Source organism: Pseudoalteromonas sp. PSi26, from assembly GCF_054960575.1.
In genome coordinates this window covers 173,015-230,685 of record NZ_JBHNYT010000003.1, presented here as the reverse complement: position 1 = coordinate 230,685, position 57,671 = coordinate 173,015, and the positions used below count along the sequence as shown (strand labels likewise).

General features: G+C 39.9%; 50 protein-coding genes (2 of these 50 running past the window's edge). 31 read left to right on the top strand and 19 right to left on the bottom strand.

From position 1 onward, the window contains the following. Positions 1 to 145, bottom strand: the 5' portion of a protein-coding gene (locus tag ACFI34_RS04875; RefSeq protein WP_462672614.1) for an NUDIX domain-containing protein. The gene continues 494 nt to the left of window position 1, outside the view; the window shows 145 of its 639 coding nt (coding positions 1-145); the start codon lies at positions 143 to 145; its stop codon lies beyond the left edge, outside the window. A gap of 151 nt (positions 146 to 296) precedes the next feature. Between ACFI34_RS04875 and tolC the strand changes: the two genes are divergently transcribed. The 3 genes from tolC to ACFI34_RS04860 all read left to right on the top strand — a co-directional run bounded on the left by tolC (position 297) and on the right by ACFI34_RS04860 (position 3,279). Further along, positions 297 to 1,637 (top strand): outer membrane channel protein TolC, encoded by a 1,341-nt coding sequence (gene tolC, locus ACFI34_RS04870; protein ID WP_462672613.1) that lies wholly within the window; start codon positions 297 to 299, stop codon positions 1,635 to 1,637. A gap of 98 nt (positions 1,638 to 1,735) precedes the next feature. Next, a complete protein-coding gene (gene lpxL, locus ACFI34_RS04865; RefSeq protein ID WP_462672612.1) occupies positions 1,736 to 2,662 on the top strand; it encodes an LpxL/LpxP family Kdo(2)-lipid IV(A) lauroyl/palmitoleoyl acyltransferase in 927 nt (308 codons plus the stop codon). A gap of 44 nt (positions 2,663 to 2,706) precedes the next feature. Beyond that, complete coding sequence (locus ACFI34_RS04860) at positions 2,707 to 3,279, top strand: toxin co-regulated pilus biosynthesis Q family protein (protein WP_462672611.1); 573 nt, start codon at positions 2,707 to 2,709, stop codon at positions 3,277 to 3,279. Positions 3,280 to 3,377: 98 nt separating this feature from the next. On the opposite strand, the gene glnE is transcribed toward ACFI34_RS04860, so the two are convergent. Continuing rightward, positions 3,378 to 6,173 (bottom strand): bifunctional [glutamate--ammonia ligase]-adenylyl-L-tyrosine phosphorylase/[glutamate--ammonia-ligase] adenylyltransferase, encoded by a 2,796-nt coding sequence (gene glnE / locus ACFI34_RS04855; protein WP_462672610.1) that lies wholly within the window; start codon positions 6,171 to 6,173, stop codon positions 3,378 to 3,380. A 77-nt stretch (positions 6,174 to 6,250) separates the two neighbouring features. Here glnE and ACFI34_RS04850 point away from each other — a divergent pair, with 77 nt between their 5' ends. From ACFI34_RS04850 to ruvX, 6 genes are all read left to right on the top strand, one after another. Further along, complete coding sequence (locus tag ACFI34_RS04850) at positions 6,251 to 7,144, top strand: DUF350 domain-containing protein (RefSeq protein ID WP_462672609.1); 894 nt, start codon at positions 6,251 to 6,253, stop codon at positions 7,142 to 7,144. Between the two features lie 73 nt (positions 7,145 to 7,217). Continuing rightward, complete coding sequence (locus tag ACFI34_RS04845) at positions 7,218 to 7,694, top strand: hypothetical protein (RefSeq protein ID WP_006793185.1); 477 nt, start codon at positions 7,218 to 7,220, stop codon at positions 7,692 to 7,694. Between the two features lie 74 nt (positions 7,695 to 7,768). Beyond that, complete coding sequence (gene rsmE, locus ACFI34_RS04840) at positions 7,769 to 8,503, top strand: 16S rRNA (uracil(1498)-N(3))-methyltransferase (RefSeq protein ID WP_462672608.1); 735 nt, start codon at positions 7,769 to 7,771, stop codon at positions 8,501 to 8,503. A gap of 76 nt (positions 8,504 to 8,579) precedes the next feature. Next, the gene (gene gshB, locus ACFI34_RS04835; protein WP_462672607.1) at positions 8,580 to 9,530 is read left to right on the top strand and encodes a glutathione synthase; all 951 of its coding nucleotides are present in this window, start codon (positions 8,580 to 8,582) and stop codon (positions 9,528 to 9,530) included. A 171-nt stretch (positions 9,531 to 9,701) separates the two neighbouring features. Next, on the top strand, positions 9,702 to 10,259 hold the full coding sequence (locus ACFI34_RS04830) for a YqgE/AlgH family protein (RefSeq protein ID WP_008132397.1): 558 nt from the start codon (positions 9,702 to 9,704) through the stop codon (positions 10,257 to 10,259). A 128-nt stretch (positions 10,260 to 10,387) separates the two neighbouring features. Beyond that, positions 10,388 to 10,837, top strand: coding sequence for a Holliday junction resolvase RuvX (ruvX, locus tag ACFI34_RS04825; RefSeq protein WP_462672606.1), 450 nt, complete (start codon positions 10,388 to 10,390; stop codon positions 10,835 to 10,837). Positions 10,838 to 10,909: 72 nt separating this feature from the next. On the opposite strand, the gene ACFI34_RS04820 is transcribed toward ruvX, so the two are convergent. Together ACFI34_RS04820 and ACFI34_RS04815 are read right to left on the bottom strand one after the other, a co-directional pair. Beyond that, the gene (locus ACFI34_RS04820; RefSeq protein ID WP_039038271.1) at positions 10,910 to 12,040 is read right to left on the bottom strand and encodes a PilT/PilU family type 4a pilus ATPase; all 1,131 of its coding nucleotides are present in this window, start codon (positions 12,038 to 12,040) and stop codon (positions 10,910 to 10,912) included. Positions 12,041 to 12,049: 9 nt separating this feature from the next. After that, complete coding sequence (locus ACFI34_RS04815; RefSeq protein ID WP_276753863.1) at positions 12,050 to 13,090, bottom strand: type IV pilus twitching motility protein PilT; 1,041 nt, start codon at positions 13,088 to 13,090, stop codon at positions 12,050 to 12,052. A 2-nt stretch (positions 13,091 to 13,092) separates the two neighbouring features. Here ACFI34_RS04815 and ACFI34_RS04810 point away from each other — a divergent pair, with 2 nt between their 5' ends. The 8 genes from ACFI34_RS04810 (at position 13,093) to ACFI34_RS04775 (ending at position 20,149) form a co-directional block, all read left to right on the top strand. After that, complete coding sequence (locus tag ACFI34_RS04810; RefSeq protein ID WP_462672605.1) at positions 13,093 to 13,806, top strand: YggS family pyridoxal phosphate-dependent enzyme; 714 nt, start codon at positions 13,093 to 13,095, stop codon at positions 13,804 to 13,806. Positions 13,807 to 13,823: 17 nt separating this feature from the next. Continuing rightward, the gene (gene proC, locus ACFI34_RS04805; RefSeq protein ID WP_462672604.1) at positions 13,824 to 14,645 is read left to right on the top strand and encodes a pyrroline-5-carboxylate reductase; all 822 of its coding nucleotides are present in this window, start codon (positions 13,824 to 13,826) and stop codon (positions 14,643 to 14,645) included. A gap of 26 nt (positions 14,646 to 14,671) precedes the next feature. Further along, the gene (locus tag ACFI34_RS04800; RefSeq protein ID WP_006793194.1) at positions 14,672 to 15,205 is read left to right on the top strand and encodes a YggT family protein; all 534 of its coding nucleotides are present in this window, start codon (positions 14,672 to 14,674) and stop codon (positions 15,203 to 15,205) included. Positions 15,206 to 15,265: 60 nt separating this feature from the next. After that, positions 15,266 to 15,712, top strand: a complete 447-nt coding sequence (locus ACFI34_RS04795; RefSeq protein ID WP_462672603.1) for a DUF4426 domain-containing protein — start codon at positions 15,266 to 15,268, stop codon at positions 15,710 to 15,712. Between the two features lie 4 nt (positions 15,713 to 15,716). Next, the gene (locus ACFI34_RS04790; protein ID WP_462672602.1) at positions 15,717 to 16,316 is read left to right on the top strand and encodes an XTP/dITP diphosphatase; all 600 of its coding nucleotides are present in this window, start codon (positions 15,717 to 15,719) and stop codon (positions 16,314 to 16,316) included. After that, positions 16,313 to 17,449, top strand: a complete 1,137-nt coding sequence (hemW, locus tag ACFI34_RS04785; protein WP_462672601.1) for a radical SAM family heme chaperone HemW — start codon at positions 16,313 to 16,315, stop codon at positions 17,447 to 17,449. The genes ACFI34_RS04790 and hemW overlap by 4 nt, the downstream gene beginning before the upstream one ends. An 85-nt stretch (positions 17,450 to 17,534) precedes the next feature. Further along, complete coding sequence (locus ACFI34_RS04780) at positions 17,535 to 19,367, top strand: DUF885 domain-containing protein (protein WP_462672600.1); 1,833 nt, start codon at positions 17,535 to 17,537, stop codon at positions 19,365 to 19,367. Positions 19,368 to 19,480: 113 nt separating this feature from the next. Continuing rightward, positions 19,481 to 20,149: a hypothetical protein gene (locus ACFI34_RS04775; RefSeq protein ID WP_058552455.1), complete on the top strand. Its 669-nt coding sequence runs from the start codon at positions 19,481 to 19,483 to the stop codon at positions 20,147 to 20,149. 233 nt (positions 20,150 to 20,382) lie between these two features. Here the strand turns inward: ACFI34_RS04775 and ACFI34_RS04770 are convergent, their stop codons facing one another. Then, positions 20,383 to 21,099 carry an SIMPL domain-containing protein gene (locus ACFI34_RS04770; RefSeq protein WP_462672599.1) on the bottom strand — a complete coding sequence of 239 codons (717 nt, stop codon included), beginning with the start codon at positions 21,097 to 21,099 and terminating at the stop codon, positions 20,383 to 20,385. A 113-nt stretch (positions 21,100 to 21,212) separates the two neighbouring features. Between ACFI34_RS04770 and ACFI34_RS04765 the strand changes: the two genes are divergently transcribed. Next, positions 21,213 to 23,882 (top strand): bifunctional acetate--CoA ligase family protein/GNAT family N-acetyltransferase, encoded by a 2,670-nt coding sequence (locus ACFI34_RS04765; protein ID WP_462672598.1) that lies wholly within the window; start codon positions 21,213 to 21,215, stop codon positions 23,880 to 23,882. 59 nt (positions 23,883 to 23,941) lie between these two features. On the opposite strand, the gene ACFI34_RS04760 is transcribed toward ACFI34_RS04765, so the two are convergent. The 3 genes from ACFI34_RS04760 to ACFI34_RS04750 are packed head-to-tail and all read right to left on the bottom strand — an operon-like array spanning position 23,942 to position 29,083. Continuing rightward, the gene (locus ACFI34_RS04760; protein WP_462672597.1) at positions 23,942 to 28,450 is read right to left on the bottom strand and encodes an EAL domain-containing protein; all 4,509 of its coding nucleotides are present in this window, start codon (positions 28,448 to 28,450) and stop codon (positions 23,942 to 23,944) included. 25 nt (positions 28,451 to 28,475) lie between these two features. Beyond that, entirely contained in the window at positions 28,476 to 28,877 is a 402-nt protein-coding gene (locus ACFI34_RS04755) for a GNAT family N-acetyltransferase (protein ID WP_462672596.1), read from the bottom strand. Positions 28,878 to 28,879: 2 nt separating this feature from the next. Then, positions 28,880 to 29,083 (bottom strand): DUF3283 family protein, encoded by a 204-nt coding sequence (locus tag ACFI34_RS04750; RefSeq protein ID WP_024596204.1) that lies wholly within the window; start codon positions 29,081 to 29,083, stop codon positions 28,880 to 28,882. 125 nt (positions 29,084 to 29,208) lie between these two features. Here ACFI34_RS04750 and ACFI34_RS04745 point away from each other — a divergent pair, with 125 nt between their 5' ends. Continuing rightward, entirely contained in the window at positions 29,209 to 29,907 is a 699-nt protein-coding gene (locus ACFI34_RS04745; protein WP_462672595.1) for a hypothetical protein, read from the top strand. On the opposite strand, the gene ACFI34_RS04740 is transcribed toward ACFI34_RS04745, so the two are convergent. The 4 genes from ACFI34_RS04740 to zntR form a co-directional block, all read right to left on the bottom strand. Further along, the gene (locus ACFI34_RS04740; RefSeq protein WP_462672594.1) at positions 29,904 to 30,149 is read right to left on the bottom strand and encodes a DUF1289 domain-containing protein; all 246 of its coding nucleotides are present in this window, start codon (positions 30,147 to 30,149) and stop codon (positions 29,904 to 29,906) included. The genes ACFI34_RS04745 and ACFI34_RS04740 overlap by 4 nt on opposite strands. 110 nt (positions 30,150 to 30,259) lie before the next feature. After that, entirely contained in the window at positions 30,260 to 31,384 is a 1,125-nt protein-coding gene (locus ACFI34_RS04735) for a 1-acyl-sn-glycerol-3-phosphate acyltransferase (RefSeq protein WP_462672593.1), read from the bottom strand. Between the two features lie 159 nt (positions 31,385 to 31,543). Further along, complete coding sequence (locus tag ACFI34_RS04730) at positions 31,544 to 32,635, bottom strand: SO_0444 family Cu/Zn efflux transporter (protein ID WP_462672592.1); 1,092 nt, start codon at positions 32,633 to 32,635, stop codon at positions 31,544 to 31,546. Continuing rightward, positions 32,622 to 33,032: a Zn(2+)-responsive transcriptional regulator gene (zntR, locus tag ACFI34_RS04725; RefSeq protein ID WP_462672591.1), complete on the bottom strand. Its 411-nt coding sequence runs from the start codon at positions 33,030 to 33,032 to the stop codon at positions 32,622 to 32,624. Before zntR ends, ACFI34_RS04730 begins: the two co-directional genes overlap by 14 nt. Positions 33,033 to 33,134: 102 nt before the next feature. On the opposite strand from zntR, the gene ACFI34_RS04720 reads away from it, so the two are divergent. Beyond that, positions 33,135 to 34,079: a D-2-hydroxyacid dehydrogenase gene (locus ACFI34_RS04720; RefSeq protein WP_462672590.1), complete on the top strand. Its 945-nt coding sequence runs from the start codon at positions 33,135 to 33,137 to the stop codon at positions 34,077 to 34,079. 227 nt (positions 34,080 to 34,306) lie between these two features. Further along, positions 34,307 to 34,687, top strand: a complete 381-nt coding sequence (locus ACFI34_RS04715; RefSeq protein ID WP_058405812.1) for a DUF3192 domain-containing protein — start codon at positions 34,307 to 34,309, stop codon at positions 34,685 to 34,687. Positions 34,688 to 34,727: 40 nt separating this feature from the next. Here ACFI34_RS04715 and ACFI34_RS04710 read toward each other — a convergent pair whose 3' ends face one another. The 3 genes from ACFI34_RS04710 to ACFI34_RS04700 all read right to left on the bottom strand — a co-directional run bounded on the left by ACFI34_RS04710 (position 34,728) and on the right by ACFI34_RS04700 (position 40,866). Further along, positions 34,728 to 35,627: a GGDEF domain-containing protein gene (locus ACFI34_RS04710; RefSeq protein ID WP_462672589.1), complete on the bottom strand. Its 900-nt coding sequence runs from the start codon at positions 35,625 to 35,627 to the stop codon at positions 34,728 to 34,730. Then, on the bottom strand, positions 35,611 to 39,402 hold the full coding sequence (locus ACFI34_RS04705; protein WP_462672588.1) for a PAS domain-containing hybrid sensor histidine kinase/response regulator: 3,792 nt from the start codon (positions 39,400 to 39,402) through the stop codon (positions 35,611 to 35,613). The genes ACFI34_RS04710 and ACFI34_RS04705 overlap by 17 nt, the downstream gene beginning before the upstream one ends. A 66-nt stretch (positions 39,403 to 39,468) precedes the next feature. Next, complete coding sequence (locus ACFI34_RS04700) at positions 39,469 to 40,866, bottom strand: PhoH family protein (RefSeq protein ID WP_462672587.1); 1,398 nt, start codon at positions 40,864 to 40,866, stop codon at positions 39,469 to 39,471. Positions 40,867 to 41,173: 307 nt separating this feature from the next. Here ACFI34_RS04700 and rapA point away from each other — a divergent pair, with 307 nt between their 5' ends. The 3 genes from rapA to ACFI34_RS04685 all read left to right on the top strand — a co-directional run bounded on the left by rapA (position 41,174) and on the right by ACFI34_RS04685 (position 45,942). Then, positions 41,174 to 44,068 (top strand): RNA polymerase-associated protein RapA, encoded by a 2,895-nt coding sequence (gene rapA, locus ACFI34_RS04695; RefSeq protein ID WP_462672586.1) that lies wholly within the window; start codon positions 41,174 to 41,176, stop codon positions 44,066 to 44,068. A 195-nt stretch (positions 44,069 to 44,263) separates the two neighbouring features. Then, the gene (gene rluA / locus ACFI34_RS04690) at positions 44,264 to 44,917 is read left to right on the top strand and encodes a bifunctional tRNA pseudouridine(32) synthase/23S rRNA pseudouridine(746) synthase RluA (RefSeq protein WP_462672585.1); all 654 of its coding nucleotides are present in this window, start codon (positions 44,264 to 44,266) and stop codon (positions 44,915 to 44,917) included. Between the two features lie 119 nt (positions 44,918 to 45,036). Next, a complete protein-coding gene (locus tag ACFI34_RS04685) occupies positions 45,037 to 45,942 on the top strand; it encodes a DUF3530 family protein (RefSeq protein WP_410899752.1) in 906 nt (301 codons plus the stop codon). Here the strand turns inward: ACFI34_RS04685 and djlA are convergent. The 3 genes from djlA to ACFI34_RS04670 are packed head-to-tail and all read right to left on the bottom strand — an operon-like array spanning position 45,925 to position 48,464. After that, positions 45,925 to 46,782 carry a co-chaperone DjlA gene (djlA, locus tag ACFI34_RS04680; RefSeq protein WP_410899751.1) on the bottom strand — a complete coding sequence of 286 codons (858 nt, stop codon included), beginning with the start codon at positions 46,780 to 46,782 and terminating at the stop codon, positions 45,925 to 45,927. The genes ACFI34_RS04685 and djlA overlap by 18 nt on opposite strands. A 30-nt stretch (positions 46,783 to 46,812) precedes the next feature. Continuing rightward, complete coding sequence (murU, locus tag ACFI34_RS04675) at positions 46,813 to 47,466, bottom strand: N-acetylmuramate alpha-1-phosphate uridylyltransferase MurU (RefSeq protein WP_462672584.1); 654 nt, start codon at positions 47,464 to 47,466, stop codon at positions 46,813 to 46,815. After that, positions 47,463 to 48,464, bottom strand: a complete 1,002-nt coding sequence (locus tag ACFI34_RS04670) for an aminoglycoside phosphotransferase family protein (protein ID WP_462672583.1) — start codon at positions 48,462 to 48,464, stop codon at positions 47,463 to 47,465. Before ACFI34_RS04670 ends, murU begins: the two co-directional genes overlap by 4 nt. Before the next feature lie 112 nt (positions 48,465 to 48,576). Between ACFI34_RS04670 and lptD the strand changes: the two genes are divergently transcribed. From lptD to ACFI34_RS04635, 7 genes are all read left to right on the top strand, one after another. Next, positions 48,577 to 50,823, top strand: coding sequence for an LPS assembly protein LptD (lptD, locus tag ACFI34_RS04665; protein WP_462672582.1), 2,247 nt, complete (start codon positions 48,577 to 48,579; stop codon positions 50,821 to 50,823). Positions 50,824 to 50,862: 39 nt separating this feature from the next. Further along, complete coding sequence (gene surA, locus ACFI34_RS04660) at positions 50,863 to 52,158, top strand: peptidylprolyl isomerase SurA (protein WP_410899747.1); 1,296 nt, start codon at positions 50,863 to 50,865, stop codon at positions 52,156 to 52,158. A 2-nt stretch (positions 52,159 to 52,160) separates the two neighbouring features. Beyond that, positions 52,161 to 53,153, top strand: coding sequence for a 4-hydroxythreonine-4-phosphate dehydrogenase PdxA (gene pdxA, locus ACFI34_RS04655; protein WP_462672581.1), 993 nt, complete (start codon positions 52,161 to 52,163; stop codon positions 53,151 to 53,153). After that, positions 53,150 to 53,956, top strand: a complete 807-nt coding sequence (gene rsmA / locus ACFI34_RS04650) for a 16S rRNA (adenine(1518)-N(6)/adenine(1519)-N(6))-dimethyltransferase RsmA (RefSeq protein ID WP_010556602.1) — start codon at positions 53,150 to 53,152, stop codon at positions 53,954 to 53,956. The genes pdxA and rsmA overlap by 4 nt, the downstream gene beginning before the upstream one ends. Continuing rightward, positions 53,940 to 54,329: a Co2+/Mg2+ efflux protein ApaG gene (gene apaG / locus ACFI34_RS04645; RefSeq protein WP_462672580.1), complete on the top strand. Its 390-nt coding sequence runs from the start codon at positions 53,940 to 53,942 to the stop codon at positions 54,327 to 54,329. The genes rsmA and apaG overlap by 17 nt, the downstream gene beginning before the upstream one ends. Before the next feature lie 12 nt (positions 54,330 to 54,341). Beyond that, positions 54,342 to 55,142 carry a symmetrical bis(5'-nucleosyl)-tetraphosphatase gene (locus ACFI34_RS04640; RefSeq protein ID WP_462672579.1) on the top strand — a complete coding sequence of 267 codons (801 nt, stop codon included), beginning with the start codon at positions 54,342 to 54,344 and terminating at the stop codon, positions 55,140 to 55,142. A 154-nt stretch (positions 55,143 to 55,296) separates the two neighbouring features. Continuing rightward, on the top strand, positions 55,297 to 57,312 hold the full coding sequence (locus ACFI34_RS04635) for a methyl-accepting chemotaxis protein (protein WP_462672578.1): 2,016 nt from the start codon (positions 55,297 to 55,299) through the stop codon (positions 57,310 to 57,312). A gap of 78 nt (positions 57,313 to 57,390) precedes the next feature. Here the strand turns inward: ACFI34_RS04635 and mutM are convergent, their stop codons facing one another. Next, positions 57,391 to 57,671, bottom strand: partial view of a bifunctional DNA-formamidopyrimidine glycosylase/DNA-(apurinic or apyrimidinic site) lyase gene (mutM, locus tag ACFI34_RS04630; RefSeq protein WP_006793230.1) — the end only. 529 nt of this gene lie beyond the right edge of the window; only the last 281 of its 810 coding nucleotides appear in the window; its start codon lies beyond the right edge, outside the window — the gene reads right to left on this strand; it ends in the stop codon at positions 57,391 to 57,393.

Sequence of the window (57,671 nt, the reverse complement as noted above, 5' to 3'; positions counted from 1 at the left end):
GACTAATAAGTTCTGATTTACCGCCCGCAAACAAGGCATGTTCAAACTGATACAAATCAACCTGAAAAAAGCCTTTATACAAATTTTTGACCGGCTTTACGCTGACATCTTTATGCGTAAACTGAACAAGTTTTTTATCTGGCACGTAAGCATCCTCTACTTATTAAAAACTTTGAAGTACGTTAATATATTCTGTTACATTTCGACGCACTGTTTTACTCTTTTTATTTTTAGTTATTACGTAAAACAGGTTACCATGGTTTTAGTATAAAAATTGTCTAAGGACCGAACAACACATGAAAAAGAACATTCTTGCGGCGCTAGTTAGTTTATCATGCGCATTAGGCACAACAGCAGCAAACGCTGAAGATTTACTACAAGTTTTTGAAATTGCAACGGCCAACGATCCTACCGTTTTAAAAGCAAAAGCCCAAGCAGATGCACAATCTTACCAAGCAGATACTGCAATGGCTGCATTATTGCCGCAAATTGGTTTAACAATGGGTTACACAAAAAGTGACTCAACCTCTTTTGAAAGTGTGGATGAAAAAGTTGAAAGCGACTCTGATCAATTCACCCGTGGTCTTAGCTTAAGCCAAACCTTATTCGACTTAGGCGCATGGAACTCGTTAGACATTGCAGACAAACAAGCGTTGCAAGCAAATGCTCAATACGACTCGGCTAAACAAAACTTAATTGTTCGTGTTGCTGAAGGCTACTTTAACGTTTTAAGTGCGATTGATAACCTTGAATTTATTAAAACAGAAAAACGCGCCATCGAACGCCAGCTTGAACAAACCAAACAACGTTACGCTGTTGGTTTAACGGCAATTACCGATGTACATGAAGCACAAGCACAGTTCGACAACTCTGTTGCACAAGAAATTATTGCCAATAACGCTGTAGAAACAGCGCGTGAGCAACTACGAGAAATTACGGGTAAATACCACGCTAAGCTAGACTTTTTAAATACAGAGACATTTTCTACAACTAAGCCAGCTCAAGACTCTAGCGACTTTTTAAATATTGCTAAAGATAAAAATATTAGCTTGCAAGTTGCTAAAGTAACCGTAGATATAGCCCAAGATCAAATTAAACTGGCAAGAGCGGGCCACTATCCAAAGCTAACCCTAAGCGCAAGTTATGGCGACTCTTTAACAGACGCAGACAGAAATGGTACAAGCCTAACTAGACAACCTCGTGCAGACTCAACCTCAGTAGGCCTTAACTTTAGCCTGCCTTTATACTCTGGGGGTGCAACAGTTGCAGCAACCGATCAAGCACGTGCATTTTACGTTGCAGCTAGCCAAGATTACGAAGCCAATTACCGCGCAATTACCCGCACGGTTATTACGTCTTACAATCAAGTAGTATCTGACATTGCAACCTATAAAGCGCTAGAGCAAGCAGTTGTATCTGCCCAAAGTGCTTTAAAAGCAACAGAGGCAGGCTTTGAGGTCGGTACACGTACAATTGTTGATGTACTTGTAAGCACACAAAACCTATACAATGCTAAACGTAATCTTGCTGATGTACGTTATCGTTATGTGCTATCTACTCTGCGCTTAAAGCAAGCAGCGGGTACACTTACAAGCAAAGACCTAGCAGCTATAAACCAGGGTTTAAAATCAGCCTAAACAGTCACAAAACACATACAAAGCCAGCTACATGCTGGCTTTTTGTATTTTACAGCGCTTAGCGTTAAACTAGCGTTTTTAATTTTAGAGCAATTTTTGTGGTCACCTCATCTCCTTTTAAAGCATCTTTTTTAGGCCCTCGATACTGGCTAACGTGGATTGGCGTTTTTTTCTTATACCTAATTTCTTGGCTTCCGCAAAAACTTCAATTAGCACTGGGTAAACTACTTGGCCGTTTAGTTCATAAATACATGAAGCGCCGCCGACACATTGCCGAAGTAAATATTAAACGCTGCTTTCCTGATATGAGCGACGAAGATCAAAAAGCATTGGTGCTAAAAAATATGGAAAACACTGGCATTGCGATGGTTGAAACCGGAATGGCATGGTGGTGGCCGCAGTGGCGAGCGAAAAAAGCTTTAGGGTCTTTAAAAGGGCTTGAACACTTTGAACGAGTGCAACAATCTGGAAAAGGCGTACTATTACTAGTACCCCATGTTTTACACCTTGAAATGGCAGGCCGATTAATGGGGTTGGGCTGTATGGGTATCGGTTTTTACCGCCCGCACAACAACCCACTAATGGAGTATTTTACGACTAATGGTCGCCTTCGCTCTAATGAATACTTGGTCGGTAAAAAAGACGTAAAAGGCTTGCTAAAAGCGTTAAAAAATAAAAAAGTGTGCTACTACCTACCCGATCAAGACTACGGCCGTAACCGCTGTGAATTCGTCCCTTTTTATGCAGTGCAAGATACTGCAACTACAACAGGTACACTGATGTTTGCCGGCAGTAAAAATTGCGAAACAATGAGTTTGATTACCCGCCGAGACGAATATGGAAAGTATCATTTAGAAATTATTCCAGAGCTTGAAAACTTCCCAAGCGGTGATGACAAAGCCGATGTCACGCGTGTTAATCAACGCATGGAACTCTCAATTAATGCAGCGCCAGAGCAATATATGTGGCTACATCGCCGTTTTAAAACGCGACCAGATAAAAATACTCCTTCATTTTACAAATAGTAATGGTATAACAATAACAGGAACAAATAAGGGTGGTTGTTGTAATGTGGTTTTGGATTAGGTATTTGTCATTTGCAGTCATATTAATAGCGCTTGCTGCATACTTTTTAATGGGAAATGTTCCAACATTAGATTTAAAAGAATCTAAAAATGCCGCTGCCGAAGGATTATCTCGCTTTTACGCCTCGATTCGAAATCAAGTTAAAAGCAACAAAGAGCGCGACCAATACGTATTGAGTTTAAAAAAGCCAGATCAAACTGTCGATAGAGTTTTAGCCGAGCGCACGCGCACTGTTACACCCATGCCAGCAAGTTGGACAGGAAGCGTGGAGCAAAGGCGCTTCGAAAACGGTTCAACATTGAAAGATGTTTTAGTTGAGTATGCTAAAAGCGAAGGCATTGAGCTCTATTGGTACTTAAGTAAAGACTATGTTGTTAAAGATCATTTTAGAGTTGACAGTAATTTCACCTCAGCCCTGTACCAAGTAGGCAGAGCTATAAATGATGACTTTGAACACGAGGTCTATACCTACTTTTGTAATAAGCAAAGAGCGGCTGTTATAACTGAATTACCCTCTGAATATGTGCGCGCTAATTGTTTAAAACTCAATATTTGAGTTGTATAAAAATCACGCTTTTGCGTGATTTTTTATATCAGCACATCACTAAAACTCATTAGCTTACAAAGCGAATGAATATGATTAAAAAATCAATATCACTGCAGCTCAAAAACCGCTTTCCAAATGGCAGTCACATTAGTAATGTCTTGTAGAAACTGCTCGCGTTCAACTAACTTTCCTTGTTGATCTAAGCTAAGTACGTGGTAACACGAACGGTAGTCAATATACGCTTTAATTAACTGCTGCTTTTGCTCTTCTGTAATACAGCCTATTTTAGCAGCATCAGTAAGAATTCTTACGTTATCTGAAAACACACTTAGTTGCTCGCTATCGTGTGCATTTTTAAGAACAAGGTATTGCGTAATAAATTCAATGTCGGCCATGCCACCAGCATCTTGTTTTAGGTCAAATAACTGCGTGTTACCTTTTGCAAGGTGACCACGCATTTTCTCTCGCATTTTAATGACATCATCTTTCAGCTGAGCTGTATTACGCGACTGACAAAGTATATTTTTACGAATTTGTGAAAAGCGCTCGGATAACTCATCTTGACCTAAAATAATACGTGCGCGAACCAGCGCTTGATGCTCCCATGTCCACGCTTGTGTTTGTTGATAGTGATTAAAGCTTTCTAAATTGATAGCAAGTAACCCCGAGGCACCCTCTGGGCGAAGACGCGTGTCTAACTCATATAAAATACCCGATGCCGTTCGCGTATTAAATAAGTGCATTAAACGTTGGGCAAGCTTTAAATAAAACTGGCGTGAATCAATTGCTTTATCGCCACTGGTTTGACTCGAACCATCGTGATTATGCACAAACACAAGATCTAAATCTGAGTCGTAGCCCACTTCAAAACCACCCGTTTTACCATAGGCAATAACGGCAAACCCCTTGTGTTCATTGTCAGTGTTTGGCGGCATGCCAAAGCGCTTTACCGTGTTATGCCATGCAATGTTTACGGCCTGTTCGACTATGGCTTCTGCCAATGCGGTTAAGTGATCGCTTACTTTCATTACGTCAAGAACACCGGTTGCATCTGCTGCGGCAATACGTAATTGATGAGTTTGCTTAAATTGCCTTAACGACTCCATTTGTAGCTCTAAATCATCGTGCTCTATGCGTAAAAAATATTGACGTATTTCGTCTTTATAGGCGCTTAATGGTGTTGGCTTATAAAGCACGGCAGGGTCAATTAACTCATCTAGTAAAATAGGATAGCGAGAAATATGCTCGCCAATCCACTTACTGTGACAGCATAAAGAAACCAACTGCTTTAAGGTGCCTGGGTTTTCATATAGCAGTTCTAAGTAGGCAGTACGCGAAATAATTTTATTAAGAATTTGGCACACAGTACCAAATACTATGGCACTGGCATTAAAGTCGCTTAGCTGTTTAAGCATGGCTGGCATGAGTTTATCAAGAATCTCACGCCCTCGATTTCCAACTTTTACTTTAGATAAACGTAATTTAAAGTCTTGCAGTGGTTCTTGCCATTCGTCTTTAGGTTCATTTAAAAAACTGACATCACAATGATCCCACGCACTTATAAATGCACCTTCACACGTGTCTAGAGGCTCTGTTTCTTCCCCAATTACCTGAATAAACTCATTGTGCACCTGCGCCATTACCTGCTCAATTTTATTTACTGACGCTGCAAAGTCTGGTTGCACTAATAGGTAATTTAATCGTTGTTGGTTTATTTCATCATCAGGTAAAGTTTGCGTTTGCTGGTCGTCGAATATTTGCAGGTATTGCTCTACTTTTCGTAAATAAAGATAATTACTTTTCAGCTCTTTTGCTTCTTCGTCATCAATGACTTGGTTTAGTGCTAACTGGTTTAACGCATTAAGTAATGATTGCGTCTGTAAATTAGCCTCTCGCCCGCCGCGTACCATTTGTAGTGCTTGAACAATAAATTCAACTTCTCGTATTCCGCCAGCCCCCAGCTTTATATTATTGGTTAAACGTTTACGGCGGACTTCTTGCGCAATCATAAGCTTCATTTTACGAAGCGATTCAATCACCGAGAAATCAATATAGCGTCGGTATACGAAAGGTTTAAGTAATTGATTAAATTCATTCCAGTAATGATTGGGCGTACCAATTAAACGACTTTTAAGCATCGCGTAACGCTCCCAATCACGCCCTTGCTCTTGGTAATAATCTTCAATAGCGTTAAAACTCATGACCAACGGGCCACTTTCACCAAATGGCCTAAGGCGCATATCAACCCTAAATACCTGCCCATCCCCTGTTATTTGGTTAAGTGCTGCTATTAGCTTTTGAGCTACTTTTGTGTAAAACACCTGCGCCTCGATACTTTTTCGGCCGCCTTGAGTTTTAACACTACGAGGGTATGCAAATATAAGGTCGATATCTGAAGAATAGTTAAGTTCTTTACCACCTAACTTGCCCATACCAAGTACCATTAAAGGCAAAGATTGCCCTTGCTCATCTACAGGCTCACCATTGAGTGTGGCCACTTGCGCATGAGCCCACTCGTTAGCGCTTTGAATTAACTTATCAGCAAGCAGGCTAATATACTCAATGCTATCTGCAATTAGGTTGTTACAACATAAATCTAAAAAAGCGACTTTAAGCCAGTATTTTTCACGATATTTGCGAAGTATTTGATGACATTGTGCTTCGTCTATATCTGCCAGTGTTAAGTTTTCGAAGGGGGAAGGTATGTCTCTACTTTTAATTTCGTCTTCACATAGTAACCCGCTTTTTAAATCAGGCTGAGACTGAATACAGCGCCAAGCAAAGTCGCTTAACGCTAATAACCTTACAACTTCGTTCTCTATAGGGTGCTGCGGGTACAGCTGCTCATAGCGCTTTAACCCAAGTTTTTGTAATTGAATAGGAAGTTGTATTGCGTTACTCATCAATCCTCTCTTTTATATCATCAGTAACCGTACTAGAATGATTAAAACCTTAAAGGTTAACTCTAATTAGGATAACCATGTCATATTTATCTTTATCTAACACTAGTTTTGTTGCGATTACTATTAGTTTTGCTGTTATTTGCTTAACTATTTTTACATTAAGAATAATAACTCAAATTAAATTAAAACAAGCGCTTAAAGATGAATTAGCCCAGCATGATAACTTTGCCATGGGGATCAATTTTGCTTCAGAGATTTCGGTTGTTATTGCAACCATTGCCTTTTTATTTGATGAAATAAGTGTAAGTACCGCACAATCTAATCCACTTAAAGTAGCAATATTAGTATTGCTGTTGTTTTCATTTATAAAAGTGGGACATTTGATTCACCGAAAGTGGATTTTGCATCGTTTTAACGAAGAAGCGGCTATTTTAAAACAAAATGTATGCGCCGCCTTAGTAGACTCTGGCATGCTAATAGCTAATTTCATTATGACCTTAGGCCTTTACACATGGACCCACACTCAAGGCTTCAGTAACTTATTAATCGCGTTAGTCAGCTTTTTTTTACTGCAAGGTATGTTTGCACTTGATAGTAAAATACGCGAACATCGTTTTGCACAAGCCAATCAAGGCGCTTCGCTACAAAGTAATTTTAATTTAGAAAATACCTCTATTGGTATTCGCTATGCTGGTAAATCAATTGGTTTAGCGCTTGCCTCTTATGCTGGCTTGTCGAGTGCTACGTTTCAAAACGGTAAAATGGTTGAAAACCTATTTACACTGGTAATGCATTGCGGTGTAATGTGGATACTGTTATACGCATTAACATTTATTGTAAAAAAAATATCACTACCCAATATTGATGCTGCACTTGAAGTTGATCACCAAGACAACATAGGTATTGCTTGTATTGAATTTGCTGTTTTTTGTGCAATAGGCTATTTACTAATTAGCATGTTTTCTATTTAACATTAAACACTTTTCGCTTAGGCTTACACAAAATTTGCTTACATAACACTTTGCTTAATTGCACTGGGACATTATGCCATTTGAAGTTACTAACTATCTATTAATCGATATAGATAACGAATTTAGCAGAGCGTTTGCTGGTCACTATTTTAATAGTGCAAAGCGAGATGCCCCAAGTACCTTAGTCATTGCAGGTGCCAATACTCGCCAGTTAGTTAAAATGATGTTTGATGAACTCATTAAAGATTATTGTTATTGCGATTTTGAAAACGAAATTAGCGTTTCTGAGCTTGCCAGTTATTTGCATGAACATCACGACATTAAAGGTGTATTGTTTAATCAAACCGATTATTTACTGGCTGATGAAAAACAACGTTTTATTTATAACTCACTGCATGAAAAACGTTTTTTAGTCACTCAAGATGAAAGCGGTTTTGCTTTTAGCCCTGTAAAAGACGAAGGCTTTTCAAACCACCTATCTTGTCATACCGACATAGCAGATACATCAGTCGATATAATCGAGTTAACAGAGTTACTTAATAAACAATAAATAATTGCACCTAGCTCGCAGCTTACTTAACATAGCGGTATATAACTTTATCGCCAACTTATAAGTGAAATCACATGCGAGTTCCTCATATTTACCAAGCGTCTTCTATTACACTAAACACTCCCGTGTCACTCGATGACGATGCAGCTGGCCACATAGGCAGAGTACTTCGCATGAAAGTAGGCGAACATGTGTCCATTTTTAATGGCGAAGGGGGTGAATACCTAAGTGAAATTATAGAAGTGAGTAAAAAAAATGTAGTGGTTATGCCACAGCAGTTTAATCCTCACGACATAGAATCACCATTAAAAATTCACTTAGGCCAATGTGTTTCGCGTGGTGATAAAATGGATTTTACAATTCAAAAGTCAGTTGAGTTAGGTATTACCGAAATCACCCCTATTTTTAGTCAGCGCTGTGGCGTAAAGCTCATTGGCGACCGCCTTGATAAAAAGCATCAGCAATGGCAAAAAATAGCGATTGCGGCAGCCGAGCAGTCGGGGCGTAATTATGTACCAGTTGTTCACCCCCCTATAGACATAAAACAGTGGCTTGAGCAATCAACTAACGCGATAAAGCTCACGCTTCATCCTCGCGCAGAACACAGCATTAAAACCATTACTGTACCTAAAGACGGCGTTCGGTTTTTAGTCGGCCCAGAAGGCGGGTTTACTGACGAAGAAATGGCACAAACTAAACAACAAGAATTTGTTGATATTCGTTTAGGGCCACGAGTTTTACGAACTGAAACAGCCGCTTTAACGGTCTTAAGTGCATTACAGCTACAATTTGGTGATTTAGCTAATTGAAATAGCTAAAAACACCCTCATATCAAAGCTATTAGTAAACTCTAGTAGTAATTACACATAGATTAAGGCACAGCGCATGGCAATTAAATTAGGTATTATTTCAGATCCTATTAGTGGGTTTAACATCAAAAAAGACACCGGCTTTGCAATGATGATGCAGGCGCAAGAGCGTGGCTACGAAATTTACTATATGGAGATGGATGATTTATCACTTCGTAAAGGTAAATCGTATGCCACCGCTGCCAAGGCGCGTGTATTTAACAACGAAGAAAAATGGTACGAACTAGAAGAAAAAACCACCATCGCTCTTGCCGATCTTGATGTAATTTTAATGCGTAAAGATCCGCCGTTTGACACTGAATACATTTACGCAACGTATCTTTTAGAGCGCGCTGAAGATGAAGGTACGTTAATTATTAATAAACCACAAAGCTTGCGTGATGCTAACGAAAAGCTGTTTACTGCGTGGTTTAGCGAACACACGCCAGATACCTTAGTTACTCGCAGCCAAAAACAAATTCGTGAATTTTTAGCACAGCACAAAGACATTATTTTAAAGCCACTAGATGGTATGGGCGGCGCTTCAATTTTCCGTGTTAAAGAAGATGATGCAAACATAGGTGTTATTTGTGAAACCCTAACCGAGCATGGCAGCCGCTTTGCGATGGTCCAAAATTATGTGCCAGAGATCACACAAGGCGACAAACGCGTGTTGGTTGTTGATGGTGAGGTCATTCCGTATTGTTTAGCGCGTATTCCACAAAATGGTGAAACGCGTGGAAATCTTGCTGCAGGCGGTCGTGGTGAAGCGCGTCCACTTAGCGAATCAGATCTAAAAATTGCACAAGCGGTTGCACCTACACTTAAAGAAAAAGGGTTAGTGTTTGTAGGATTAGATATTATAGGCGACAAGCTCACCGAAATTAACGTAACGGCCCCCACTTGCGTACGTGAAATTGAAGCCGCGTATGATATATCAATCACTGGTATTCTTTTTGATGCTATTGAGAGAAAATTAGCTAAATAGTCTAGCCTTAAGTTAAATAAGTTAAAAGTGACTGAACACAATGCGTTTAACGTTTAAATATTAATACAGCACTTGCTGTATTAATATTTTAGTAAAATCAGTTAACTTATTTAGTTATAAAATACAGGGCTGTGCCATACTCAAAATTCATTAACTGAAAGGGTGAAATCTATGCAGTCATTAGAAAATCATTTTTTAATCGCCATGCCGTCAATGCAAGACCCTTTTTTTAAACGTGCTGTTACGTATATTTGCGAGCACAATGAAGATGGGGCTATGGGATTGGTGATAAACCAACCCATCAACGTAACCGTTGGTGAGCTACTTGATAAAATAGAAATCGATAACGACAAAACCCAGCAAGCAGCTAAAGTAGCTGTGTTTGCAGGTGGTCCAGTTAAAACAGATAGAGGTTTTGTGCTTCACTCCCCTAAGCTCGGGTATACCTCAAGCCAAAAGCTCAGTAGTGATATTATGATCACCACCTCTAAAGACGTGCTAGCAAGTTTAACGACAGCACATGCCCCTGAGCAGTTTATTATCACCTTAGGGTATGCAGGTTGGGAACAAGGCCAATTAGAACAAGAACTGCTTGATAACAGCTGGCTAATTATAGAAGCGGATCCGGCCATTATTTTTAACACGCCCGCTGAAAAACGATGGGAAAAAGCCGTTTCAATGCTTGGCTTTGATATAGGCCAGCTCAGCCCTGAAGCTGGGCATGCCTAAATATCCCCTTTCTAAATTAAGTTCATAATATAAATTCACTTGGAAATAGATACGCTATTACAAGTGAATTTTTTTATGTAAACCTTTAACATAACGGCTTGAAAAGCAGCCTAAGTAAAACATTATCAATGACAAAAAGAACATTTAAGCCACAAGGCGAGCGCACCGTAATGGGGTTTGATTTTGGCACTAAAAGTATTGGTATTGCCGTGGGGCAAGAACTTACTGGCAGCGCATCAAGCCTTAAGGCCGTAAAAGCGCAAGATGGTATTCCAAACTGGGATCATATCGCAGTGCAAGTAAACGAATGGCAGCCAGATTTAATGGTGGTCGGTTTACCGCTTAATATGGATGGCACTTCACAAGAGGTGACATTCAAAGCTAAAAAGTTTGCTAACAGGTTACATAATCACTATGGCATTCCTGTACAAACACAAGATGAACGCCTAACAACTGCTGACGCAAAAGCCCGTTTATTTGAGCAAGGTGGTTATAAAAATTTAGGTAAAGGAAATGTAGATAATATGTCTGCGGTAATTATTTTAGAAAGTTTTTTTGAATCATTTTACAGTGAGTAACGCTGTAATTAGGTGTGTTAAATACTAAAAAAGCGCGGCTGGAAAGTCACGCTTTTTAATAACAATAACTAATTAGTTATCGTCATCCCCCATTCCATCAATAGTTACACCTTGTAAAAAGCCCGCACCTTGTTGTTCGTTATTACGCAGTTTAATCATCAAGCGTAAGTCATTTGGTGAGTCAGCATGATGCAGTGCATCTGCATAGTTAATGCGTTGCTGCCTGTATAACTCAAAAAGGGCTTGGTCAAAGGTTTGCATACCCATATCGTTAGATTTAGCCATGGCCTCTTTAATGCCGCCAATATCGCCGTTTTTAATCAGCTCTGCCACCATAGGTGAATTAAGCAATATTTCTATGGCGGCAACGCGTCCCTCACCATCTGAGGTAGGTATTAATTGTTGAGCTACAATGGCTCGTAAGTTAAGGGCTAGATCGTATTTTAGCTTGTCATGCTTTTCTTTTGGTACCAAATGCATAATACGGTCAATGGCTTGGTTGGCATTGTTGGCATGCAGTGTAGCCACACATAAATGCCCTGTTTCAGCAAAGCTTAATGCGTATTCCATGGTTTCTTGCGAGCGTATTTCACCAATTAAAATAACATCAGGAGCTTGACGTAATGAGCTTTTAAGCGCCGACTCAAAACTATCTGTATCGAGACCTACTTCGCGTTGGGTAATAATACTTTTGCGGTGCTCATGAACAAACTCAATAGGATCTTCAATTGTTAAAATATGACCCCGTTGATTTCGGTTTCTGTAGCCAATCAAGGCTGCTAATGAGGTCGACTTACCGGTTCCTGTTCCACCAACAAACAGAACTAAACCGCGCTTAGCCATAATGACGTCGGTGAGTGTCGAGGGTAGGCCCAAATCACTGACATCGGGGATCTGTGTCACAATTCGGCGAATAACCATACCTGCTCTATCGCGCTGCCAAAACGCAGAAATACGAAAACGGCCTTCGTCGGTTGCAATAGCAAAGTTACATTCTTTAGTAGCATGAAACTCCGCTTTTTGCTTTTCGCTCATCGCAGACTCAACCAACTGCAAAGACTCTTCGTCAGTGAGTTTGTCATCGCCTAATTGAATTAGTTCACCGTTTATTTTTGCACTAACAGGTAAACGGCTAGATACAAATAAATCAGAGCCTTTTTTCTCAATCATAGTGATTAAGTAACGGTTTAAAGATAAAGTCATTATAATTCCTTAACCACCAAATTGTGTTTTGTCTTGTGCTTTAGCTTGCGCTGCGGTGTTGGTCACAATACCTCTGTTAACTAAATTTGTTAAACATTGATCCATTGTTTGCATACCAATTGAGGCGCCAGTTTGAATAGACGAGTACATTTGTGCAATTTTGTCTTCACGAATTAAGTTACGTATGGCGGGTACACCAATCATAATTTCATGAGCTGCCACTCGCCCACCGCCAATTTTTTTAAGGAGTGTTTGTGAAATAACCGCACGCAATGACTCTGACAACATAGAGCGTACCATTGCTTTTTCTTCACCAGGGAATACATCAATAATACGGTCAATGGTTTTAGGCGCTGAGGTTGTATGCAACGTACCAAACACTAAATGACCGGTTTCAGCAGCGGTCATCGCTAAGCGAATAGTTTCTAAATCACGAAGCTCCCCCACTAATATAACATCGGGGTCTTCACGCAGCGCACTACGTAATGCGTTTGAAAAACTGTGTGTATCGCGGTGTACTTCACGTTGGTTGACTAGACTTAACTTGTTATCGTGAACAAATTCAATTGGATCTTCAATCGTTAAAATATGGTGGTGTTTATTTTGATTTATGTAATCAACCATGGCCGCTAGTGTTGTTGATTTACCCGACCCTGTTGGCCCAGTAACAAGCACTAGCCCACGCGGGTTGTCTGATATTGTTTTAAAAATATCTGGCGCACCTAAATCATCAAGTGTTAATACTTCACTCGGTATAGTACGAAATACTGCCGCAGGACCGCGGTTTGAATTAAATGCATTAACACGAAAGCGAGCAAGATTAGGAACCTCAAACGAAAAATCCACTTCAAGGTTTTGTTCGTAATCTTTGCGCTGAGTATCATTCATAATATCGTAAACTAAACTGTTTACGTCTTTATCTGTAAGGGCTGGTATATTAATGCGGCGAACATCACCATCTACGCGTATCATAGGTGAAACACCCGACGATAAATGTAAATCGGATGCATTGTGTTGCACACTAAACGCTAATAATTCGGTAATATCCATTTATGACTCCACAACTGGCTGATAATTATATGGTTACAATAGCAGAACGACTCACTTGCGCCTACGCAAGAATTTCAAACGCGGCAAAAAACACGCACAGAAGCAAAGATGAAATAACCTTGCTGGCGGTGTCTAAAACCAAACCTAGCGACGATATAGTTGCTGCCTACAATTATGGCCAACGCCAGTTTGGTGAGTCTTATGTTCAAGAAGCTGTAGATAAAATAGCTCAACTGCACACATATAGCGATATCATTTGGCATTTCATTGGCCCTATCCAGTCAAATAAAAGTGCTTTAGTGGCAGAAAATTTTGATTGGGTGCAAAGCGTTGATCGGATCAAAATAGCCAAGCGGCTTAATGCCCAGCGTCCAACCACTAAACAACCTCTCAATGTACTTATTCAAGTAAATATTAGCGCCGAGGAGGCTAAATCAGGTTGTCATCCCGATGAGATAGCCAGCCTTGCTGAATTTATTAGCCAATGTGACCAGCTAATGTTGCGTGGTTTGATGGCTATTCCCGCAAAAAGTGACGACCCAAGTACGCAAATTCAATATTTTGAGCAATTACAAACTTGCTTTGATAAACTAAAGGCCCAATATCCACAGTTAGACACTCTATCTATGGGTATGAGTAATGACGTTGAAGCCGCAATTAGTGCAGGCTCAACTATGGTGAGGATTGGAACAGACATTTTTGGAACACGAACTTAAAAGGTAAAAACAGATTTATGTCAGATAAAAAAATCGCATTTATAGGCACAGGTAACATGAGCTACGCTATTATTGGTGGCATGGTAAAAAACGGCTTTGACGCAAACACCATCATTGCGACAAACCGCAACCAAGAAAAGCTTGCAAAGGTAGCAGCCGATTTCAAGGTGCAAACCACCAGTGACAATAACGAAGCCCTACGCGATGCTGATGTAATTGTTTTGTCTGTTAAGCCGCAAATGATGGGCGACTTATGTAAATCGTTTCAAGAATCGGGCATCGACTTCAGTGATAAACTATTTATCTCTGTAGCTGCTGGTTTAACAGTAAGCCGTTTGCGCGAAATGTTAGGGCAAGATGTAAAAATTGTACGTTGTATGCCTAATACACCATCTTTACTAGGGCGTGGCGTGTCTGGCTTATTTGGTGCTGGCGAAACGCAACAAGAACATGAATTTGTTCAGCAAGTATTTGAGTGCACTGGCATTGTGGTCTGGGTTGACCAAGAAGCAAAGATTAACGACATCATCGCAGTAACAGGCTCATCACCTGCTTACTTTTTCTTGTTTATGGAAGCCATTGAAGAAAAAGCTAAAGCGCTGGGCTTTAACGATGAAGATGCCCGTCGCTTAGTACAACAAACAGCACTTGGCGCTGCCGAAATGGCGTTAAGCCAACCAGAAATTAGTATTTCTCAGCTACGCGCAAACGTAACATCTAAAGGCGGTACTACACATGCCGCAGTTGAGCATTTAAAAGACGAAGGCATAACTAAAACCGTTGGCGATGCCATGGATGCGTGTATTGCTCGAGCGATGCAAATGGAAAAAGAACTTTAAAACTACTTTTTATTGAAGGTTACACTATGAATGCCATGCAATTTTTGATCAGTACTCTGTTTGATTTGTTTTTGATGGTGGTACTGCTGCGTTTTTGGCTACAGTGGGCAAAAGCCGACTTTTACAACCCAATGAGCCAATTTGTGGTTAAAGCAACGTCGTTTGCAGTTAACCCTTTGCGTAAAATTATACCTGGGTTAGGGGGGCTTGATTTAGCCTCACTATTGCTGGCATTTATTGTAGCTATTGCCAAAATTAGTACTTTAATGTTGGTAATTTACGGCGCATGGGCTGCGCAACCCGTGTTTATTCAAGCCCTAATTACCGTAATAAAAGAAGGCTTAAACTTAGTATTTTGGGTATTAATTATCCGCGCAATTTTAAGCTGGGTAAGCCAAGGCTACAACCCTATTGAAGCGGTCTTCCACCAGCTTACTGAGCCAATGCTCAAGCCACTTCGTAAAATTATTCCACCAATGGGTGGGTTAGATTTATCAGTACTTGTATTAATTATTGGTATTCAGTTTTTGCAAATGCTGTTAATGGACTTTTTAGCTTAAGCTTTTGTTTTAAGTAAAAGAGGCCTTATGGCCTCTTTTTTATATTTTTTGGAGTGAACAATGAATCGATTAATTAAATTTTGTTTTATTGCTTGTTTAACACTCGCATTTAACGCACACAGCGAACAAACATTGGGCGGGCAATATAAAGAACTTGGCCCGTGGCAAGTACATTACATTGCTTTTCCATCAACCTTTATTCAGCCACAAATTGCCAAGGCTTATGGGCTTGAGCGCAGTGGCTATAAAGGCATTGTTAATATTTCTGTGTTAAAAAACAATCCAGAGAACACAGCTCAAAAGGCAACGTTATCTGGCACAGCTAGAAACCTACTTGGTAACAAACAAACGCTAAACTTTAAAGAAGTAATTGAAGGCGAGTCAGTTTATTATCTTGCCCAAGTCGACTTTACAAACGAAGAAATACTTCGCTTTGAAATTGAAATACAGCAAAGCAATCAATTTCAAACACTGCAATTTCAGCAAAAATTTTACGTAGATAAATAATATTATGAACAAAACTTTAGTCCTTGCCACAGGCAACCCTGGCAAAGTAAGTGAGCTTGCCAACATGCTAAGCCCACTTAATATTAATGTAGTTCCACAAAGTGATTTTAACGTTAGCGATGTAGCAGAAACGGGCACTACTTTTGTTGAAAATGCGATTATTAAAGCGCGCCACGCAGCTAAAATTACCGGTATGCCAGCAATTGCTGACGATTCCGGCTTAGAGGTTGATGGCTTAAATGGTGCACCAGGTGTTTACTCTGCTCGTTTTGCAGGACAAGGCGCAAGCGATCAAGATAACATAGACAAGCTATTAGCCGAGCTTGCCAATAACCCAGTGCGTAGCGCCCGCTTTTGGTGTGTGTTGGTATTAATGCGCCACGCAGACGACCCGACTCCACTCATCTGTAGTGCGAGTTGGGAAGGTGAGATTACACAAACCCAACATGGTGAAGGTGGCTTTGGATACGACCCCGTTTTTTATGTTCCGTCACTTGAGTGTACAAGCGCCGAGCTTACAAAAGCACAAAAAAATGCAGTGAGCCACCGCGGTCAAGCATTGCAGGCTTTGCTTAATGAGCTAAAACTAAAAGGCGGCCTGTGAATCTTCCTCCTTTAAGTTTATATGTGCACGTACCTTGGTGTGTGCAAAAGTGCCCCTATTGCGATTTTAATAGCCATGGACAAAAAGGTGACATACCAGAAGCCGAATATGTTCAGCATTTAATAGACGATTTAAAAGCCGACTTGCACTTAGTGCAAGGGCGCAAAATTCACAGTATATTTATTGGTGGCGGTACGCCAAGTTTATTAACTGGTGATGCTTATACACGCCTACTAAGCGAAGTAGATAGCCTTATAGGCCTCGCCGATAACTGTGAAATAACCCTCGAAGCAAACCCAGGTACAGTAGAAACAGGCCGCTTTAAAGAGTACGTAAAAGCGGGTATAAACCGCATTTCAATTGGCGTACAAAGCCTGCAAAACGATAAGCTAAAAGCGCTTGGCCGCATTCATGGTGCTAACGAAGCAACTCATGCAGCAGAGCAAGCCAAAGAGGCTGGTTTAAATAGTTTTAATCTTGATTTAATGCACGGCTTACCTGGGCAAACCCTAGACGATGCATTAGGTGATTTAAAGCAAATTATTGCACTCGATCCCCCACATATTTCGTGGTACCAACTCACTATTGAACCTAATACTCAGTTTGCATCTAAACCGCCAACACTGCCTCAAGATGAAACTCTGTGGGATATTCAAGAGCAAGGCCAAGCCTTACTTACAAAAGCAGGTTACTTACAATACGAAATTTCTGGGTATGCAAAACCGGGCTATCAATGCCAACATAACTTAAATTATTGGCGGTTTGGCGATTATCTAGGGATTGGCTGTGGTGCTCATGGTAAGGTCACCAATGCAAAAACTGGCATAATTACCCGAACTGAAAAGGTCAAACATCCCCGTGGCTACATGGATATGGTAAAACCTTATTTGTACAAAAGTTGGCACGTTGAGCAAGACGATTTGGCCTTTGAGTTTTTTATGAATCGCTTTCGCCTTGTCGAACCATGCCCGATTGAAGACTACAGTGCGCTGACTAATCAGCCATTGCAAAGCCAACAAGCAGCTTTAAATAAAGCCATAAACACCGGTTTATTAATAGAAAAAGACGGTCACTGGCAAGTGAGTCTTAAAGGGCATCGCTTTTTAAATGACCTGCTAGAATTGTTCGTATAATGCATTGGGCGTTATACGTCATGTAAAGCGAATACATGAAAAATTAAAATACCCTAATGGGTTTCTAACAACAAAAGGGAAAACAATGCGTAAACTTACCTTTATTGCAGCAGCTGTGAGTGTTGCACTCCTTGCTGGTTGCCAACAAGCACCACAACAATCTGTAACAACTCCTATTGTACAAGCGCAACCTGTGCAAAGCGAAATTGACAAAGCCAATGCGTTTTTTGAAGATACCTTTAACCGTGATGTAATGAGCAGCCCGGTTTACCAAACTTACATGGGTATTAAAAAAGATTACGATAAATGGGATGACGGCAGCGAAGAGCAAAAACTTAAAGACCTAGCTGAAACTAAAGCCGATTTAGTTGCCCTAAACGCAATTAACCGCGACCTGCTAGACGATGCAACAAAAGTAAGCTACGACTTAAAAAAACAAGACCTAGAAAGCTCAATTGCGGACTTTAAATGGCGTTACCACAACTACCCGGTAAACCAAATGTTTGGTACGCACTCTATGGTGCCTGCATTTTTAATAAACCAACATTCAATCAGTAACGTTAAAGAAGCAAAAGACTACATTTCGCGTTTAAATGGCGTGCCTACGGTATTTGACCAATTAGTAACTGACTTAGAAACACGTGCAGATAAAGGCATTATTGCGCCTAAATTTGTGTTTCCACATGTTATTGATTCAAGCAAAAACATTATTCAAGGTGCACCGTTTGAAAAAGGTGAAGACTCAACACTTTTAGCAGACTTTAAAGGCAAAGTAACGGCACTTGAAATCAGCCAAGACGAAAAAGATGCACTTATTAACGAAGCAACTGACGCGTTAAAGTCGGCAGTTAAACCAGCTTACTCAAAGCTTATTAACTACCTAGCACAACTTGAAAAGCGTGCAGATGACCGTGATGGCGCATGGAAATTACCTGAGGGTAATACTTTCTATAATAATGCTCTTAAACGTACAACCACCACTGATTTAACTGCAAAAGAAATTCATGCTATTGGCCTATCAGAAGTAAGCCGTATACATGACGAAATGCGTGAAATTAAAGATAAAGTAGGCTTTAAAGGCGATTTAAAAGCGTTTATGCAGTTTATGAAAACTGATAAGCAATTTTACTACCCAAATACAGCTGAGGGTAAGCAACGCTATCTTGACGAAGCAACAGCCATGATCGACACAATGAAAGTGCGTCTTGATGAGCTATTTATTGTTAAGCCAAAAGCCGATCTTAAAGTAAAAGCAGTTGAAGCCTTCCGTGAAAAAGCGGCAGGTAAAGCATTTTACCAACAGCCGGCGCCAGATGGTTCACGCCCAGGCATTTACTACGCAAACCTTTATGATATGGAAGCAATGCCAACGTACCAAATGGAAGCATTGGCTTACCATGAAGGTATTCCGGGTCACCACATGCAAATAGCTATTTCGCAAGAGCTTGAAGGCGTGCCTAAGTTCCGTAAATTTGGTGGCTACACAGCCTACATTGAAGGTTGGGGTTTATACTCTGAGCTTGTACCTAAAGAAATGGGTATGTACTCAGACCCATATTCAGATTTTGGCCGCCTTTCTATGGAGTTATGGCGCGCGTGCCGCTTAGTGGTTGATACCGGTATTCACGCAATGAAGTGGACTCGTCAAGAAGGGATTGATTACTATGTAAATAACACGCCTAATGCCACATCTGACGGTGTTAAAATGGTTGAGCGTCACATTGTAATGCCTTCGCAAGCAACCGCTTACAAAGTAGGTATGTTGAAAATTTTAGAGCTACGTGAAGACGCTAAAAAGCAACTTGGCGACAAGTTTGATATTCGTCAATTTCACGATGTAGTGCTTAAAAATGGCCCGGTACCACTAAACGTACTAGAGAACTTTGTAAATGAATGGGTAGCAAGCAAGAAAGCTTAACACTCATTTATAGAGTTAACTAAAAGGCCGCTTATGCGGCCTTTTTTGTATTTTGTACCAATTGGCAATAATAGGTTAAGCTAAACAAAAAGGTATTTAGAGGCGTAAAAATTATGGAGTTATGCATACAATTACTTAACGCACGCATTTCAAAGCATCAGTTAGATGAGCTAGATAATGATTTTAAGCAGTTAAGTCCAGCCCAACAAACACAGCAGCTTAATCATCTGTACGAAAGCGCTTTACGTATGAGTATTAAGTACGACTTTATGCAAAATGTAGCAACACGTATTTTAACAACCAATACGCCACCTGCACCTTTTATCAATCAGTTAACAACCACAGATGCCTTGACGTTTTTTACGCCTGCGCTTAAGGAAAATCAGGGCTTTTTAGCACAAGACACCCAAGGTAATAACGTGTTACACACTGTATTTAAACACGCTAATGCCCAAAAGCTGGCGTTTAATTATGTACGCTCATTAATGTTATTTGAGTCTAACGATGACCTAGTAAAAGCGCTTGCTCAACCCAATGCTCGTGGCCTAACACCTGTTGCTTGTTATATTGCGTATGCAAATAAACCAAACACACCGGTTAAGCATGAATTTTCAGCGCTGTTAGCTCTGATGGAGATAGAACAAAAACAAAACCCAACAGCTAAACAGCAGCTGGCAAATATATTAAAAGGCATGAGCCTAAACGAAACCAGTATTTTACTTAGTGCTGCATACCTGCAACGCTCAACCGCGCAAGTTGCACATTTAGTCAAAGCGGTTTAGGTCATGATAACCTTGGTGAATTAAAAGTAGCCCACGCTAAGGGCTACTTTCCGGGGGACGAGATTTATAACCGAGTGAGCTTAATGCCCCTCCTAACGGCCCTCTTTTCAGCGTATACTTTTGACTATACTCGTTATTAATTATTTATGAGAAATAACTCACCCTGATAAGTTATTCCCTACATAAATACTAACTACACCGCTGTAAATTTAATCTCGAATATTAAATAACCCTTAGTCGTTTAAGTAGTACTCAACAGTGGTTACGACTCTTACGTTTTTTATTTGTGGTGTATTTGAATCGCGGTTAGTAATACTAAACTGCCCTTGGCGAGCTGTTTTTATTTTGCCTAATTTGGAATTGGAATCTCTCGCAAACTTGTTAGCCACTTCGCGCGCTTTTTCAGTTGCTTGTTGCACCATGGCCGGTTTTACATCGTTTAGGCCTGTGAAAATATACTCAACACGTGTTTCGTAACTATTTTGCACTATGGCAATATTTTGTTTAGCTAATTGGCTTACTTTGCTTAGTGCATTTTGCACCTTGTCTACAGCGCTAGAATACACGGTCATATTTGAACGAACAATGTACCTAAATTGCTGGTTTTCATTGCCGTACTCGCGCGCCTGTTTATCTACAATCGATTGGCTACCAAGTGATATTTCGGCGTCATCAAAACCATGCAGTTTTAAAAATGCGATCACGGCGGCGTTTTTTTTCTCAACCCTATTCACTAACTTTTCAAGGTCGTTGTCTGCATCGCTAAATTGCAAAGGCCATATAACAGTATCGGCAATCACCTCCTGCTCTGCTAGTCCTTTAACTTGTACGGTGCGCTCCATTTCTTTTACATTGAGTGCTGCACTTTTTAAAATAAACCCTAAGCTAATTAAGCCTAGGCTTAAAAAAATAGCCGCCAGCACAGTGTGAAAACCAGGTGTTTTAATCACAGAACACTCCTTGATTGATATCAATAATACCTATCTATAAACTCGAAATAACCTTTCAAACAGAGTACATTGAGACAATACATAACGCAAAATTTTAAAGCTAAGGAAACGCAATGAGCCTAAAGCGAATTAGTCAGTTTTTTAACCCAAGCTCAGTGGCAGTAATAGGTGCGTCAAATAACCCCTCTCGTGCCGGTTTTGTCGTTATGCGTAATTTGTTACAAGGCGGTTTTAAAGGGCCGATCATGCCCGTAACGCCAAGCTATAGTGCTGTTCATGGTGTACTTGCATATTCATGTATTACTGACTTACCTAAAGTGCCTGACCTTGCCGTTATTTGTACCAATAAAAATACTCTGTTAGACATCATTAGCCAACTAGGCGAGCTTGGCTGTAAAAGCGCTATTATTATTGCCGATGGCTTAACGAATGATCAAAAAAGTGCGCTAAAAACATGCGCTCAAAAACATAACGTCACTTTGTTAGGCCCTAATAGCTTAGGGCTCTTAATTCCCCATATTGGTTTAAATGCCAGCTTTTCTCATACAGTGGCAAGCCCAGGTAAAATTGCATTTGTATCGCAATCTGCAGCGGTATGTTCAACCATATTAGATTGGGCTAAAAATAAAGATATTGGCTTTTCGTACTTTATTTCTGTGGGTGGGTGTTTAGATATAGATTTTGACGAGCTGCTCGACTTTTTAGGGCGTGATGCAAAAACTAAAGCCATTTTGCTTTATATTGATAACATTGAAAATATTCGTGGCTTTATTTCTGCAGCAAGAGCGGCTGCATTTAGTAAACCCGTTATTGCCATAAAAACAGGAAAAACAAATGCTGGCGCTCTTGCGGCAGAGATCCATACCGGTGGAAAACAAAGCTCTGATGCCGTATACGATGCGCTCTTTCAACGTGCAGGTATGCTGCGCGTTAACGACCTACGCGAGCTATTTGCAGCAACACAAACACTAGCAATGCACCCAAAATTATTACAAGTTGAACAGCTTACTATTTTAACAAATGGTGGAGGGCCGGGTGTTATGGCGGTTGATGAGCTAATTCAACGTTCTGGAAAGTTAGCGGCGCTTAGTAGCGAAACACGCAGTGCGCTTAATCAAGTTATCCCCCGCTCAGAAACAACCTCTAACCCAATTGATATTTTTGGTGACTCAGCACCAGCGCGTTACAAACAAGCATTAGAAATATTATTGCATGCAAAAGAAGTGAAGAACTTACTAATAATACATACACCATCGGCACTGGCGCCAAGTGAAGACTATGCAGATGTTATTGTTCAAGCGCTGCAAACGTTGCCCAAAATGGCTCGTCCTTATGTGTTTACCAACTTTATGGGAGAAGATGCCTCTTTTGCAGCCAGAAAAATATGCGCTAACAATGCAATTCCTACTTATCGGACACCTGAAGGGGCTGTTGGCGCGTTTATGCACTTAGTAACGTATCGTCGAAACCAAAAGCATTTAACGCAAACACCTGAGTCAAACACCGACGATGCAAAAATAAATAAAGCCGCCGCTACAGCATTAATCTCTGAATTTTTAGACGAGGAGCAAACCTATTTACCCACTCACAGTGCAAGCCAGATATTAAGCCACTACGGTGTTGAATGCATTGAAACTAAAGTAGCTTACACCCCAACCGAAGCTAAGGAGCAAGCCATTGAACTTGGCTTTCCGGTCGCACTTAAGCTCATAAGCCCAAGTATTGCGTCAAAGTCTGAAGTCGGTGGCGTGGTATTAAACCTAAATGATGCAAGTGAAGTTGAACAAACGGCTTTTGCGATGCTGATTCGTATTAAAAATACTTACCCAGATGCGACGATTGATGGGTTTTCCTTACAAAAAATGGCCCCTCGTGCAGGTGCTAATGAATTGCGTATTGCCATTAAAACAGAGCCTAATTTTGGCCCCGTTATTTTACTTGGCGAAGCAGGTACCGGGCTTGAATACGCTCAAGCAGCAGTAGCCCTCCCTCCCCTTAACATGAACCTAGCTAAGTATTTAATTGCCGCAGCTCACGATAAAGGCGTGCTTAAAGATCGCATTTTGCCCGAAAAGGTCGACAAATATCGTTTATGCGCGTTGCTCACACGGATTTCGCAACTGGTTATCGATCAACCCGATATCAGCGCAATGGAACTTAATCCTATTCTTGCTAGTAATGGGCAGTTTTTAGTGCTTGATGCCACCATAACCCTAAATAAATACCAGTCAAAAAGTAACCGTAAACGCTTGTGTATTCGCCCTTACCCAATTGAGCTTGTTGAAATAGTGACCCTTAAAAATAATACCCAAGCAACGCTAAGGCCTATTAAACCTGAAGATGAACAGGCCCATAAGGCATTTGATCAATCACTTAATAAAGAAGATCGTTACAAACGCTTTTTTGGTGAGTTACCTCAGTTTAATCATGACCAACTCGCAAAAATGACTCAAATTGATTACGACCGCGAAATGGCATTTATTGTTTGCCAACGCTTAGAGGGAAAAACACGTACCTTAGGGGTTTCGCGTGTAATTATGGACCCTGATAATATACACGCAGAATTTGCTATTGTTGTTCGTTCTGATTGCCAAGGCCTAGGCCTTGGACGAATATTAATGAACGCAGCAATTAATCACTGCAAACGCCAAGGCATTGAATGGATTGAGGGCATAACATTACCAGAAAACACAGGGATGATTGAACTCGCCCGTAAGTTGGGCTTTAAAGTTAGCCGCGATTTTGAAGAAGGCAGCATTAACATGGTACTCAACACAAAATAATACAACGCTCAGGCAAGGCGCAAAGCGCCTATACCTGGGTTTATGAGGTTTAATGTTTTTTAGCTCTCGCTAAAAGTACCTTGCCAGTCACGTGTTATAAGCGCAGGTACATCTATACTGGGCACCGGCTTACTAAACAAATAACCTTGAAAATGTTTACACCCTAATGCGCTTAAAAATATAAGCTGCTGCTGGCTTTCAACTCCCTCAGCCACACACTCTTTGCCTAAACTATGTGCCAATGTGAGTGTTGATTCAATAATTGCCTCATCATCAGAGTCAATGCCGATGTCTTGAACAAAACTTCGATCAATCTTAAGCACATCTATAGGAAAACGCTTTAGGTAAGTAAGCGATGCATAGCCGGTACCAAAATCATCCATATAGAGTTTACAGCCTATCTCTTTTAACTTTTTCATACTTTGCAGTGCAAGGTTTGAGTCACGCATTAAAATAGATTCTGTTATTTCAAATACAATCGCCTCTGATGGCACGTTAGCATTAATAAGCGCTTTTTTAATCTCTGGTACAAGCTCTATAAACTCAAAATCTAATGCCGATAAGTTAATCGATAAATACAAATCAGGAGATGCTTTTCGCCATTCGTTAAGCTCATTTAATGCTCTGCCAAAGGTTTGTAGCATTATTTTAGTTATTAAACCAACACCTTCAGCCGCCAACGAAAACTCCTGTGTTTGGATTCGCTTATTTTCAGGCCAACGTAGTAAAACTTCAAAGCCCTCTGTTGTATAAGTTTGGGCATTTATAATAGGTTGGTAATAATTACAAAACTCATGCTCTTGATAAGCTTTTGTCAGCTGCGATTCTAAGTGAAGCGCTTTTTGAACATGCTTATTCATTTCTTGTTTATAAAATTGATAATTACTCTCAAGCGCTCCCTTGGCATGGTAGAGCGCAATATTAGCGGCCTTCAACAACGCACTACTTTGCGTTGCATCATCGGGAGAAATAGCAACACCTATGCTTAAATTAATATTTACCACTTGCTCGTTAATGCTGATATTTTGGTTCACGCAATCCATTAGCTTTGTGCAAATAAGTAGCACTTCTTCAATTTGTTGAATATCTTCAACAAGCACAACAAATTCGTCCCCCCCAAACCGTGCGATACTGTCTGAGGGACGCAATGAACACTTTAATCGCTCGGCTACTTTTTTAATAAGTTCATCGGCGGCCTCATGCCCAAGTGAATCATTAAAATATTTAAAACGCTTAATATTAATATGTAATAAAGCAACTTTGCATAGGTGTTTTTGAGCTTGATCAAGAGCATGTTCAACACGGTCATTAAACAGAGTACGATTAGGTAATCCCGTTAAAACATCAAAATTAGTTAATTGGTGTAATTCACTCTCTGCCAGTTTTTGTGCGTGTATATCCGTTAAAATAATCACGTAGCTGCTTAAGCGTTGTTCTGTATCAGCAACCGCGCTTATTTTAACTAGCACATGGCGCGACTCCCCATTGTGAAGGCGTACTATATCTTCACAAGAAAAGTGCTCCCCCTCTGATAGTTTTTTCATAATACGTAAGTAATCAACACGGCTTTTTGGCGACATACCTAAGTTTAACGCCCTGCTTGAAGTGGGCTCTGCAGCAAAGTTAAAAGCAGTTTGAAGTGATTTATTTGAGGCACGAACATTAAAGTTTTTATCGAGAATAAATACCCAATCACGGGTTTGCTCAAACGCAGCAGTAAATAAGCGAGCATGTTCTTCGTAAACCATTTCACGGGTCATATTAGTGTATGTACCCGCTACTTTTTGGGGCGTTCTTTCATCCCACTCAACCACTTTGCCAAAGTCTTTATACCAACGCCAATAGCCTTTGGCATGACGCACACGGTATGTGCAGTTAAAATAGCCCTTATCGGTAGATAAAAACTCTAGCCACTCTAAACGAAATAATTGCTTATCTTGAGGATGTATTTTAGCTAAATATTCATCCAGGTTAACAGTATCGTGTTTATAACCCAGCTCATTGCTTAAACGAGGCTGATAAATACTTGGATTACTTGACTGCCAATCCCATACGCCAGACTCACTGCCTTCAAGGGCAAGCTTTAAACGGGACTCACTGTCTTTACTTTCTTTATGCGCAGCCAATAAGATACGTTGAATTTTATTTCGTCGCCTGACCCACATGGCAATAAAAAATAAAAATAAAGCGCCATATAGCACCATAAAATAAGGTGCGCGCCAAAGAGGGTATTTAACCTTTATTTTTAATGTTGCCGGCTTAGTATAGCTTCCCGTTAACGGGTCTTTTGCCCATACTTTTAATGTATAGTTACCTGGGTTTAATTTGGGAAAAAGTACTCGGTTATTGTTACGCGCATAGGTTTTTTGGCCGTTATCGAGTTGATATTCGTATATAATGCGTTCTTGATTGCTAAAAGCCATTGCAGAAAAAGCTACTTCAAGACCAATATCATCGTGGTTTAATATTATTTCATTGAGGGGCTGTCTTAAATCGCGAGATAATTCTCGCGACATTAAATTTACTCGCGTAATATTTACATGCTCTATTAGTGGTTGGTAACTTTGGTTTTCCATTGGATGGAAATACGTTAACCCTTTTAAACCGCCATATACAATTCGTCCGTCTTTAAGCTTAGCCATTGCAGAGCTATTAAACTCAGCAGATAGAAGTCCTTCTGCTGTACTAAACTGCTGAAAATGGTGTGTTACAGGATTTAAGCGCCATATCCCTTTATGACTGCTCATCCAAATCATGCCGTCATCGTCAAGCACCATGCTATAAAGTAATGTCCCTAGTTTGTTTTTATCTAGATCAATAGTGTGCACATGCTCGTAGGTCGACGAGTCAATACCTATCAAACCAAAATTAGACAGTGAGATCCATAAAACATCATTATTATCTATCACGTATGAGAGCACACTTATTGCAACGTTCTCATGCTGCTTAGGTACCTTATAGATCATCTTTAACGCTAAGTTAGTCGGATTTAATTGATATAAAATACCCGCATTAAAAAATAGCGGCCAATCGGGTTTATTCGGTAAAGGAGGTAAAAATCCATGCGCTAAAAATGGGTTGAACTGTGCAAGTTCGCCCCCCAATCGAGTGACAATTTGACTATCTATGTTGTAAACAAATGCACCGTGATCACGATGCATAAAGTATAAATCGCCGTTAGGCATTAAAGTAACGCCATGTACCCATCCAGCTATATGGTCTTGGTTTGCTTTATTTTTTGTTTTTGGCTCACTCACTTGATAAGTATTTGGATCAAAAATGAGTAAACCTCGGTTTGTATTCAGCCAGAGCTTATTGTTATATGGCATTATTTGCCAAATACTAAAATCACTGGTGTAAAGGTCAGCCTTATAATCTTTTAAGTAAACCTTGCTGGTATTTGTTTTTAAATCAACCTCAGTTAATCCATTATTTGTCGCAAGCCAAAGCTTATCGTTAAATTCGGTTATGCCCCATATCGAATGGTGGGATAAACCATCTCCTCCTAATAAACTGCCATCAACATTATTAAAATGATATGTATCTTTAGATAGATAAAAAGCACCATCACTTTTTGTAGCAACCCATATCCCCCCTGTCTTATCTTTAGCCATATCAATAATACTGGTATCAGCTAGGGTATACTTACTCTGTGTAATACGTGTGTTTTTTATCAATTCACCCGTATTTAGATCAAATTTAAATAGCCCTTTATCTGTAGCTAGATCTATTTCACCTTGGTTGTAATCTATCTTCCACACATTAAGGTCGGCCAGTAATACCTTATTTTTAAATGCAATATCAGGACGCTCAAACATACTTGGCAAATCGCTAATATCAACCTGATACATCCCCTCTACAGCCCCCACTAATAACTGGCCATTTTCTCCCAACGCAAACGACTTCACGTTGTTTTGATAAATATGATCAGCCTCGCCCTTTAAATGCTGCAGTGGACGGGTTAAATTATTTTCAATATCATAAACATAGGCGCCATGAGTGGTCGCTATAAAAATATAGCCATTGTAATGAAATAAACTTCTTACTAAGGTGTTTTTAAACTCACTGGGTAGCTCAAAAATAGACTCAATAACCCCTGTTTGAACATCAAGCCTTGCAAAGTCTCGGCCTCGTCCAATCCACAAGGAGTCTGAGTCTGACGCCACCATACTAAAAACTGATTGATTAAAAATTTGCTCTTCATTACTGGGGGGATCTAAAAACTGCTTGTAAGTGTCAGTAGTCGGGTCGTATCTAAATAGCCCCTCAAGTAATGAGGCAATCCATATATACCCATCTAAGTCTTGGTATATACGATCAATTATTGCTTCTTCAAGCTCACCATTAGGGCCATTAATAGGCGTTACTTGATAGCCATCATAACGATTTAAACCGCCTTCGGTAGAAAGCCATAAATAACCATTATTATCGATTAGTATGGTGTTAACGTAACTTTGAGATAAACCTTCACTAGGAGATAAACGCTTTACTTGTGCACCAGCCTGGTAACTAAAAATAGTTATTAAAACTACTAAGCAACTTAAAATCCAATTAACGCCCTTACTCATGGTCATTCCATATCGTTTTTTTATTTTATGGGTACTCTAGTGCGACAATGTTTCGGTGCTTATACATATCAAAAAGTACGTGTATTTCAGGAGTATATGTTAACACTTGGTTAAAACCAATACTGCGGTATAAATCGGCAATATTTTTCAATGCAAAAGTATAAACATGCATGTGCTGATGCGTTAAAAGATCGGTTATTAACTGTTTTGCCACCCCTTTTGAGCGATGTTCTGGCGCAACATAAACCGTAGATAAAAACAAAAATGTGGTTTTATTTTGTAGCCTACAAGCGGCCACTATGTGTGTGCCTAAATAAATAACCCACACTTGATCTTGCTTATTAGCACGCCCGCTAACCCCATGGACTTTGTAAAATTTATTCACTAAGGGTGTTTTTACTGTGTCTAATAATTGAGTGGTATACATTTTTAACTAAGCATTAATGCTAAATATTGCTCAAACTTTTGCTTTAACACCATTTGCTCCGCAACAGGGCGACTATGGATTGTGTTATAAACTTGCTCACGCGTTTTTTTATTGCGCTTAATTTGATAGGCCCAAAATGAAGCCTCATAATCGAGCTGTATTTGATATTTTTCTTCACGCGGTAATAAACACAAGTTAAAACTCACAGGTTTTCCTCATTATTTGAATTGTTACAGTTTCTAGAACGGCCCTTGAAATGCTGGGCAAAAACCAAGCATATTGCTATTATACGCGTCTTATTAATTTATCTCAGCTGAAATTGGAAATGATAATGCAAAGACGCTGTAGTATGTTGTTTCTATTAATTAGTTTAATATTTAGCGCAGCCAGTTATAGCAACCAAAATACGCTGACATTTAATCGCCCCGATAACGTCCCGCAGGCAAATTATGTATTAGAGCTCCTTAACCTTGCCTATAAAGAAATAGGCTACGATATTCACCTTATCGATTTTAGCCCCCAAAATGCATTACGAGCTGCCAATAATGGGGTGCTTGATGGACAACTTGGCCGAGACAGCAGCATAGAAATTAATTTTCCAAATCTACTGCGCGTAGACTTCGAATTATTCAAATTTAAGTTGCTGCTTTATAAAAATTGCCAACAAAGCATATTGGAACGGCTTGATAATATTGCTATTTTAGCTAATTGCCCAATACAAGCTCAATATATAAAAAATACGCATTTTGATGGCAACGTCATTGAAGTAAAAAATTTAAGCACACAGCTAAACTTACTTACCCAAGGAAAAGTGAAAGGCATATTGTTACTTGATTTTGCATCAGACAACCAGCCAATAAACCAACATGGTATTTGCTATCAAAAAGAAGTGTTACGTGTAACGCCTGTTTACCACTACTTAAATAAACGACATGCGCACTTAATTGACGGGTTAAAAACAGCCTTAAATAAACTTCACAATAATGGCACCGTCTATGCGCTCAAAGCCAAATATAATATGTATGATTAAAAATCAAAGCCTTGCTGGTGTATTGCGCTATCACCACTACGGGCTTGCTGCTTCTTGAGTAAATAACGCTTATAACGCTGTTGACACAAACTGATGACTTTCTTTTTTTGTGCGTTAGTGAGCGAATTCCACATAAACCGTTCATCACGACTACGGTAACACCCTTTGCAATATCCCCTGTTGTTAACTAAGCAAATACTTTTACAAGGACTTGGAATATCAAATATTTCAATTTGTTGCATAGCATACACCGCTTAGTTAAGGTCATACTTGCAGTATAGCGTTATTTTTAAACAAAAAAAGTAGCAATATTATTGCTACTTTATACACAAATTATTTAACACAGTTAGAATTAGGATCTCGTATTTATTTGTGCTTTGCGATGAAAGGGTTTGGCGTACATTGCTAATACGAGTGGCTTAAGCTCTTCAGGTACTTGTGACATTCTTTGTTCAAATGTTGCTGCATCTGGAGAGTTAATTACCGACTCTTTACAGCCACCTGCAATGTAATTGCCTGGGTGTAAGTAAAATGAATCCACTATTTGCTGATCAATTGTAGTGGCTAATTCTTCAGCGCTATCACATTGAGATTCAATAGGTAGTCCAAAAGCCAAGTGAACATGACCTTTTGCCGTACTAAACCCCTCAACAATACTTAAAATATCTTCACCCGCCGACTTAATATATTCACCATGTTGCTGCTTATGATAAAGCTCTTTAGCTTTTGCTATAGCGCAAGGTTCGTATTGATAAGAAATAGATACGGGGACTACTTTCAACTCTTTAATGTATTCACCAAATTCCTTTTTTTGTTTTCGGCCATTGAGTTGTAGCATTTTTAATAGTGCCGGATCGGTTTGATCGAACCCGTCTTTTGCTCGACCTTCTTTTTGTGCAATCCAGATAGAATGACCACCCATTAAAGAGTCATAAATATACGATGATAATTGAGTGAGCGCTTTTAACATTTCTTTAGGTGCTTTAGCAGAACGTTTTACAATAAAGCTTTTATTTAAACGCATCAGCTCTGTTATGTAGGGTATTTGCAGTAAATTATCGCCAATAGCTATTCGTACCGTTTTCATTTTATGTTGGTATAACCCCCAGTTCACAAGCGCAGGATCAAGCACTATATCGCGGTGGTTAGAAACAAATAAATAAGCTTGATTAGGATCTAATTTATCTAAACCTGAAAAGGTGACTTTTGAGGTTGTACGTTTTATAAGTTTATCTAAATATTTAGCAACTTCATTTTGAACATCTTCAACGCTTGTTACTTTTCCCCACTTTTTGCGTAGTTGGCTTCTTACCAATGGGCGGGCAATAAATGGCACTGCTGATAGAAAGCGCGGTAAGTTATACTTAGCAATGACATCTATAAATGCATCATCACTCATTAAACGCGCTAGCGATGCGTTGACCTCATCGTCGTTGTAAGGTCTTATGTCTGCGTACTTGTCTTCTAATTCACTCATTACTGCATCTATAAAGTTAAAAAACGGCACGTAAAATACGTGCCGTTTGCATTATTGGTTCGAGTATAACTCAGGCAAACTAAAATGCGAACTAAGTCAGACTATTGCAATTTAATACACACTAATAAGCAAGCTTAAAAGTACTTATATAACAATAAATTAAGAAATGCTCTTACCAGTTACCTTTCGCTTTACCTGTAGTGCTATGACAACCAAACGCAGAATAAGTGCGATTAAAATTACACCACAAACAAAGCTTAGCCAATGGGGTAATACTTGATGCTCTTCACCTAGTAGGGGGGAAACAACGAAACCAAACTCCATTACTAAATAATCCGTTAAAAAACCAAAAATCAACGCAACCCCAATAACCCCTATGAGATAGGCGAATACAGCACGCTTACCAAGCTCATTAGCAACCACACCTAACGTAGCAATATTTGTTGCCGGCCCTGCGAGCATAAACACTAACACCGCTCCCGGCGATACTCCACTCAATAACAAGCCTGCAGCAATAGGCGTAGATGCAGTGGCACAAATATACATGGGTATACTGATCAAAATCACCACCAGCATAGCCAGAATCCCACTGCCCCACTGTGTTAAAAATGATTCTGGAACATAAGTTTGTACCAATGCGGCAAAGAATAAACCAATCATTAACCAGACCATGGTATCCGACAGAAGTTTATTGCAGCTAAAACTTATCGCTTGTTGTACTTTCTGCCATTGACTTTGTAATGCCTTGTTTGGTTTATCACAACAACTGGTTTGAACTTTAGGCTCCACCGTTTTAGACGCACAGCAACTGGTTTTTGTTAGCGCATCTGCCGTTGGCTTTGTCTGCTGTCTATCAGTATCTCGCCCCACTAACACACCTGCAACAATAGCACTGCAAATCGCAGCTATGGGACGAATAATAGCCATAAACGGACCTAATAACACATACGATACTGAAACAGAATCAACCCCCGTTTCAGGCGTCGACACTAAAAACGCAGTCGTGGCACCTTTTGAAGCACCGGCGCGTCTCAATCCTATTGCAGCAGGGATAACACCACATGAACACAAAGGCATTGGCGCACCAATTAAAGCCGCTTTCACTGTGGTCAAAAAGCCTTCTTTACCTAAATGTTTATTTAAAAAATTTGCCGGTAAATATACATTTAATAACCCAGCAATCAGCAAACCAAGCATTAACCAAGGGGCAGATAATAAAAACAACTGCCAAAAATTATTAAGTAAGTCCATCGATGTCCTCCAAGGTTGTTAATATTGAACAGTTATAAGCGGGTTCTTGTCCGCCACAGCACTTATCAGCAAGTACTGATAGCGATTGATGAAAACGTGTTAGCTCAGTAATGCGCTCTGCAACTAGATCACGTTTTTGTATCGTTAAATCTTTCACTTCATGGCACGAATGCTGGTGCTTTTTAAATTTTATATGCAGTAACTCTTTGATCTCTAACAAGCTAAAACCAACATTTTTAGCACGTAAAATAAACTTCATTTGCTTCAGTGATGCCTCACCATAATCACGATAACCGGCTTCTGTTCGACTTAATGGCGTTAACAAATTATGTTTTTCATAGTATCTTAGAGTATCTGTTGAGACACCTAACTGATTTGCAAACTCACCTATTTTCATTTGTTTCTCCAATGAGTGTATTCTCAACTGATGCCAACTATAAACCTTAGAGCACACACCAAGGTCAAGTATTAAAATTATTTTACTTAATTAGGATACATCATGAAAATTACCGTTCTCGATAACGCCACATTAGCAAATACATCTCTTGCCTGCATAGAGCAGTTGGGAAGCCTTACGACCTATGACCTTACCAGTCCAGAGCAAGTTATTGAGCACAGCAAAGAAGCTGACGTTTTAATTACTAATAAAGTGGTGTTAAATCGCGAAACAATTAGCCAGCTAAAAAATCTAAAACTAATATGTGTAAGCGCCACGGGCACTAATAATGTCGATTTAGAAGCCGCTAAAGAGCTTGGCATCGCAGTGACAAATGTTGCTGGTTACTCTACACCTTCAGTGGTTCAACACACCTTTTCTTTAATAACAAATCTACTTGGAAATACTCATCGTTATCAAGCTGATTGCCAACAAGGAGCATGGCAAAAAAGTGAGATGTTTTGTCGTCTTGATTACAGCTTTAATGATTTACAAGGTAAAACACTCACCATTATCGGCGGCGGCACGCTAGGGCAAGCCGTTGCAAAAGTAGCTGACGCATTTGGTGCTAATGTAGTTATGTCTGAGCGCAAAGGCGCACCGTGCCGCGATGGCCGAACGCCTTTTGATGAAGCTATTAAAACAGCCGATATAATAAGTGTTCATTGCCCGCTAACAGACGATACCCGAGACCTAATAACGCTCAACGAATTTAATATGATGAAGCCCAACTGTATTATTATTAACACAGCACGTGGCGGTATAATTAATGAGGCCGATTTAACAACGGCACTTGAGCAAAACATTATTGCTGGCGCAGGGGTCGATGTATTAACGAAAGAGCCCGCAGAACATTCAAATCCGCTAGCCAATTATAAAGGGGACAACCTATTACTCACACCCCATATTGCGTGGGCAAGCACTGAGTCAATCGTACGATTAGTTAAAGAAGTAAGTTTAAATATAAAAGCGTTCCAGCAAGGAGAATCTCGTAGCCGCTTAGTTTAGCACTTGCCTTAGCCAAGTAACCTGAGCTCTGAATAGTAAATAACTTAATCAGCGCTTAGGTTAAATAAACTAAAAAATGGTTTTTTTCGCTAATTTTTTTATTTTTTAAAATTAAAAAACAACCAGAAAAACATAAGCAACTGATTATAAATAAAATTTAAACTTGGCGTATACTTTGCCTTACTATCATTAATAATTAAGCAAAAACGATTAAGGTACATATAAAAATGAATAAATCTCTACTAGCAGCTGCACTTATTACTCCATTTTTAACGGGTTGTGTTATTGCCGTTTCTGATGGCGAAGCAGAAACGCACTGGGCAGGTAATGACTCAACGAGCTGGCAAACAAAACATAAAAATAATCGCGAAGCAATTTCTGAATTAAAAATGGATAGCAGCTACCAGTCGGTATTAACAACGCTTAAAACCCCTAACTTTACCGAGTTATTAAAAAAAGGGGATGATGTTTATCAAGTCTTATTCTATGCGACTCATAGCATTCATTCCGATGGTAAAATGACTAAAGATGAGTGTACACCACTGATATTTAAAAATGATAAACTAATCGGTATTGGTGATAGCGCATTAAATATGGTTAGCCACTAAAATACAAAAGCGCCAGTTCGTTACTGGCGCTTTTTTAATATTAGTGAGCGACCACTCTATTACGGCCTGCCTCTTTTGCTTCATACAACCCTAAGTCAGCCTCTTCTAATAATGAATGCTCTGAGGTTGAGCGGCCATCTTCCATGGTTGCAACGCCAATACTAATCGTGATGTACTGTGCATTTAAAGATGTTTTGTGCTCTATATTTAATTCGTTCACTGCGTTTCTGAGCTTATTTGCAAACGCAATTGCTTCCTTTTTAGATACATCAGGTAAAATAGCCGCAAACTCTTCTCCACCGTAGCGAGCAATAAAGTCACTTCCACGTTTACATTGTGCCAATAAAGATTGGGCAACCTTTTTTAAACATTCGTCACCGGCTCTGTGACCGTATGTATCGTTATATCGCTTAAAGTGATCTATATCCATTAGCAGTACAGATAGCACCGAGCCGCCTCGCTTACTTCTTCTCCACTCTCGAGACAAGTTCTCATCAAGGTAACGTCTGTTGGGTATTTCGGTTAATCCATCAATGGACGCTAACATTTCAAGTAAATCGTTTTTTTGTTTTATCAGTAATTGATTTCGTACTCGCACTCTAACAATAGAAGCGCTGAATGGCTTAGTAATATAGTCCATCGCGCCTAACTCTAATCCTTTTGATTCATCAGCATGCTCTTGATTAGCAGAAATAAAAATAACTGGAATAGCCTGGGTAATAGGATTTTCTTTTAACTTAACAATAAGTTCAAAGCCGTTCATAACGGGCATTACAATATCAAGTAAAATCAAATCAACTTGTGTAATTCTTACAAAAGCAAGTGCCTCTTCTGCACTTTTAGCTAAAAACACGTCATGCTCTTCACACAACGTTTTTTCAAGTACTAACCTGTTAAGTGAATCGTCGTCAACTACAAGCACTTTAGCTTTTTTTGACATCCACCGCCTCCAAACCTCTAATAAATACAATAACCTGCTTCAACTGCATAATAAGCTCTTTTATGATTTGATATTCAGGGTCATTGGTCGCTTTAAGACTTTGTTCGCACTGCAGCGCACAAGACGATAACCGCTTAAAACCCAAGTTACCCGATACTCCTTTGATACTATGCACTAAACGTACCAAGTCACCTTTAGCGGTACATTCGTCAATTTGTTGTAATTGGGTCTCACATAGGCTAGAAAATTTATCAATCATAGTATTAAGTAACGCCTCATCAGCGCTAAATTGAGCTAAGGCAAATGCCCTATCAAAAAATACCGTTTTAGTGATCTGCATATCTGCAATGGCATCTAAAAGAACTTTAGCAACAACGGGCTTTGTTAAATGTTTATTCATACCGCATTTTAACGAACGCGCTACATCTGCAGGTTCACAATGCGCTGTCAATGCAAATATAGGCAATTGCTTATCGTCAAACTGTTGACGAATCAACGTAGTAGCTTGACAACCATCTATATGCGGCATTTGCACATCCATTAAAATCAGATCTGGTTTTAAAACTTGTAGCAGCTCCATACCATCAGATGCATTGGTTGAAGTGACAACATTTATGTTAGCCTTTCTTAGAACACTACTTATAATTTCTAAGTTTAGTTGATTATCATCAATTGCTAATATCAGTAAACCTGATACCTCCCTGCTCGGTTGCTGTGCCTGTATATTAGCGTCACTTGCAATTTGCTTTAATGCAAAATCACTACTTAAATTAAATAATCGCTGTCCAAGTGCAGATGCTTTTACATGCTGCGCTAATAAGCCTTTACTCATAGATGAACTAAAGGTTAGCTGATGATTAACGATAATGACCGATACAGCGTGTGAAGTAAGCGAGTCATATATTGCTTTTACACTTAATAGCTCAGGTAAATCCGCTTCATCAACAATGAGCTGCGTAAACCCCGAGAGCTTAATTGGGTAATTCAACGCTTCATTTAAGTCAATACTGGTTAACTCTGAATAGGCTGCTACAGCGCGTTTTAAAGCTTGGCTTCGCTGGGATATAATAGCCACAGCATCAACAGGCAAAAGCTGATTTTTTGTATCGTCTACCTGTAAACTAATGCTGAAATAAAACTCACAACCAAGGCCTTTTTCACTGTTTACGGCTATCTCGCCGCCCATGAGAGATACAGCATGTTTTACAATGGCCAACCCTAACCCTACACCTTGATGGGTGCGTGTTGATGATTCATCGCCTTGTGTAAAGGCATCAAATAAACGTAATTGGTCAGCCTCATTAATCCCGCTGCCAGTATCTTTTACACTAAAACAGATCGCTTGCTCGGTACTATCTCCCTCAATTAGCTCCATTTTTAAAGTAATACTGCCATTGTGAGTAAACTTAACAGCATTAGTTAATAAATTACCCAACACCTGCTGTAGCCTTATGCTATCGCAAATCAAACTAGGTGCAATTAAAGGGTCAACATCAATAATAAATTCAACCCCTTTTTGCTCACACAAGGGCCCTGTTAAGCTATCGCAAATATCAACGAGTTCCACAATCGTAAATGGGGCTAGTTTTAACTCAGCCTGTGCGCTTTCTACTCTGGCAAAATCGAGCATGCGGTTGAGCATTAATAGTAAACTTTGCGCAGCTTGCTTAGCTTGATCTGTTTGCTGAATTTGTCTTTGCGTAAGCCCTTGCTCTATAAGCATGTCAAGCAAACCTAACACCGCATTCAAAGGAGTACGTATTTCATGACTTAAGTTAGCTATAAATCGACTTTTAGCAAGGGTTGCGCGCTCAGCATTGTGCTTAGCTTTAGTTAATGCACTCACATCTTGTAAATGGATAACATAATACGAAGGATCTCGCTTTTCATCCCACACGAGCGATACACTGAGTTGAAGCCAGCTAGTCAAATTTCCACGCGCTAATGTTAAATGATAAACTTCTTTTTTATCATCGAGCAGCTGAGCTAATCTTGTTTTAATTTCTTGCCACTGACTATCATCAAATAGCAGTTTAAGTTGCTCACCTACCAACACATCTTGTTCAGTAAATAATTTTCTTGCTGCTTTGTTTACCTGCAATATAGTCTGATCAAGCGAAAGAAGCACAACACCGTTTGCAGCAAATTCAATAGCACTTCTAAATTTAGACTCAGACGCTTTTAGTGCATGTAAAGTTTGCTGCTGTTCTGTTATATCTCTACCGATCCCCATTGTGCCTAACAAGTGCTGATGCTCATTGTAAAAAGGCGCAATCGTCAGTTGGTAAGACTTATCATCTGTATCAACACGTTGCTGAACGTTACTGCGATTTTGTAAAACCTGTTTTTCAAGAATACTTATTTGTTCGTATTCGTCAGTTATGTCTTGTATGCGCCTACCGACTAACGCGCTTTGATCGCACCCAATGTACGCTTCAAATGCCTTGTTGCACCCTAAAAAAGACCCATCAATATTCTTAAAATATATAAAATCAGGAACACTATTTAGCATAGTGTTTAGTAAAGCTAAATGTCGCTCTTTAGCTTGATAACTGCGTGTTAGTTTTTCTGATTGCAATTGCAGCTTTTCGTCAAGCTCTCGGTTTACATCTTGCAGCGAATCGACTAGTTGTCTGTTTTTAGCAAATACTAGTTTTATTTTAGTAAACCATGGCTGCCAATTAATAGGGATTTGATAATTAGACTCTTTACTGTTGTCGCTATTGCTTTGCTCTAAGTAATGCATGAGGTGTGTCATAGGTTTTAAAAATATGCGCTGACTTAACCAAAAGAACACATAAAACATTAAACTTAAAAACAGCGTTAAAAATATAAACTCGAGTAAAATTTCATACCGAATAACATTTACAAAATCGGATTTAGGCTCATAAAATGCAGCATGTATTGGGAGGTTGCTTTTTGGCTGCATAAAAAAGTTTGTGCCACTGGTTAATACCGTTAATTTTTGTTGTGATGCCGCCATTTCAGGCCAGTATTCTTTAAGTGTGATCCCCTCAGCTATCGCATTTTTTGTGCTTGCAACAACCTGATCAAACCGATTAACAAATATATATTCTCCCTGACTTGGCGTAACTTTTTTTAGCCAGGCAGAGATAACCTCCACATCGTAAATAACGATAATATAATCACGCGAGCCAAGTTCTCGCTGGCGTCCGATTGAGTAGTAAGCCTTCCCGTCTATATTTACAATCGGGCTTGAAGATAAAAGGCTGCCAGAAAAGTCTGGTTTAAATCGCTCTTCAAGAATCTCTGTTAGTAATAAACTCTTGCTCTTATTACGCCTCGCTACAAATGCAGCGCCATTTTCATCAACATACGCAACGGCGCTAAGCGACTGCATAAGTGCCAGAGTTGTATTAAACGAAGGACCTAATTTAACTAACTGTTGCCACTTTGAAAGTTCATTTGGTGAAAGATTAAAATCCCCTTTACCTACAATCTCGGTGCCTTGTTGAGTAAAATGGCGATAGTAGTAACCTTCATACTGATTAATACCTTCAAATAAATTACGATTAGCAAGACTCAGTGCAGGCTGCTCGTATAAGTTAAGCATATTAGCCATTAAATCACTGATTGATTGCATGCCATGATTTATTTGGGCGGATATATTAAGAAAATCAGCGTCACGTTTTTCTACCGCGCGTTCAAGCTTGATATTGTAAAGATGTAAACACAGTAAAAAAGCAACGATTAAAGGCACCAACAGGGCAACAATTAAAGAGCGATAATAATGTTTGAGAGGTAAAAAATTCAACGTACAGTCTGCCATTTGGCCCGAAAATCAATCATTAGACTATCGAGCCAAATAGTTAAGCGCAAGTTATAAATTCTCTTCTGCAAATGAAGCCAACCGACTCCTTACTACACCATTAAGATTTATAGTTGCACTGCCTTCAAAGTTTTTAAAACGCTCTACTATGTAGGTTAAACCTGATGTGACTGGCGTTAAATAATTGCTGTCTATTTGCGCCAAATTACCGGTGCAAATGAGCTTGGTGCCTTCTCCGCAACGAGTAATAATTGTTTTAAGTTGAGACGCTGTTAAATTTTGGCTTTCATCTAAGATCACCACCGCATTTTGAATACTGCGCCCACGCATAAAATTAACCGACTTAAACTGTACATTGGCCTTTTCCATGATGTAATTTCGGCTCGATACTGGATTCTCGTCACCTTTATGGAGCACTTCTAGCGTATCGGTAATAGCAGCGAGCCACGGCGCCATTTTTTCCTCTTCCGTACCGGGTAAAAAACCAATAGACTCTGCAATTTCAGGGGTATTTCGGGTCACAAGCACTTTATCGTAAATACCTTTTTCTATAACCAATTCAAGCGCACACGCAAGCGCTAATAACGTTTTCCCACATCCGGCGGGGCCCGTTAAAATCACCAGTTCAATGCTGGTATCAAGTAATGCATCCAGCGCCATACCTTGATAAATATTTTTGGGCTTAACGCCCCATGCATGGTGATGCATTAACCGCTCAACACTAATATCTTTTATAGTAATGTGCTTATCATCAAACGACTTTACCCTGGCTGCAAAGTGATTACTCTCGTCAAGTAAATACTCATTACAAAATACATCGGGTATTAAATTTTTAGGCACATGATGAAACGTATCTCGCCCGTGTTGCTCTGTATTGCACTGCCCAACATGATTCCAAAAATCCCCTTCAATTTTTTTATAACCGCTAGTGAGCAAGCTTATATCGTCAATAAGTTGGTCGGTCCGGTAATCCTCAACATATTTAAGCCCTGCGCCTTTAGCTTTTAAGCGCATGTTTATATCTTTTGTTACTAATATTACTTTTGAATCACTGTGCTGCTTTTGTAAATGCACAGCACAGTTAATAATTCGATGATCGTTTTCATTGCCTGGCAAACCCGAAATTGAGTCTGCGAATAAATGGTCGTTAACAATAATGAGCGTGCCGGCAGAGCTCGACTTTGCTTTTTTATTACTGGGTAAGGCTACACCTTGTAGCATTTGTTCAGGGGTTGCGTTTTTAAGTACCTCATCTAAACCACGGATTGCAACGCGGGCATCGCGGCTTACATCGTGTTTTCGGTCCTTAATGTGATCAAGCTCCTCAAGTACGGTCATCGGAATAACCACGTTATGTTCTTGAAAAGACAAATAAGCGAGGGGCTCATGGAGGAGTACGTTGGTGTCTAGCACATACATTTTACTTTCAAGGTTCGAAGCTTTTTCCATAGCACTTTCCTTACGTTTTATGATTTTTATGCTATACCAAAATAACTAAGTAAAACGGGCAAAAATCAAAACCTGCAATACTTAATTGCCAAGGCATATTGAAAGTTTAGTCTATTTGCCATAAAAGTCCGTTTTATTACAACCTGAATTTAGTTTTTATTTACCTTTTTAATGGGTTAATAAATGGCGGTTTTATTCTTTATAATTAACACTTATAAAATTAATTAAAAGTGAGCTAAATAGCGCCTTGCAGTGGTGTTAGCTTACAGGTAACATAGCCGCCCTTTTCATCATAGACGAGACATACATGAATTTTTCCTTAGGTCAGCGTTGGATCAGTGATACAGAGTCAGATTTAGGATTAGGCACCGTTGTTGCCATTGAAGGCCGCCAGGTCAGCATATTATTTCCAGCCAGTGGTGAAAACCGTGTTTACTCTACAGCAGAAGCACCCGTTACCCGTGTGGCATTTAATCCAGGCGATGTGATCAAAAGCGTTGAAGAATGGGAATTAGAAGTCGAATCTATCGAAGTACAAGGTGAGTTACTTTGCTATGTGGGCACCCGTGTTGATAACGGCGAAGAAGCAAAGTTAAAAGAAACCTTTTTAGATCATTTTATAAAATTTAATAAGCCACAAGACCGTTTATTTGCCGGCCAAGTAGATCGTTTTGATCGTTACACGCTTCGTTACCAAACATGGCAACATAAATTTGAACGCGAACAATCACCTATAAAAGGATTGATTGGTCAACGCGCTAACCTTATACCCCACCAGCTTTACATTGCCCAAGAAGTGGGTAAACGTTTTGCACCACGCGTATTATTGTCTGATGAAGTTGGCTTGGGTAAAACCATTGAAGCAGGCATGATACTGCATCAGCAAATTATTAGTGGCCGCGCAAGCCGCGTACTTATTGTTGTACCTGAAAACCTGCAGCACCAATGGTTAGTCGAAATGCTACGCCGCTTTAACTTACGTTTTTCTATTTTTGATGAAGAGCGTTGCGACGAAGCCTTTGCCGACTCGCCAAATGTATTTGACACAGAGCAACTTGTCCTTACAAGCCTTGAGTTTTTAACCAAGAAAAAGCGCTGGTTTGAACAAGCCACATTAGCTGATTGGGATCTATTAGTTGTTGATGAAGCGCACCACTTAAGCATTAATAACGGTAAACCAAGTACTGAATATCAACGCATGGCTGAGCTAAGCCAAGATATTCCGGGCCTTATTTTACTTACAGCAACGCCTGATCAACTGGGCCATAGCAGTCACTTTGCTCGCTTACAATTACTCGACCCAGACCGTTTTTACGACTACGACTTATTCAAAGAAGAAGAAGCCAATTACAAAGATGTAGCGCAAGCGGCAAACCAATTATTGCAAGAGCAAGCTCTTGACGACAATGCAAAAGCAACGCTTATTGAGCTATTAAAAGAAACCGACATTACCGTCATTCTTGAAAAAGCGCAGCAAGGTGATTTACCAGCGCGTAAAGAAATACTTAATATGTTGCTAGATCGTCACGGTACCGGCCGTATATTGTTCAGAAACAGCCGCAGTGGCATTGATGGCTATCCAAGCCGTAAATTACATGCCTATCCAATGGCATTACCAAAGCAATACAAAACGGCCATGTCGGTACTTGGTAGCATGAGCGGTATTCAAAATGCAGAACTAAGTGCGCATCGTGCTCTTTTCCCTGAAAAAATATTTCAAGAGTTTGAAGGCGAAAGCGCAAGCTGGGGCGCATTTGACCCTCGCGTAGATTGGTTAATCGACACACTTAAAGCGCTTAAACACGAAAAAGTACTTCTTATTTGTGCCAAGGCCGAAACTGCTATTAGCCTTGAGCAAATACTGCGTGAACGCGAAGCGATTAAAGCCTCGGTTTTCCACGAAGGTATGACGATTATAGAGCGTGACCGCGCGGCCGCCTTTTTTGCAGACGAATACGATAACGCACAAATATTATTGTGTTCAGAAATTGGCTCAGAAGGTCGTAACTTTCAGTTCTCACATCACCTAGTGTTATTTGATTTACCATTAAACCCCGATTTACTAGAACAACGAATTGGTCGATTAGACCGTATAGGGCAAACACAAGATGTAAACATTCACGTGCCATACTTTGAAAACACGGCGCAAGAAGTGCTACTGCGTTGGTACAACGAAGGCCTTGATGCGTTTGAAACCACGTCAACGACTGGCCAGCTACTATACAAAGAATTTCGTGATGACTTACTCGAGTTTATTTCAGCCCATAACTGTGATGAAGACGAACTTGACCCACTCCTTGAGCAAGTAGCTCAGCAAAATACTGTGCTACGTAAAAAAATGGAAAGCGGGCGAGATCGTTTATTAGAACTGCATTCATCAGGCCAAGGCGCCGCCGACTCATTAGTTGCTGATATTGAAAAACTCGACAACCAGTTTGAGCTGCCCAGCTACATGATTAACGTGTTCGACACCTTTGGTGTAAGCCAAGAAGACAAAGGCGAAAATACAATTATATTAAAGCCTACAGAGCATATGTTAAGCGCGTCATTTCCATCGCTTAAAGATGACGGCATGACAGTGACATTTGACCGTGATACTGCACTTTCACAAGAAGATGTACATTTTATCAGTTGGGATCATCCAATGGTGCAAGGCACGATGGATATGATTTGTGATGATGACTTTGGTAGCGCATCGGTTGCTTTACTCAAAAACAAAAAACTCCCTGCGGGCACCTTTTTTGTTGAGCTTATTTTTGTAGCCGAAGCAATGGCACCTAAAGCATTACAAGTGGGCCGCTTTTTACCCCCAACGCCTATTCGTATATTGCTTGATAAAGCCAGTAATAACTTAGGCGAAAACGTCGCATTTGACGGGTTTAATCAACAGCTTTCAGCCGTAGGTCGTCAAACAGCAAGTAAACTTGCGGGTGCGCTTCAAAGCGCAATTCACCCTATGATCACAACTGCAAAAGACATGGCACAAGAAAAACTCGAGGTTATTCGTTCACAGTCGCTAGCTAAAATGCAAACGTCTCTTAGCGAAGAACAAGAGCGATTAAGCGCGCTCAAACAAATTAACCCTAATATTCGCCAAGAAGAAATTACCTTTTACGATAAGCAACGCAGCGAGTTGACTACGCATATTGAAAAAGCGCAGTTACAACTAGATGCAATTCGCTTAATTGTGGTTTCGCACTAGGGGTTTTGCACTTTTAGTTGTTAGTAAAAATTGCAAACAACAGCAGCTAAGTGAAGCGTGGTATTTATACCGCGCTTTTTTATATTCAAACATGGCATATAAATTAGAAGCCTTCGTACAGACTATCAATGTTTTTCTTGAGCCTTTGCCCTTGCTACCCTAAAATAGTGCCCTTCAAAATCATTAAGGTCGGCCGTGTTAGTTAATTACAATCCCCCAATGAACCCGTATTTAACCATACTTTTTCAAGACGACGACTTGCTCATTGTTAATAAACCCAGCGAATTATTGACCGTACCAGGTAAAGATCCTAAGCATGCCGACAGCTTAATTAACCGCGTTAATCGCGTATTTCCAACCGCAAGAATTGTTCATCGTCTTGATATGGCAACGTCTGGCATACTCTGCCTAGCTATGAATAAAGCTGCCCATAGGCATTTAAGCATGCAGTTTCAAGAACGTGAAACTGCTAAGCGGTATATTGCTCGCGTATTTGGGCAACTTGAACAAGACAATGGCTCGGTTGATTTGCCACTTATTTGCGACTGGCCTAATCGCCCAAAGCAAATGGTGGATCATGAAAATGGCAAGCCATCACTCACTCATTTCAAAGTACTTGAACGCGAAGAAAGCGCCACACGCGTAGAGCTCACTCCAATTACGGGGCGTTCACATCAATTGCGCGTACATATGCTAAGCCTTGGCCACCCTATCTTAGGTGACCGACTCTATGCCTATAAAGAGGCGCTTGCAGCCGCACCGCGTTTACAACTCCACGCACAAATGTTGCAACTAAAACACCCGGTAACCGAACAAGTAATGACCTTTGAAGCAGAACCCGAGTTTTAATGGGCTCAATTACTTAGGAAAAATTAAACTTTTAAACAACTATGCCGATACCTAACTAATGACGACTGGTTGAGCGTGTTATGGTGTTTTTGCAATTATTTAAAAAGGTTCTGTGTTACATGGCATTTAGCTGTGTAGCCCTTTTAGCACTGTGTACAACGGCTGCAGAACATATTGCCCCGCCTTCTTTATCAAGTATTGAAAATAGCGATATTAAACGCCTTTTACCTACCGACGAAGTAAAAACAATGCTAGCAGGTGAAACTGAATTTTTAAGTTTACGTAGTGAGTACATGAGCGCTGATTTTAGAGGGATTGTATTACTTATTCCCGATTGGCAATCAACCCCTACCAACAATGCTGGAATGAATTACTTGCGCAAAGAGCTTAACAATTTAGGCTACACCACCTATGCGATGACCACCCCTGATATTGATTGGCAAGCGAGTAAAATAGCTGAGCCTGCTGCAGAAACAGCACCACGTGCCGCCACTGAAACAGAGAGTCAAGCCAACAGTGAGTCAGAGCAGCCTAATGCTTCAAGTAAAAATGAAGCGCCTCATCATGTGGATGCCATTGAAGCCATCAGCGACGAAATACTCGATAACTACAAACTAAATTTACTGGCGCGCTACAAAGCCCTTTACCAAACCGCGATGGAAGAGCCTAGTAATATTGTTATTATTGCCCAAGGCACCAGCGCTGGGGTTTTAACTGAGTACTATGCAGACTTTCCACAAGAGCGTATTGATGCGTTTATTAGTGTAAGTAGCTATTTACCCAATGCAAAGCGTAATAAAAGCTTAAGCCAAACAACGTCTCTTGTTACGCCTGCACTTTTAGATATTTATTACGCCAGCGACAATCGTGACATTTTAATTAACTTAAAAAATCGCCAGCGCTGGGTTAACCGAAACGCCAAGTTTGACTACCGCCAGCGCCAGTTATTTGGGCTTCGTGATCAACCTCAACAACATGCTCGGCTAACAAAAGAAATAGACGGCTTTTTACGCCGCCTTTTTTAAATACTCATAGGCTGCTTGAATGTCTTGGCTTTTTTTAACGGCTAATTCCATCATGTGCTTTGGTAAACCCTGCGATACTAATTTATCTGGGTGGTGTTGCGCCATTAACTTACGGTACGCTACTTTTACTTCTCGCTCTGTTGCTCCCTCGTTAAGCCCTAAAAGTCCAAGTGCTTGAGTACGATTCATGTTGTTATTAGGTGGCACATGATGCCCTGAGCCTTCTTTATAACTGCTACTTTGCCCTTGCTGTTGTTGATAACGCTGTTGCTGTTTTCTAAAATTAAACTCAGCTTGATAGCGTTTAAGCACAAACGCAAAATGCGTTTTAGAAATGCCTAGCTGTTTACTTACTTCACTTAGTAACTGCTTTTCTTGCTCAGCCAAAACGCCATCAGAAAACGCCATTTGAATTTGTATTTCTAAAAATAATTGCAGTAAGTCATGACGCTTAGCAAAACGTTCTTTAAAATCATAGACGGTTTCTTTTAATGAAAAGTCACTTTGCTTACCCGCTTGAAAAGCATGCTGTGCTTCACGGCGCTCTTCGCCTTTCAAGCCCATTTCATCCATAAATAAGCTGGCGGCTTTTATATGTACTTCGCTTACTCGGCCGTTAGACTTTGCAATATGCCCCATCACTGCAAAGCAGCTTGAAAAGAATAGCGCTTGGCGCTCGTGGACATCATCACCATTAAATAAACTTGAAAAACCACCCGCCTTATCAAAATTATTTTTTAAGCTTTTATCAAATAAATGACCAAGGTATAACCCTAAAATAGCACCAAAAATTTTGCCAAACATAAAGCCAAAACAAAATCCGAGTATTTTTCCCCACATATAAACTACTCCTATTAATTATGTGTCGGCTTACGCCAAGCGCTCATTTAATGCCGTTAAACGCGCTGGTGTGCCTATGTCATCCCAATTACCAATATAAAGCTCGGTAGACACTAAATGCTTACTTAGTTTTTCTCGTAATAACGGCCCAAGCGGACGAATACCCGGCTCTAAACCATTAAAAAAGTCAGCCTGATAGCGGCTAATACCCGAAAACGTATATTTTGGACTCTCAGGCGATAAATGACTCAATGCAAAATCGCCATCAGGATTATGAGGGGGATTTTCAATAAGCACCAAATGTGCCTCACCTGGTTGCAAATGTAATTGCATGAGCGAGCTTACATCGTAATCGGTAAATACGTCGCCATTTATCACAATAAACGATTCACCTAATAACGGAAGTGCTTGAATAATTCCGCCTGCGGTTTCAAGGCCGCCTTCAACTTCTTGGCTATAAACAATATTGACACCAAATTCACTGCCATCTTTAAAGTACGCTTTAATTTTATCACCCTGCCATGCAAGGTTTATCACTATGTCGGAAATGCCAGCGGCCTTTAAGTTATTAACATGGTGCTCTATTAGTGGTTTATTTTGCACTTTAAGCATAGGTTTAGGCATAGCTTGAGTGAGCGGCATCATGCGCTGCCCACGCCCTGCGGCTAAAATCATGGCTTTCATAAATTTACCTGCTCTAATCTTTTAGTCACTTTTGGCACTATTGTATTTTTAACCCAGTCACTGAGTGAATTAAGTTCAGGATAGCGCTCAGCAACATCTACAATATATTCAAGGGTAGGCAAAATATTAGCTAAATAACCGGTCTTACCGTCACGCAAATACAGGCGACAAAATATACCGGCGGCTTTTAAATGACGCTGTAAACCCGTTAAGTCAAACCAAACCTTAAATTCTTCAAACGAAGTATTAGTGACTAAGCCTTCGCGTTTAAACTCGTTATATCCAAATGCTAATAGCTGAGCGAGTTCATTATTAGGGAGCTTAAAATAGCAATCGCGTAACAACGAAACTAAATCGTAACAAAGTGGGCCGCGTACGGTGTCTTGGTAATCAATTATTGCCCACTGAGAATCGCTGTGCATAATATTACGGCTGTGGAAGTCGCGATGAACTGTGACCGTGGGTTGTTCAAGCATGGTTTGAGTGAGTAGATCACAGCTCGACTCCCACATTTTAAGTTGGTTTGTATCAACGCTTTCAGCAATAAAATCTTTTACTAACCATTGGCTGAATATCGACAATTCAAGCGCTATAAAGTCTTTACCATAGGCCAGCATATCTGGAGCCTCAGGCGTTTTTGCCCACTTAGCTGATAAACTTATTAACTGTGTGTAGTAGTCGGTTCTATTTGCATCATTAAGCATGTCGGCTAAGTGTGTGCTGCCTAAATCAGTTAAAATAAAAAAGCCTTGTTGTTCATCACTTTTAATAATATGCGGTAACAAAAAACCCTGGTAAGTAAAAACTTGGTTCAAAGATAAATACGGTGCGTTATTGATCTTTTGTGGATCGGAGTCCATTACAATAAAGTGCTGATTATTAATTGTTAAGCGAAAATACCGCCTAAAACTCGCATCTCCGGTTATCGCCTCAAGTGTATCTGGCTGTTTGCCAAAGTGGGTCGTTATGAAGTGTTGTAAATTATCAAAGCGTGTCATTTTATAAGATATCTATTTTTAACTAAGTTAATTAGGTCAATTACTGTATTTGCCATTATTTTCCTTTATTATGTGTAAATTATATTTATACACACAGTATTAGGGTCAATAAATGAGCAAAACCTGGGGCATTTTGATGCTAAGCGTAGTTAGCGCACCATCGCTTGCCGAAACTGAACTGACACACAAACTTTGTGGCACTTCAATGCAAACCAGAGCTTGGCAACCGCTACCTGGCGTAAAACTCGGTAATGTTGACATTAAAGCTGATGATGTAGAACTCCTTGGTACTCAAAGCGCCGAATTTACCGGCAATGTTGATATTAACACCGTTAATATGAGTTTGTCCGCACAAACTGCATTGATAGACAAGCAACGTGGTTTACTTAATGCCACAGGTCCTATTGTATATCGCGATGCTGTTAGTAACGTAAATAGCTCAGGGTTAAATGCCGATTTAAATAATTCAGAAATTAGCCTGTTAGGTGCTGATTACAAGCTAACAGAACAACAAGGTAAAGGCGGTGCTGAAAAGCTCACTATAAATGATTCTGGCTTAGTACTGATGAATGCAAGCTTTACTGCTTGTCCGGGCGAAACCCCAGCTTGGGAAATTGAAGCCGACGAAATTAATTTATCTCGCGAAGAAGGCTGGGGCGAAACTCATAACGCCATACTTCGAATTTTAAATACCCCTGTTTTGTATTTACCTTATTTTACTTTCCCATTAGACGAGCGCCGTAAATCGGGATTACTCACGCCTAGTATCTCAAGCTCAGACAAGTATGGCTTAGAAACCATTACTCCTTATTATTGGAATATTGCGCCTAACTTAGATGCCACCATCACACCACGTTATATGGCTAACAAGGGTTTGCAATTAAAAACAGAGCTTAGATATTTAACCAAGCAACATGAAGGTCTAGTGGGTATAGAATACCTAAACAAGGACGACTCAGAGCCAGCGCTTGGTGAGCGCTACATGTTTCATTGGCAGCAAAAAAGTTACTTAAACGAAAATTGGCGAGCAAGTGTTGACGTTACCAATGTAAGCGACGATAACTACATTACTGATTTAGAATCTAGTTATGCGAGTAAAACCGACACTCAACTTTATCGTACCGGCGTACTGACTCATTTAGGAGACACATGGCGGACCGATATAAAAGTTCAAAACTTTGAGGTACTGGGTGATCACTTAGAGTCGTACACTGCTATCCCACAAATTAATTTCACACAAACAGCACCATGGAAATTTGATCATTTTGATTTTAGCGTGTCTGGTGAGTTGAGCCATTTTACCAACAGCTCTGCAATTATAGATCAAGCAACTCGAGTTCATATTGAGCCAAAAGCACGGTTTGATTACGACCAATACGCATGGTCATTTTTATCTGAAGTAAGCTTATTACAAACAAATTACGATCAACAAGGTGACCTTTCTGGCACACAGTTTAAACAAAGCGTATCGCGTACTTTGCCAAAAGTACGTTTATATTCACAGCTTAATTTTGAGCGCGATACTTCCTTCCTTGTCCAAGACGGTATTCAAACACTAGAGCCGCAAATACAGTATTTATATACGCCCAATAAGGATCAATCTGATATTGGTTTATACGATACAACCAAATTACAAGACGATTATTACGGCTTATTTAGAGACACACGCTTTTCTGGTGTTGATCGAATAGCCGCTGCAAACCAGTTTACGCTCGGTGCAACAACGCGCTTATTTGATAAAAAACAAGAAGAGATTTTTAACTTTAGTGCCGGACAAATATTTTATTTATCTGATGATGCCAAGCCAACCGAGCAAAGCTTAAACTCAGATACCAATTACAATGCATTATTTGCAGCGCAAACCATGGTACATTGGCATCGTCGTTGGTATTTTTCTGCGGGTATACAGTACAACACTGATAGCAAACAAATGATTCAATCAAATGCCACTTTAGATTACAAAGGTGATAATAATCAGCTAGTGCAATTGAACCATCGCTATGCAAATGATGTCTCAGGAAATACAATCGAGCAAACAGGTGTGTTTACAAGTATTCCAATAAGTGACGAATGGCAGTTTATTGCAAGCTATCATCGCGACCTTGAAAACAACCGAAGTGTCGAAATATTAAGTGGGTTGCAGTATGAATCGTGCTGTTGGGCGTTTCAAATTACTGGTCACCGCCAAATCGAAACTGATTTAAATCAGTCAATAGGTACAGAGCAAGCCACCTTTGATTCAGGTATTAGTTTTAATTTTGTACTAAAAGGACTGGGAAGTAAAAGCCGCTATGATGCACAAAAACTATTACAACAAGGTATTTTTGGCTATCGTAGACCGTATTTTCTTAATAACTAGTATCACAAACGTACTATTAGCAAGAGTAGTAAATAGAACATGACTTTAAAAAAATTATTAGTATCAACCGTTTTAAGTATCAGCCTGTGCCAAAATGCATTTGCTGAACCAGTAGAAATTGACAAAGTTGTTGGCATTGTAAACCAAGGTGTTATTTTACAAAGCGAAGTAAACTCCATTGTTGATCGCGTAAAAAAGCAAGCCCAAGAACAAGGTCAACAATTACCTAAAGACGAAACTTTACGTGTGCAAGCCATGGAACGTTTAGTTAGCCAAGCACTGATGATGCAAATGGCTGAGCGCATGGGTTTACAAATTTCTGACAGCCAATTAGATCAAACGCTTGCTAACATTGCAAAAGAGCAAGGCGGTACAATTAGCGATTTACGACGTACGGTTGAAGCATCTGGCGATAGCTTTCAAGCATACCGTGAAGAAATACGTAAAGAAATCACAACACAACAAGTTACCCGCGCAAACGTTGACCGCCGCATTTATATTAGTGAGCAAGAAGTCGATAATTTATTAAAAATAATGGCTAGCCAAGGTCAAAGTGCAGAAGAGTATGATATTGGCCACATCCTGATCGATATTCCTAACGAAGCAACAGCAGATGAAATCTCAGCGGCTAAAATACGTGCTGATAAAGTTATTGAATTACTTAACGACGGCCAAGAATTTAAACGCATTGCAATTTCATCATCAAGTGGCTCAAAAGCACTTGAAGGCGGTCAATTAGGTTGGATGGGCATAAATGAGATGCCTTCTCTTTTCGCTGAAGCTGTAAAGAGTAAAAAGAAAGGTGCTATCGTAGGGCCACTTCGCTCAGGTGCTGGCTTTCATATTATTAAAGTTCAAGATGTGCGTGGCCTACAAGTTGTTGAAACAACAGAAGTGCGCTCACGCCACATACTTATTGAACCTTCAATTATTTTAAGCGAAGAAAAAGCACGTAACATGCTTGCTGGTTTTGCTAAAGACTTACGTGCTGGCAACGCTGATTTTGGCGAGCTCGCCAAAGAATACTCTGAAGATCCAGGCTCTGCACTCAAAGGCGGTGAATACGATTGGACTGATCCAACTACCTATGTCCCTGCGTTTAGAGATACATTACTATCGCTCAAACAAAACGAGATTAGCGAGCCTTTTAGAACACAGTTTGGTTGGCATATAGTACAGCTACTCGACAAACGTGTTGCTGATAAAACTGAGTTAGCAAAACGTAACCGCGCACATGGCATGCTATTTAACCGAAAATTTAAAGAAGAAAGCTTCAACTGGCAGCAAGAAATGCGCGAACAGGCCCATGTTGAAATTTTCCCTACAGACGAATAAATATGACCTTAAGAATAGCAATTACACCAGGTGAACCCGCTGGCATTGGTCCAGATTTGCTTATTACGCTTGCTCAGCAAGCGTGGGACGCACAACTTGTTGTGCTTGCTGATACCAAACTATTAAAAGAACGTGCAAAGCTTTTAGGTTTACCCATAAACCTTATTGAGTTTGATGAAAACGCCCCTGCTAAAGCAACACCAGCAGGCAGCGTGTATATTTATCAAGTCAATTTAGGTGATGATGTAGAGCTAGGCGTACTTAACGATGCTAATGGCCAATACGTGTTAGACACCTTGCGTATCGCAAGCGAAAAAAACATGGATGGCACGTTTGACGCTGTAGTTACAGGCCCTGTTCACAAAGGGATTATAAATAAAGCCGGCATTTCGTTCAGTGGCCACACAGAGTATTTTGCACAACAGTCAAACACCGCAGATGTTGTCATGTTATTAGCCACAGAAGGGCTTCGTGTTGCACTTGTGACAACACATATTCCGCTGGCTTATGTATCGCGTGCAATCACTGAAGATCGCCTGACTAAAGTTGCCACTATATTAGATCACGACTTACGGACTAAGTTTGGTATTGAAAAGCCACGTATATTAGTTTGTGGGTTAAATCCGCACGCTGGTGAAGATGGTCACTTGGGCCGTGAAGAAATAGACACAATTACCCCTACCCTTGATATTTTAAGAAGCCAAGGGATGAATTTAATTGGTCCACTACCTGCCGATACATTATTTCAGGATAAATACCTTTCTGAGGCCGATGCAGTACTTGCTATGTATCACGATCAAGGTTTACCTGTGCTAAAATACAAAGGATTTGGTAAATCGGTGAATATCACACTGGGTTTACCTTTTATTCGCACTTCAGTTGACCACGGTACAGCGCTAGATTTAGCTGGTACAGGTACCGCCGATGTTGGAAGTTTTGAATTAGCGATCCGCGAAGCAATTAAGCTCGCCCATGAAAAAGCACAAAATCAATGACCGATAAAGTACATTTAGGACACCGCGCCCGAAAACGTTTTGGACAAAACTTTCTATTTGATGAAATGATCATCGATAAAATAGTTTCAGCAATCGATCCTAAACCAGAAGATAATTTAGTAGAAATAGGCCCAGGCTTAGGTGCGATCACCGAACCTGTGGCTGAACTTAGCGGACACCTAACAGTTGTAGAGCTAGATAAAGACCTTGCAAAACGCTTAATTGAACACCCATTTTTAGGGCCAAAATTAACGGTAAACCAAGGCGATGCAATGAAGTACGACTTTGCAAGCTTAGTTAAAGACGACAAAAAGTTAAAAGTGTTTGGTAATTTACCTTACAACATCTCCACGCCATTGTTATTTCATCTTTTTGAGTTTGCCGATAACATTGAGCACATGCACTTTATGCTTCAAAAAGAAGTTGTAAAGCGCATGGTTGCAGGCCCTGGTAGTAAAACATTTGGTCGTTTAAGTGTAATGACGCAGTACTACTGTAATGCAATGCCTGTAATTGAAGTGCCGCCAGAATGTTTTAAGCCCGCTCCTAAAGTTGACTCTGCAGTTATTCGCTTAATTCCTAAAAAGCCTGAACAACGAACAGCTAAAAGCGTAAAAATACTTAACACAGTCTGTTTAGAAGCGTTTAATCAACGTCGTAAAACATTACGAAATAGTCTTGGCAACTTACTAACAGCCGATGAAATGGCAAGCATAGGTATTGATGCTACATTACGCGCTGAAAGCTTGTCTCTACAACAATTTATCGATATAGCTAACTGGATTTATGACAAAGAGCAGTAGTATTGGGTCACCTGTAAAGGTGTCTGTAGAAACATTTTATGTTGAAGGTCAATCGCAGCCTGAAATCGAAAAGTACGTATTTGCTTATTCTGTAACAATAAAAAATCATAGCTTATGCAGTGCTAAGCTATTGCACCGTTATTGGTTAATTACAGACGCAAACGGCAAAGAAGTTGAAGTTGAAGGCGAAGGCGTTGTTGGCGAAACCCCAACAATTGGCCCAGGTGAGAGTTACAAATACACCAGTGGTGCTATCCTAGATACACCTGTAGGTACAATGCAAGGCCACTACACGCTACGCAATGAGTTTGGTGCAGAGTTTGAAGCACCTATTAATGTATTTCGTTTAGCTTGCCCTAATATTTTGCATTAGTAAAAACGCTACATGGCCGATTATGCAATAGGTGATTTACAAGGGTGCTTCAAAGAATTCAGCACCTTATTACAACGGGTTAATTTTAACCCAAGTAAAGATCACCTATATTTAGTGGGTGACATTGTTGCCCGTGGTCCAGACTCACTTGCTTGTCTTGATTTCATCTATCAACATCAAGACAGCATGACCATCACACTGGGTAACCATGATTTACACATGATTGCTTGTTATTTTTTAAATAAGCCGACTAACCCAAAAGATAAATTAGCCCCTATTTTTAAAAGTAGCTTACTAAAGCGTTATATCTCTTTTTTACAAACCCAACCACTCGCTTTATATTTAAAAACACATAATTGCTTTATCTCCCATGCAGGCTTAAACCCTGATTGGTCAATTGAAGACGCATTGCAACACGCAAAATTTGCTCAAGATTGCTATCAATCAAAGAATGCAAAAAACTTTTTTGAGCATATGTACTCTCCTCATCCTAAAACGTGGTCAACAACACTTAATGACTACGAAAAGTTTAGGTACATAGTCAATTACTTTACCCGAATGCGTTTTTTAACCCGCAATAATATGCTTGACCTTAATGCAAAAGGCGCAATAGCAGATAGTAATTCGTTAACACCTTGGTTTATGCACAAGAATATTCTCACACTTAAGGATGAGCTTATTTTTGGCCACTGGGCATCGCTTGAAGGTAAAACAGGCCTCAATCACATTCACGCGTTAGATACAGGCTGCGTGTGGGGCAACGGGATGACGTTAATGAATATAAAAACAAAAAATCTAATTATAGAAAATTGATTCTTTTCACCTAAATAACCTGAAAAATTCCAATACATCTGTTAGATTTATAAACTAATAGTTAAAATTAATTAAAGTAATTGATTTTAATTACTTAACTTATCCGGATAAAAGCCGATAAGTTTTAATTAAGTATCTTTGAGTGGAAATCCATATGAATCTAACAGTGAGCCAACGTATTTGGGGTGGTTTTATATTTATCACGCTATTACTTTTAATTATTGGCGGCAATTCGTTAATTAAAATAGCTAATATAGACCGTTCTACTCAACAGGTGAACCAGCTATCATTACCCGCCTTAAACAAAAGTTCAGAGCTACAAGCTGAATTCATATTAATGAGTAAGGCAGCACAAGCAAGTTTTTATACTTCATCTGCAAGTGAGCTTGAACCCATTAAAAAAAGAGTATTCGAACAAAAAAAATCATTCAACGAACTCCATGCACAGCTTCAGAGCGTTGTTAAAAACGATCCTGAACTAAGTAAAAGTAGCCAAAGTGTTGAGCAAACGTATAAAAACTTTATAGGTATTGTTGAAAACTTACTCGAAGATAAAAATAAACAACTGGCGCTAAATAAAACACTCTCTGCACAAATTGAAGCCATTGAGCTTAGCGCAGAAGATGCTAACTCAGTAGTTTTAGACATAATAGATATAGATGGTTTTGAACAAGACCACCCTCGTGCTTTTCAAGCTGCAAATAACTTGGAAAATAATTTTATGTCAGTGGTTACCAACAGTACCGATATGTTAACAGTAAAAACATTAACCACATTAGATATAGTTAAAAGCGAGCAAACCTACTACCTTGAAGAAGTAACACGCACTGTTGCTCTGATTAAACCGGCTATAGAACAAAGCCATAGCGACTTGTTTAATGACCTTAAAGAGCATGTTGAAGCACTTGAGAGTAACGTAAAAGGTAATAATAGTTTAGCTGCGAATAAAAAACGTTTAATTGATTCAATTGCGCTCACTGAAAAAGAGCTAGCCGACTCAGAAGCCGCAACAAAAATAGCACTTAACCAAATTGACGAGTTAGTTTCGCAAGCAAGTAATGTTGCTTTTGAGCTGCAAAAAGGCGTTCGTAATGACGTAGACTCAGCAAACTTATGGACGTGGGCGGGCATGATTATCGCAACTTTACTCGCTATCGCCATTGCATATATAACCGTAAGCCGTATTACAAAACCACTTGCCGAAGTAAACAGAATTTTAGATATTGTAGCCAGTGGTGATATGACTCAACGCTTAGATGACAGCGCTAAAGACGAATTTGGCGAGCTATCAAAAAGCTGTAATACCTTAATAGACAGCTTACGCAGCTTAATTAAAGGTATTATTTCTCGTTCAACTCAATTAGCAGCTGCATCAGAAGAAACCTCAGCCATTACTGCTGAATCAAGCCAAGCTATTAGCAATCAGCAGGCGCAAGTGCAGCAAGCAGCAACAGCAACGACTGAAATGAGCAGCACATCGCAAACAGTAAGCAATAGTGCACAGCAAGCATTAAGCGAAATTAAAAACGCAGATAAAGAAGCTGAACGTGTTAAAGGTATTTCCAACAATAATAAATCAACTATTGAGCAACTTGCGCGCGAAGTCGATGACGCTTCACAAGTTATTAATAAGCTTCACCAAGATAGCGCATCGATTGGCAGCATACTTGATGTTATTCGTGGAATTGCAGATCAAACTAACTTACTCGCGCTTAACGCCGCAATCGAAGCCGCCCGAGCAGGCGAATACGGCCGTGGCTTTGCCGTTGTAGCAGACGAAGTACGCTCACTGGCAAGCAAAACTCAAGAGTCGACACAAGAGATCCAATCAATGATTGAATCGCTACAAACGGGCGCAGAAGCGGCTGTAACAGCAATGACCAAAGGTAAGCAACGTGCGGTATCGTGTGTGGAGCAAACTGACCTAGCAAGCACAGCGCTTGATTCAATTACCTTTGCGGTATCACAAGCCCATGACGTGAGTGAAGAAATATCTACAGCAGCACTTGAACAACAACAAGTGGCTGAAGAAATTAGCGAACGTTTGGAGTCAATTGTTGCTATTGCAGAACAAACAGCTGAAGGCGCAAGCCAAACTAACATCTCAAGTTCTGAAGTTGCAAAACTCGCCGAAGAGCTGCGTTTATCGGTAGACGAATTTAAAGTATAAAACGCTTTGCATATACTAAAAACCTCGTTAACACACTGTGTTAACGAGGTTTTTTATAGCATTAGAAAGTAAAGGTAGTTACTTTTGGCAATGTGAACAAAAAACGGTACTACGCTGCCCCAGCCTTATTTCTTCTAACTCATTATCACACGTTAAACATGGCTTTCCTTTTCGCCCATATACCAATAATTCTTGTGCAAAATAGCCTGGCTTACCATCACTTTGTGCAAAATCTTTAAGCGTGGTACCACCTTGAGTGATAGCGGCAGCAAGCGTGTCTTTTATTATAGGGATAAGCGCTTGATAGCGTTTAAGAGAAACCTTCCCAGCTTCGCGTTTTGGATGTATCCCTGCTTTAA

What these genes read in the sequence shown, in the direction of transcription:
- tolC (WP_462672613.1), top strand. Translation starts at nt 297, where the DNA reads ATGAAAAAGAACATTCTTGCGGCGCTAGTTAGTTTATCATGCGCATTA.
- ACFI34_RS04860 (WP_462672611.1), top strand. Translation starts at nt 2,707, where the DNA reads ATGTGGTTTTGGATTAGGTATTTGTCATTTGCAGTCATATTAATAGCG.
- glnE (WP_462672610.1), bottom strand. Translation starts at nt 6,173, where the DNA reads ATGAGTAACGCAATACAACTTCCTATTCAATTACAAAAACTTGGGTTA.
- ACFI34_RS04850 (WP_462672609.1), top strand. Translation starts at nt 6,251, where the DNA reads ATGTCATATTTATCTTTATCTAACACTAGTTTTGTTGCGATTACTATT.
- ACFI34_RS04845 (WP_006793185.1), top strand. Translation starts at nt 7,218, where the DNA reads ATGCCATTTGAAGTTACTAACTATCTATTAATCGATATAGATAACGAA.
- rsmE (WP_462672608.1), top strand. Translation starts at nt 7,769, where the DNA reads ATGCGAGTTCCTCATATTTACCAAGCGTCTTCTATTACACTAAACACT.
- gshB (WP_462672607.1), top strand. Translation starts at nt 8,580, where the DNA reads ATGGCAATTAAATTAGGTATTATTTCAGATCCTATTAGTGGGTTTAAC.
- ACFI34_RS04830 (WP_008132397.1), top strand. Translation starts at nt 9,702, where the DNA reads ATGCAGTCATTAGAAAATCATTTTTTAATCGCCATGCCGTCAATGCAA.
- ruvX (WP_462672606.1), top strand. Translation starts at nt 10,388, where the DNA reads ATGACAAAAAGAACATTTAAGCCACAAGGCGAGCGCACCGTAATGGGG.
- ACFI34_RS04820 (WP_039038271.1), bottom strand. Translation starts at nt 12,040, where the DNA reads ATGACTTTATCTTTAAACCGTTACTTAATCACTATGATTGAGAAAAAA.
- ACFI34_RS04815 (WP_276753863.1), bottom strand. Translation starts at nt 13,090, where the DNA reads ATGGATATTACCGAATTATTAGCGTTTAGTGTGCAACACAATGCATCC.
- ACFI34_RS04810 (WP_462672605.1), top strand. Translation starts at nt 13,093, where the DNA reads ATGACTCCACAACTGGCTGATAATTATATGGTTACAATAGCAGAACGA.
- proC (WP_462672604.1), top strand. Translation starts at nt 13,824, where the DNA reads ATGTCAGATAAAAAAATCGCATTTATAGGCACAGGTAACATGAGCTAC.
- ACFI34_RS04800 (WP_006793194.1), top strand. Translation starts at nt 14,672, where the DNA reads ATGAATGCCATGCAATTTTTGATCAGTACTCTGTTTGATTTGTTTTTG.
- ACFI34_RS04795 (WP_462672603.1), top strand. Translation starts at nt 15,266, where the DNA reads ATGAATCGATTAATTAAATTTTGTTTTATTGCTTGTTTAACACTCGCA.
- ACFI34_RS04790 (WP_462672602.1), top strand. Translation starts at nt 15,717, where the DNA reads ATGAACAAAACTTTAGTCCTTGCCACAGGCAACCCTGGCAAAGTAAGT.
- ACFI34_RS04780 (WP_462672600.1), top strand. Translation starts at nt 17,535, where the DNA reads ATGCGTAAACTTACCTTTATTGCAGCAGCTGTGAGTGTTGCACTCCTT.
- ACFI34_RS04775 (WP_058552455.1), top strand. Translation starts at nt 19,481, where the DNA reads ATGGAGTTATGCATACAATTACTTAACGCACGCATTTCAAAGCATCAG.
- ACFI34_RS04765 (WP_462672598.1), top strand. Translation starts at nt 21,213, where the DNA reads ATGAGCCTAAAGCGAATTAGTCAGTTTTTTAACCCAAGCTCAGTGGCA.
- ACFI34_RS04760 (WP_462672597.1), bottom strand. Translation starts at nt 28,450, where the DNA reads ATGAGTAAGGGCGTTAATTGGATTTTAAGTTGCTTAGTAGTTTTAATA.
- ACFI34_RS04755 (WP_462672596.1), bottom strand. Translation starts at nt 28,877, where the DNA reads ATGTATACCACTCAATTATTAGACACAGTAAAAACACCCTTAGTGAAT.
- ACFI34_RS04745 (WP_462672595.1), top strand. Translation starts at nt 29,209, where the DNA reads ATGCAAAGACGCTGTAGTATGTTGTTTCTATTAATTAGTTTAATATTT.
- ACFI34_RS04740 (WP_462672594.1), bottom strand. Translation starts at nt 30,149, where the DNA reads ATGCAACAAATTGAAATATTTGATATTCCAAGTCCTTGTAAAAGTATT.
- ACFI34_RS04735 (WP_462672593.1), bottom strand. Translation starts at nt 31,384, where the DNA reads ATGAGTGAATTAGAAGACAAGTACGCAGACATAAGACCTTACAACGAC.
- ACFI34_RS04730 (WP_462672592.1), bottom strand. Translation starts at nt 32,635, where the DNA reads ATGGACTTACTTAATAATTTTTGGCAGTTGTTTTTATTATCTGCCCCT.
- zntR (WP_462672591.1), bottom strand. Translation starts at nt 33,032, where the DNA reads ATGAAAATAGGTGAGTTTGCAAATCAGTTAGGTGTCTCAACAGATACT.
- ACFI34_RS04720 (WP_462672590.1), top strand. Translation starts at nt 33,135, where the DNA reads ATGAAAATTACCGTTCTCGATAACGCCACATTAGCAAATACATCTCTT.
- ACFI34_RS04715 (WP_058405812.1), top strand. Translation starts at nt 34,307, where the DNA reads ATGAATAAATCTCTACTAGCAGCTGCACTTATTACTCCATTTTTAACG.
- ACFI34_RS04710 (WP_462672589.1), bottom strand. Translation starts at nt 35,627, where the DNA reads ATGTCAAAAAAAGCTAAAGTGCTTGTAGTTGACGACGATTCACTTAAC.
- ACFI34_RS04700 (WP_462672587.1), bottom strand. Translation starts at nt 40,866, where the DNA reads ATGGAAAAAGCTTCGAACCTTGAAAGTAAAATGTATGTGCTAGACACC.
- rapA (WP_462672586.1), top strand. Translation starts at nt 41,174, where the DNA reads ATGAATTTTTCCTTAGGTCAGCGTTGGATCAGTGATACAGAGTCAGAT.
- ACFI34_RS04685 (WP_410899752.1), top strand. Translation starts at nt 45,037, where the DNA reads ATGGCATTTAGCTGTGTAGCCCTTTTAGCACTGTGTACAACGGCTGCA.
- djlA (WP_410899751.1), bottom strand. Translation starts at nt 46,782, where the DNA reads ATGTGGGGAAAAATACTCGGATTTTGTTTTGGCTTTATGTTTGGCAAA.
- murU (WP_462672584.1), bottom strand. Translation starts at nt 47,466, where the DNA reads ATGAAAGCCATGATTTTAGCCGCAGGGCGTGGGCAGCGCATGATGCCG.
- ACFI34_RS04670 (WP_462672583.1), bottom strand. Translation starts at nt 48,464, where the DNA reads ATGACACGCTTTGATAATTTACAACACTTCATAACGACCCACTTTGGC.
- lptD (WP_462672582.1), top strand. Translation starts at nt 48,577, where the DNA reads ATGAGCAAAACCTGGGGCATTTTGATGCTAAGCGTAGTTAGCGCACCA.
- surA (WP_410899747.1), top strand. Translation starts at nt 50,863, where the DNA reads ATGACTTTAAAAAAATTATTAGTATCAACCGTTTTAAGTATCAGCCTG.
- pdxA (WP_462672581.1), top strand. Translation starts at nt 52,161, where the DNA reads ATGACCTTAAGAATAGCAATTACACCAGGTGAACCCGCTGGCATTGGT.
- rsmA (WP_010556602.1), top strand. Translation starts at nt 53,150, where the DNA reads ATGACCGATAAAGTACATTTAGGACACCGCGCCCGAAAACGTTTTGGA.
- apaG (WP_462672580.1), top strand. Translation starts at nt 53,940, where the DNA reads ATGACAAAGAGCAGTAGTATTGGGTCACCTGTAAAGGTGTCTGTAGAA.
- ACFI34_RS04640 (WP_462672579.1), top strand. Translation starts at nt 54,342, where the DNA reads ATGGCCGATTATGCAATAGGTGATTTACAAGGGTGCTTCAAAGAATTC.
- ACFI34_RS04635 (WP_462672578.1), top strand. Translation starts at nt 55,297, where the DNA reads ATGAATCTAACAGTGAGCCAACGTATTTGGGGTGGTTTTATATTTATC.